This window comes from Hoylesella pleuritidis, from assembly GCF_963541955.1.
Classification (GTDB): domain Bacteria; phylum Bacteroidota; class Bacteroidia; order Bacteroidales; family Bacteroidaceae; genus Prevotella; species Prevotella pleuritidis.
This window is the reverse complement of sequence record NZ_CAUTUT010000021.1, coordinates 1-45556: the sequence shown is the minus strand read 5'-3', so window position 1 is coordinate 45556 and position 45556 is coordinate 1. Positions and strand designations below refer to the sequence as shown.

40 protein-coding genes, 1 tRNA gene and 1 pseudogene are annotated in these 45556 nt (G+C 45.7%); 20 read left to right on the top strand and 22 right to left on the bottom strand.

Going from position 1 to position 45556, the window contains the following annotated elements:
- Positions 1 to 407, top strand: a pseudogene (locus tag RWY97_RS08955) (hypothetical protein); the annotation flags it as partial.
- Between the two features lie 80 nt (positions 408 to 487).
- Here the strand turns inward: RWY97_RS08955 and RWY97_RS08950 are convergent.
- On the bottom strand, positions 488 to 673 hold the full coding sequence (locus RWY97_RS08950) for a hypothetical protein (protein WP_315566750.1): 186 nt from the start codon (positions 671 to 673) through the stop codon (positions 488 to 490).
- Between RWY97_RS08950 and RWY97_RS08945 the strand changes: the two genes are divergently transcribed.
- From RWY97_RS08945 to RWY97_RS08915, 7 genes are all read left to right on the top strand, one after another.
- Positions 666 to 1490 carry a polymorphic toxin-type HINT domain-containing protein gene (locus RWY97_RS08945; protein WP_315566748.1) on the top strand — a complete coding sequence of 275 codons (825 nt, stop codon included), beginning with the start codon at positions 666 to 668 and terminating at the stop codon, positions 1488 to 1490. The genes RWY97_RS08950 and RWY97_RS08945 overlap by 8 nt on opposite strands.
- 26 nt (positions 1491 to 1516) lie before the next feature.
- Positions 1517 to 2059, top strand: coding sequence for a hypothetical protein (locus RWY97_RS08940; protein ID WP_004378912.1), 543 nt, complete (start codon positions 1517 to 1519; stop codon positions 2057 to 2059).
- A gap of 38 nt (positions 2060 to 2097) precedes the next feature.
- Positions 2098 to 2847, top strand: coding sequence for a hypothetical protein (locus RWY97_RS08935; RefSeq protein WP_315566747.1), 750 nt, complete (start codon positions 2098 to 2100; stop codon positions 2845 to 2847).
- Positions 2848 to 3045: 198 nt separating this feature from the next.
- Positions 3046 to 3363: a hypothetical protein gene (locus RWY97_RS08930; protein ID WP_315566745.1), complete on the top strand. Its 318-nt coding sequence runs from the start codon at positions 3046 to 3048 to the stop codon at positions 3361 to 3363.
- Between the two features lie 221 nt (positions 3364 to 3584).
- Positions 3585 to 5846: an aconitate hydratase gene (locus RWY97_RS08925; protein WP_315566743.1), complete on the top strand. Its 2262-nt coding sequence runs from the start codon at positions 3585 to 3587 to the stop codon at positions 5844 to 5846.
- A 17-nt stretch (positions 5847 to 5863) separates the two neighbouring features.
- On the top strand, positions 5864 to 7045 hold the full coding sequence (gene icd, locus RWY97_RS08920; RefSeq protein WP_315566741.1) for an NADP-dependent isocitrate dehydrogenase: 1182 nt from the start codon (positions 5864 to 5866) through the stop codon (positions 7043 to 7045).
- A 39-nt stretch (positions 7046 to 7084) separates the two neighbouring features.
- Positions 7085 to 8431 (top strand): citrate/2-methylcitrate synthase, encoded by a 1347-nt coding sequence (locus tag RWY97_RS08915; RefSeq protein WP_021583563.1) that lies wholly within the window; start codon positions 7085 to 7087, stop codon positions 8429 to 8431.
- Between the two features lie 58 nt (positions 8432 to 8489).
- Here the strand turns inward: RWY97_RS08915 and RWY97_RS08910 are convergent, their stop codons facing one another.
- From RWY97_RS08910 to RWY97_RS08880, 7 genes are all read right to left on the bottom strand, one after another.
- Positions 8490 to 9677 (bottom strand): MalY/PatB family protein, encoded by a 1188-nt coding sequence (locus RWY97_RS08910; RefSeq protein WP_315566739.1) that lies wholly within the window; start codon positions 9675 to 9677, stop codon positions 8490 to 8492.
- Between the two features lie 195 nt (positions 9678 to 9872).
- A complete protein-coding gene (locus tag RWY97_RS08905) occupies positions 9873 to 12707 on the bottom strand; it encodes a putative LPS assembly protein LptD (RefSeq protein ID WP_315566738.1) in 2835 nt (944 codons plus the stop codon).
- A gap of 61 nt (positions 12708 to 12768) precedes the next feature.
- Positions 12769 to 13305 (bottom strand): HD domain-containing protein, encoded by a 537-nt coding sequence (locus tag RWY97_RS08900; RefSeq protein ID WP_273176424.1) that lies wholly within the window; start codon positions 13303 to 13305, stop codon positions 12769 to 12771.
- A gap of 102 nt (positions 13306 to 13407) precedes the next feature.
- Positions 13408 to 13668, bottom strand: a complete 261-nt coding sequence (locus RWY97_RS08895; protein ID WP_021583565.1) for a SemiSWEET family transporter — start codon at positions 13666 to 13668, stop codon at positions 13408 to 13410.
- A 22-nt stretch (positions 13669 to 13690) separates the two neighbouring features.
- Positions 13691 to 15463 (bottom strand): hydroxymethylglutaryl-CoA lyase-like TIM-barrel protein, encoded by a 1773-nt coding sequence (locus tag RWY97_RS08890; protein ID WP_314080137.1) that lies wholly within the window; start codon positions 15461 to 15463, stop codon positions 13691 to 13693.
- 107 nt (positions 15464 to 15570) lie between these two features.
- Positions 15571 to 16224: a DUF308 domain-containing protein gene (locus tag RWY97_RS08885; RefSeq protein WP_315566737.1), complete on the bottom strand. Its 654-nt coding sequence runs from the start codon at positions 16222 to 16224 to the stop codon at positions 15571 to 15573.
- Between the two features lie 118 nt (positions 16225 to 16342).
- Complete coding sequence (locus RWY97_RS08880) at positions 16343 to 16846, bottom strand: hypothetical protein (protein WP_315566735.1); 504 nt, start codon at positions 16844 to 16846, stop codon at positions 16343 to 16345.
- Positions 16847 to 17421: 575 nt separating this feature from the next.
- Here RWY97_RS08880 and RWY97_RS08875 point away from each other — a divergent pair.
- On the top strand, positions 17422 to 17979 hold the full coding sequence (locus RWY97_RS08875) for a glutathione peroxidase (RefSeq protein WP_021583539.1): 558 nt from the start codon (positions 17422 to 17424) through the stop codon (positions 17977 to 17979).
- Positions 17980 to 18094: 115 nt separating this feature from the next.
- Here RWY97_RS08875 and RWY97_RS08870 read toward each other — a convergent pair whose 3' ends face one another.
- Positions 18095 to 18889: a class I SAM-dependent methyltransferase gene (locus tag RWY97_RS08870; RefSeq protein WP_315566734.1), complete on the bottom strand. Its 795-nt coding sequence runs from the start codon at positions 18887 to 18889 to the stop codon at positions 18095 to 18097.
- A 203-nt stretch (positions 18890 to 19092) separates the two neighbouring features.
- Positions 19093 to 19413, bottom strand: coding sequence for a TfoX/Sxy family protein (locus RWY97_RS08865; RefSeq protein WP_315566732.1), 321 nt, complete (start codon positions 19411 to 19413; stop codon positions 19093 to 19095).
- A 538-nt stretch (positions 19414 to 19951) separates the two neighbouring features.
- Between RWY97_RS08865 and RWY97_RS08860 the strand changes: the two genes are divergently transcribed.
- Positions 19952 to 20458, top strand: coding sequence for a histidine phosphatase family protein (locus RWY97_RS08860; RefSeq protein WP_315566730.1), 507 nt, complete (start codon positions 19952 to 19954; stop codon positions 20456 to 20458).
- A gap of 175 nt (positions 20459 to 20633) precedes the next feature.
- Here the strand turns inward: RWY97_RS08860 and RWY97_RS08855 are convergent, their stop codons facing one another.
- A complete protein-coding gene (locus RWY97_RS08855) occupies positions 20634 to 21773 on the bottom strand; it encodes a hypothetical protein (protein ID WP_315566728.1) in 1140 nt (379 codons plus the stop codon).
- A gap of 158 nt (positions 21774 to 21931) precedes the next feature.
- On the opposite strand from RWY97_RS08855, the gene RWY97_RS08850 reads away from it, so the two are divergent.
- Both RWY97_RS08850 and RWY97_RS08845 read left to right on the top strand, forming a co-directional pair.
- On the top strand, positions 21932 to 23497 hold the full coding sequence (locus RWY97_RS08850; RefSeq protein ID WP_315566727.1) for a capsule assembly Wzi family protein: 1566 nt from the start codon (positions 21932 to 21934) through the stop codon (positions 23495 to 23497).
- A gap of 3 nt (positions 23498 to 23500) precedes the next feature.
- The gene (locus RWY97_RS08845) at positions 23501 to 23944 is read left to right on the top strand and encodes a lipocalin-like domain-containing protein (protein WP_315566726.1); all 444 of its coding nucleotides are present in this window, start codon (positions 23501 to 23503) and stop codon (positions 23942 to 23944) included.
- 268 nt (positions 23945 to 24212) lie between these two features.
- On the opposite strand, the gene RWY97_RS08840 is transcribed toward RWY97_RS08845, so the two are convergent.
- The 5 genes from RWY97_RS08840 to RWY97_RS08820 all read right to left on the bottom strand — a co-directional run bounded on the left by RWY97_RS08840 (position 24213) and on the right by RWY97_RS08820 (position 28541).
- Positions 24213 to 24288: transfer RNA gene (locus RWY97_RS08840), tRNA-His, on the bottom strand.
- 315 nt (positions 24289 to 24603) lie between these two features.
- On the bottom strand, positions 24604 to 25836 hold the full coding sequence (locus RWY97_RS08835) for a GH25 family lysozyme (protein WP_315566725.1): 1233 nt from the start codon (positions 25834 to 25836) through the stop codon (positions 24604 to 24606).
- A 4-nt stretch (positions 25837 to 25840) separates the two neighbouring features.
- The gene (locus tag RWY97_RS08830; RefSeq protein ID WP_315566722.1) at positions 25841 to 26851 is read right to left on the bottom strand and encodes a hypothetical protein; all 1011 of its coding nucleotides are present in this window, start codon (positions 26849 to 26851) and stop codon (positions 25841 to 25843) included.
- Positions 26848 to 27924 carry a chorismate synthase gene (gene aroC, locus RWY97_RS08825; RefSeq protein WP_315566721.1) on the bottom strand — a complete coding sequence of 359 codons (1077 nt, stop codon included), beginning with the start codon at positions 27922 to 27924 and terminating at the stop codon, positions 26848 to 26850. Before aroC ends, RWY97_RS08830 begins: the two co-directional genes overlap by 4 nt.
- Complete coding sequence (locus RWY97_RS08820) at positions 27924 to 28541, bottom strand: FKBP-type peptidyl-prolyl cis-trans isomerase (RefSeq protein WP_021583543.1); 618 nt, start codon at positions 28539 to 28541, stop codon at positions 27924 to 27926. Before RWY97_RS08820 ends, aroC begins: the two co-directional genes overlap by 1 nt.
- Positions 28542 to 28923: 382 nt before the next feature.
- On the opposite strand from RWY97_RS08820, the gene fldA reads away from it, so the two are divergent.
- The 3 genes from fldA to RWY97_RS08805 all read left to right on the top strand — a co-directional run bounded on the left by fldA (position 28924) and on the right by RWY97_RS08805 (position 31306).
- The gene (gene fldA / locus RWY97_RS08815; protein WP_315566720.1) at positions 28924 to 29418 is read left to right on the top strand and encodes a flavodoxin FldA; all 495 of its coding nucleotides are present in this window, start codon (positions 28924 to 28926) and stop codon (positions 29416 to 29418) included.
- 28 nt (positions 29419 to 29446) lie between these two features.
- Entirely contained in the window at positions 29447 to 29812 is a 366-nt protein-coding gene (locus tag RWY97_RS08810) for a DUF2023 family protein (RefSeq protein ID WP_021583553.1), read from the top strand.
- Between the two features lie 192 nt (positions 29813 to 30004).
- Entirely contained in the window at positions 30005 to 31306 is a 1302-nt protein-coding gene (locus RWY97_RS08805; protein ID WP_315566719.1) for an alpha-L-fucosidase, read from the top strand.
- Here RWY97_RS08805 and RWY97_RS08800 read toward each other — a convergent pair.
- Complete coding sequence (locus RWY97_RS08800; RefSeq protein ID WP_315566718.1) at positions 31282 to 32658, bottom strand: MATE family efflux transporter; 1377 nt, start codon at positions 32656 to 32658, stop codon at positions 31282 to 31284. The genes RWY97_RS08805 and RWY97_RS08800 overlap by 25 nt on opposite strands.
- Positions 32659 to 32760: 102 nt before the next feature.
- Here RWY97_RS08800 and RWY97_RS08795 point away from each other — a divergent pair, with 102 nt between their 5' ends.
- The 3 genes from RWY97_RS08795 to RWY97_RS08785 all read left to right on the top strand — a co-directional run bounded on the left by RWY97_RS08795 (position 32761) and on the right by RWY97_RS08785 (position 35969).
- On the top strand, positions 32761 to 33681 hold the full coding sequence (locus RWY97_RS08795; protein ID WP_315566717.1) for a M48 family metallopeptidase: 921 nt from the start codon (positions 32761 to 32763) through the stop codon (positions 33679 to 33681).
- 251 nt (positions 33682 to 33932) lie between these two features.
- The gene (locus RWY97_RS08790) at positions 33933 to 35060 is read left to right on the top strand and encodes a UDP-N-acetyl glucosamine 2-epimerase (protein ID WP_315566716.1); all 1128 of its coding nucleotides are present in this window, start codon (positions 33933 to 33935) and stop codon (positions 35058 to 35060) included.
- 138 nt (positions 35061 to 35198) lie between these two features.
- Positions 35199 to 35969, top strand: a complete 771-nt coding sequence (locus RWY97_RS08785; RefSeq protein WP_021583109.1) for an SDR family NAD(P)-dependent oxidoreductase — start codon at positions 35199 to 35201, stop codon at positions 35967 to 35969.
- Between the two features lie 389 nt (positions 35970 to 36358).
- On the opposite strand, the gene RWY97_RS08780 is transcribed toward RWY97_RS08785, so the two are convergent.
- Positions 36359 to 38482 carry a cation:proton antiporter domain-containing protein gene (locus tag RWY97_RS08780; RefSeq protein ID WP_315566715.1) on the bottom strand — a complete coding sequence of 708 codons (2124 nt, stop codon included), beginning with the start codon at positions 38480 to 38482 and terminating at the stop codon, positions 36359 to 36361.
- A gap of 127 nt (positions 38483 to 38609) precedes the next feature.
- Here RWY97_RS08780 and RWY97_RS08775 point away from each other — a divergent pair, with 127 nt between their 5' ends.
- Positions 38610 to 39620 carry an aspartate-semialdehyde dehydrogenase gene (locus tag RWY97_RS08775; RefSeq protein WP_315566714.1) on the top strand — a complete coding sequence of 337 codons (1011 nt, stop codon included), beginning with the start codon at positions 38610 to 38612 and terminating at the stop codon, positions 39618 to 39620.
- 14 nt (positions 39621 to 39634) lie between these two features.
- Here RWY97_RS08775 and RWY97_RS08770 read toward each other — a convergent pair whose 3' ends face one another.
- The 3 genes from RWY97_RS08770 to RWY97_RS08760 form a co-directional block, all read right to left on the bottom strand.
- Entirely contained in the window at positions 39635 to 40438 is an 804-nt protein-coding gene (locus RWY97_RS08770; protein ID WP_315566712.1) for a class I SAM-dependent methyltransferase, read from the bottom strand.
- A gap of 88 nt (positions 40439 to 40526) precedes the next feature.
- A complete protein-coding gene (locus RWY97_RS08765) occupies positions 40527 to 42194 on the bottom strand; it encodes a sigma-70 family RNA polymerase sigma factor (protein ID WP_315566710.1) in 1668 nt (555 codons plus the stop codon).
- 170 nt (positions 42195 to 42364) lie between these two features.
- Positions 42365 to 42739 carry a RidA family protein gene (locus tag RWY97_RS08760; protein ID WP_021583099.1) on the bottom strand — a complete coding sequence of 125 codons (375 nt, stop codon included), beginning with the start codon at positions 42737 to 42739 and terminating at the stop codon, positions 42365 to 42367.
- 544 nt (positions 42740 to 43283) lie between these two features.
- On the opposite strand from RWY97_RS08760, the gene RWY97_RS08755 reads away from it, so the two are divergent.
- The gene (locus RWY97_RS08755) at positions 43284 to 44465 is read left to right on the top strand and encodes an ROK family transcriptional regulator (protein ID WP_315566752.1); all 1182 of its coding nucleotides are present in this window, start codon (positions 43284 to 43286) and stop codon (positions 44463 to 44465) included.
- A gap of 145 nt (positions 44466 to 44610) precedes the next feature.
- Here RWY97_RS08755 and RWY97_RS08750 read toward each other — a convergent pair whose 3' ends face one another.
- Positions 44611 to 45213 (bottom strand): HU family DNA-binding protein, encoded by a 603-nt coding sequence (locus RWY97_RS08750; protein ID WP_273176486.1) that lies wholly within the window; start codon positions 45211 to 45213, stop codon positions 44611 to 44613.
- Between the last annotated feature and the right edge of the window lie 343 nt (positions 45214 to 45556).

Below are 45556 nucleotides of genomic sequence, written 5' to 3'. Positions count from 1 at the left end.
TTTTAGATGAATTAGGACGTACATATATGAGTTATCGTTTTGAACCTTCTCCTTATCAAAACGAAAAGGGAAACAGGAAGGGCTATTTGTTTCTATATCAACTTTCCTTGCTGTATTATCATGAGGAAAAAGACGAATATGGAGACTGGGATTACGACTATACGGACTACGAATTTACTCCAGACGGAAGAGTTCGTAAGATAGAGGAAATCGGTGACGAGCACACGATTTATGATTCGGAACAGCGCGTCAATGTAGAATCTAATTGGCAGAAGTATCCTGAATTCGGCGACTGGCTTTCCTTGTTTGAGATGAAACGTTGGAAAGACGACGAATTAATGCCATTGGCAGATAAAGAAAAAGACAAATCGTATAAATTTCCTTGGGAATTGGATGATGACGAATAGATAAAAGGTCAAGAGACTCTCCTGTTCAGGTCAGATATGCCTTGCAGCCTGGGTGGAAAGATACAGTTTGTGACCAGCGGTCAGGTTCCGCTGCCCGATGATGCAATGGAGGACATCAAAGCCTTGCAAGAGTAGGGGTCTAAGACAGATGAAGATGAGGGTTGGGGTTGGCTTGATGCCGTAGAATTGATTCCCGTCGTCGGCTCCATCGTCGGTGCCGTCCGTGAGGGAATGAAAGGCAACTGGGGAATGATGGCGATGAACATCGGGTTCCTTGCCTTAGACATCGCCGGCCTTGTATCGTTTGGTGCGACCACTGCTGCTTCCTCCGTAGGGACTAAAATCAATACGGCTGGCGGCCTGAAGAACATCAAGGAGATCAAGACCGGTGACAAGGTCTGGTCGTATAACGAATTGACTGGTGAAACAGGATTTCAGGAAATCGTCCGGATGATGGTTCGTGAAATTGATTATACCGTTGAACTATACACGGAAGAGGAATTCATAGAGACGACAGCCGAGCATCCTTTCCTTACAGACAACAGTTGGAAAGATGCTGCTGATCTGCAAACAGGCGATAAGATAAGAAGCAGAAATGAAGAAGATATCGAAATAAAAGATGTAAAGTTCTCGTATCGGCCAAGGAAAGTTTATAACTTTGAGGTCTCTAATTGGCATACCTACTTTGTGGGGGCGTTGGTATGGCTCGTGCATAATGCTGAGAAATGTATTAGTAAGATATTTAAAATATCTCGAAAGAAATACCCAAATCATGTAAAACTCATAGAAGAAGCTAAAAGGGAAGGGCTACCTACTAGATTAAAGAGAGGAGCAGGGAAAAAAGCAGCTAAGAAAAATAGATATGAAGCCCAAAAAGCTATAAGAAAAAAGCAAGGAGGGCCTAAAGAAGGGTTTGATTATGACGAGTATCCTTATGCTTCTACTCAACAGGGAGGAAAAGGTGCAAAAATAAAAGAGGTTCCAAGTTCAGAAAATCAAGAGGTTGGAAGGAACTTGGGTAAATTTTATAAAGATAATGAAATTGGTAATGGAGATTATTTTGATATAGAAATCATTGAATAGTTTTTGTATATATTAAAAGGGGAAATATGGAAAAAGATTTTTTAGATTACCTTAGGCTATCAGATGCTATCCGTAATGGATATAGAAATAGCCTGTTACCAATAAATTGGGGGTGGTCTTTTATTTTGGAAGAGATAATGGAACAAAGCATTCCCAACTTATTTGAGATCGTATATTCCAATGTAGGGGGAACAAAATATAATGTAGAAGAGCAAAAATACATGGATTTTATACCGGGCTTCTTACTTATACATATAGATGAGTGGATTTCCCATTATAGGAAATTGGCACAAATAACGAACAATATTTATTTCCCAATTCTATGTAATTATTCATCTGATTATATTGCAATGAATGGCCTTACAGGAGAAATATGTGAAATTTTTCATGATGAGGAGAGTATTGGTGTCCTTTTTAAAGACTCAAATCATTTCTTTAAAACATTAGTTGCCAATTATAAAAATAATGTATATTTTTTAGATGATGACGGATACCTTGATTATGATGAAGACAAGGAATACGAAGTTGCTTCACAACTCAATCCGGATGTAGCATATTGGAAAATATAAGTTTGGATGAGTTGACAGCAATATGACAAGCAACATTTATGGAAGAATTGAAGATAACCTATCGTGATTGGAATTACGCTATATATAAACTTTGTTCAGAAGAAGAAACATGTGAAGTTTATGACATTAGATATAAAAGTCGCGTTTCCAAGCGTGTTCCAAAAGAGATGCAGAGCTATACTATGGAGCAATGGGCACGCTTTTCCTATGGAAGAAACCGAAGTATGGCCGAAATGGCTTGGGATAAAGGCTTTACTCCTGGTGAATACAATAGGCTCTTGGATAAGATGGGATTTCCTTTCGAAGTCACGGCACTATTGGAATTCAACAAACAGCCATACGCTTTTATTACTTTCTTAGGTGAAGGATGTAATGTTTCTTTTTTGGATGAATTAGGACGTACATTTATGAGTTATCGTTTTGAACCTTCTCCTTATCAAAACGAAAAGGGAAATAGGAAGGGCTATTTGTTTCTGTACCAACTGTCCTTGCGTTATTATCATGAGGAAAAAGACGAATATGGAGACTGGGATTACGACTATACGGACTACGAATTTACTCCAGACGGAAGAGTTCGTAAGATAGAGGAAATCGGTGACGAGCACACGATTTATGATTCGGAACAGCGCGTCAATGTAGAATCTAATTGGCAGAAGTATCCTGAATTCGGCGACTGGCTTTCCTTGTTTGAGATGAAACGTTGGAAAGACGACGAATTAATGCCATTGGCAGATAAAGAAAAAGACAACTCGTATAAATTTCCTTGGGAATTGGATGGTGACGAATAGGTGAAAGCAGGAAAACGGACGTATTGGGCTTTTATAGTTTTGATTATATAAATACAAACCGACATAAAATTGCCATATGATTTATGGGTACCAGTTGCAGCACGACTGCGATGTGGTATTGGAGCTGCAATGTATTCTTACGTCAGAAATTCGTCTATGAAGACCATGGTATCATAAACTGGCATTATTGCCAGTCATATGAAGAGCCAGTTCTTCCAAGGACTTATCGGAGGGGCTACCGGTGGTGGCAATCCTGTAGCTCTGCTCTTGACAGTAAGCTGCTATTACATTGGTGGAGACTATTCCTCAAATCATTACGGTATGTATTTTCGCGATGCAGATCCGCAGGGGATTTGGGTAGAGGAAATGACTGAAGCGGGGCAAAAGATTTACAACGATGTCAAGTTAGCTAAGAACAGTGCCCATAATTATGAAACTGTCCAAAAGACTACCGGTAGTGTTATTACTACTCATAAAGGATTGTCAAAATCTGATCACGGAGCTAACTCGTTCTGAATATTACGCCTTCAAGGCGTAATATTTGGAAAAACGCTGATATCCATTGTATTAGCGTAATATAGGCATACTTTATTTTACACTCGCTTGTAGAATTTTCCAGAATATTGGAACTTCGTAAATTATGTTATAAAATAAGAATATCACAGATTGTAATTATTACAAGCTGTGTTTTTTTATTATATTTGCGATCATAAACATTAACCTCAAAAGCGAACAAGATGATATTAGACATTGAAATGCTGAGATCTTTTTATTCATCTTATTTGAATAGAATAGAGATTGTGAGACAAGTTGTGCGTCGACCTCTCACGTATGCAGAGAAAGTGCTCTTTGCTCATTTGTATGATCCGAAAGAGCTGAAAGTTTACCGGCGTGGTGCCGATTATGTGAACTTTCGACCCGACCGCGTAGCGATGCAGGATGCTACGGCGCAGATGGCACTACTCCAGTTTATGAATGCCGGTAAGAATCGGGTGGCCGTTCCGGCGTCAGTTCACTGTGATCACCTTATCCGTGCCGATGTCGGCGCAAGTAAAGACCTGGCCACAGCCAATGAATCCAATAAAGAAGTGTATGACTTCCTGCGTTCCGTTTCGCAGAAATACCATATCGGTTTTTGGGAACCGGGAGCGGGAATCATTCATCAGGTGGTGCTTGAAAATTATGCTTTTCCTGGTGGAATGATGGTAGGCACTGACTCGCACACGCCTAATGCGGGTGGATTAGGAATGGTGGCTGTTGGCGTAGGTGGTGCAGATGCCGTCGATGTATTGACCGGTCAGCCGTGGGAATTGAAGATGCCTAAATTGATCGGTGTAAAACTCACAGGTCGGCTGAGCGGATGGGCTGGTCCTAAGGATGTAATTTTGGAAATCCTGGGTATTCTCACCGTAAAGGGAGGCACCAATGCCATACTCGAATATTTCGGCGAGGGGCTTGGCAGTATATCCGCTACGGGCAAGGCTACCATTTGTAATATGGGGGCAGAGTTGGGGGCTACGTGCAGCATTTTTCCTTTCGACGCAAATTCTGATGAGTATCTGTGTCGCACGGGGCGCGAATCGGTTGCCGAGATGGCCCGTCATTGTGCCGCAGATCTGCGGGCCGACGAAGCCGTTTATGAGAGCCCCGCAGACTATTATGATCAGATTATCGAGCTTGATCTCTCGAAAATCGAGCCGCATCTCAACGGTCCGTTTACACCCGATGCCGCAACGCCCATCTCGGAAATGTGTGCCAAGGGGCCGGCCGAGGAATTCCCGATGACGGTCGAGGTGGGGTTGATCGGCTCGTGCACTAATTCCAGTTACGAAGACTTGTGTCGTTCGGCATCGATCGTGCGTCAGGCATCCGAACGGAACATTCCCGTCAAAGCGCAGTTGATTATCAATCCCGGTAGCGAGCAAATCCGCTATACGGCCGAACGCGACGGAATACTGGACGATTTCAAAAAAGCGGGAGCCATTATTATGACCAATGCCTGCGGACCTTGTATCGGACAATGGAAGCGCCATACCGATGACAACGAGCGCAAGAATACTATTGTTACATCGTTCAATCGTAATTTTCGACGTCGTGCCGATGGAAATCCCAATACATATGCTTTTATCGGTTCGCCCGAGCTGACAACCGTATTAGCTATTGCCGGTCGATTGGACTTCAATCCGGTTACCGATGTGCTGCAAGACAGAGACGGTAATGTCGTGAAATTAGTTGAACCGACTGGAGATGTCTTCCCGCCACTCGGCTTCGATGTGCGGAATAAAGGTTTCATAGCGCCCTCAGATGCCAATACGGATATCGAGGTGGTCATCAGTCCTGTGTCCGACCGTTTACAGAAGTTGGTGCCTTTTGCTCCGTGGAATGGGCAAGATCTGATCGATATGCCTTTGCTCATCAAGACACAGGGCAAATGTACCACCGATCATATATCGATGGCAGGTCCGTGGTTGAAGTTCCGCGGACATCTGCAAAATATCTCAGATAATCTATTGATGGGTGCCGTGAATGCATTCAACGGTAAGTCCAACAATGTGAAGTCTCAGATTGATGGCCATTATGTGCCGGTGAGTACGGCTGCTAAAGCCTATAAAGTTTTAGGAATCTCGTCAATTGTTGTTGCTGAAGACAACTATGGCGAAGGATCGAGTCGTGAACATGCCGCAATGGAACCACGTTTCCTAAACGTGAAAGTGATTCTTGCCAAAAGTTTCGCGCGCATTCACGAAACCAATTTGAAGAAACAGGGAATGCTGGCATTGACCTTTGTGGATAAGGACGATTATAATAAGGTGCAGGAAAACGATCGCATCAGTCTCACGGGGCTGCACGACTTCGCTCCCGGCAGCAAACTCACCGTAACGCTTCGGCACGAAGACGGCAGCACGGAGAGTTTTCCTGTCGAGCATACTTACAATGAATTGCAGATCGGCTGGTTCAAAGCAGGCTCAGCGTTGAATTTCTCGAAGATGAACCAATAACCTTTTTATTTGATGATATGGCAAAGATAACAAAACAAAATGGACAACTTGTCGTGCCCGATGTGGCTACTGTTCCTTTCATTGAAGGCGACGGTGTGGGAGCAGAGATTACGCCAATCTGTCGGCAAGTGGTCGATGCGGCCGTAAGGAAGGCGTATAACGGACAGAAACGGATCGAATGGAAAGAGGTGTTTGCAGGTGGTAAGGCCAACGAACAGGTCGGAGAGTGGCTGCCACAGGCCACGCTTGATGCGTTCAGCAAATATTTAGTGGGAATCAAGGGGCCGCTGATGACTCCCGTGGGGGGCGGCATCCGCTCACTTAATGTGGCTCTCCGTCAGACGCTAGATCTATATGTCTGCCTGCGTCCCGTGCGTTATTTCCGGGGGATAGAGTCGCCTGTGAAACATCCCGAAAACGTGGATATGTGTATTTTCCGCGAGAATACCGAGGATATTTATGCTGGAATTGAGTGGGAAGCAGGTTCTGATGAGGCCCGTAAGTTCCTCCGTTTCCTGCACGATGATATGGGAGTGAATAAAGTCCGCTTCCCCGATACATCGGGCTTTGGTGTAAAACCCGTGTCGCGTGAAGGCAGCGAGCGGCTCATTCGTAGTGCTATCGAATATGCACTCACTCGCAACTTGCCGTCGGTGACGCTGGTTCATAAAGGCAATATTATGAAATTCACTGAGGGAGGATTCAAAAAATGGGGTTACGAATTAGCCGAACGCGAATACGGCGAGGCTTTGAAGAGCGGTCGTCTGATCGTGAATGATTGTATCTGCGACGCATTCTTACAAAATGTTTTGATAAAACCGCAGGATTACAGTGTCATTGCAACGATGAATCTCAACGGCGATTACATCAGCGATATGCTGGCAGCACAGGTCGGTGGCATCGGTATTGCACCGGGAGCCAATATCAATTATGTTTCGGGACATGCCATTTTCGAGGCTACTCACGGTATTGCACCCGACATTGCAGGAAAAGACAAGGTGAATCCCAGCTCGATCATCCTCTCAGCTGTAATGATGCTTGACTATATAGGATGGAAAGAGGCCGGCCGCTTGATTACCGATGCGATGGAGCGATTGTTCGTTCAAGGCTGTGCAACGGCCGATCTGGCCCGCTTTATGGACCACGGAAAGTCTGTGGGAAGCAGGGAATTCGGAGAAAAACTGATAGAAACATTATGACGTAAAACTTAACACCTAAATGTAAGAAAGGAGCAAATAATGAAAAAAGAGTATTTGATTTACAAACTGAGTGATACCGTTAAGTGTTCGTGCAGAATCGACAATGAACTCTTTACGAAGTTTGGTGTAAAGCGCGGATTGCGCAATGAAGACGGTTCCGGCGTGCTTGTCGGACTGACCAATATCGGAAATGTCGTGGGATATGCGCGCGACAAAGATGGGAAATTGCTTCCCACAGAGGGTAAGTTGTTCTATCGCGGATATGAATTGGATGATCTTGTTACTCCGATACTTAAAGAGAAGCGTTTCGGTTTCGAGGAAGTTGCATTTTTATTGTTGTCTGGTTATCTACCCGATCGGGAAGAGCTGACTTCATTCCGTGCACTTCTCAACGAGAAGATGCCGCTCGATCACCGCACGCTCGTGCATATTATTGATCTTGAAGGGTCGAACATTATGAATATCTTGGCGCGCTGTGTCCTCGAAATGTACACTTTCGATGCAAATCCCGACGACATTTCCCGAGACAATCTGATGCGCCAGTCGGTCGAACTCATTGCTAAATTTCCTACGATTATTGCCTATGCCTATAATATCTATCGGCATTCCGTGCAAGGGCAGTCGCTCAATATTCGTCATCCTCGTGAGAATATGTCGATCGCCGAGAATTTCCTCTATATGCTTAAAGATGAGAATTATACGGAACTTGATGCTCGTATGCTCGATTTGTTGCTGGCAATTCAAGCCGAACACGGCGGAGGTAACAACTCGACGTTCACTGTCCGCGTCACCAGTTCTACTCGCACGGACACTTATTCGTCGATAGCTGCCGGCATCGGGTCGTTGAAAGGACCGTTGCATGGCGGTGCCAACATCAAGGCCATCAATATGTTCCATCACCTGAAAGAACAGATTCAAGACTGGAACAGCGTGGATGAGATTGACACTTATCTCAACAGAATGCTCAATAAGGAGACTTATGATAAGACAGGACTGATTTATGGCATCGGCCACGCCGTTTACACAAAAAGTGATCCGCGTGCTATCGAACTGAAAAGACTGGCCGGTGAGCTGGCGAAGGAGAAGAAATTGGTCAAGGAATACGAGTTCTTGAAAAAGATTGAAGAAGAAGGTGTGAAGTGTATAACAGCTTATCACAAGGGAAATAAAGCTATTTGTGCCAATCTCGACTTTTATAGCGGCTTCATTTATGAGATGATCGGCCTTCCGCAAGAGATTTATACGCCCATCTTTGCAATGGCTCGCATTGTGGGGTGGACGGCGCATCGTATTGAAGAGCTCAACTTTGAAGGCCGAAGGCTTATCCGTCCGGCTTATAAAAATATTTTGGACAGTAAGAAATACATACCGCTTGCAGAACGATAAAACCGCATTGTGTTATTTAAAAGCCGTTAGTTGACTGCAACTAACGGCTTTTTTTCTGTCAATCGGTTTGTTCTTTCACCGCAGTTGCCAGCTGATCAAGTGCCTGGCGGATGACGGAACGGGGCGAAGCGACATTCAGTCGCATAAAACCTTGACCGCCCGGGCCGAACATTTCGCCGTCGTTGAGGGCCAGGTGCGCCTTATCAACAAAGAGATCGAGCAATTGCTGATGTGTGAGTCGTAGTTCGCGACAGTCTAACCACACCAAGAAGCTGGCCTGTGGACGCAGCGGATGGATGGCAGGAATATGCATTCGGCAGTAGTCTTCTACCAGACGGATGTTGTCTTCGATGTAAGCGAGCATTTGTCGGCGCCATTCTTCGCCTTCACGAAATGCTGCAATGGTAGCTATCGGGGCAAAAATGGTAGGCTCATCCAGTTCGTTTACGCTGAGCCACTGATAGAAACGATGACGCAATGCTTCGTTAGGAACGATGGAATAAGAGCTGACAATACCGGCGATATTAAATGTTTTAGAAGGTGCTCCAAATGTGATGCTGATCTCGGAAGCCCGCTCAGACACGCTTGCAAAGGGGTGATGCTTATGTCCGAAGAGGGCCATATCGCTGTGAATCTCATCACTGATGACCAGTAAATGGTGTTCGTAACAGAAGTCAGCCAACCTTTTCAGTGTGTCGACAGGCCAGCATAAACCTGCGGGATTGTGCGGATTGCAGAGAATCAGAATCTTACAACGATCGTCGCAGACTTGTTCCAGGCCTTCGAAATCCATTTCATAATAGCCGTCTTCACGCCTTTTCAGCGGATTGAACACCACTTCGCGCCTGTTGCCCTCAGGTGTCAGGCGGAAAGGATGATACACGGGCGGCTGAATAATGACCTTGTCACCTGGTGCGGTAAAGGTGTTAATGACGAGCCCGATACCTTTGACAATGCCGGGAATGTAGCGCAACCATTCACGCTCTATGGTCCATTGGTGATGGCTTTGGAGCCAATCGATAATCGAAGGTCGATAATCTTCGGGTTCGACAGTATAACCGAAGATGGGGTGTTCGAGTCTCTTTCTCAGTGCTTCAACAATGAAAGGGGGCGTAGCGAAGTCCATATCAGCCACCCAAAGTGGCAGTAAGTCTGTGCGGCCCCAATAGGTTTGCAAGCCGGTGTGTTTAAGATCGCCGCTTCCCAAGCGGTCGATCAGTCGGTCGAAATCGTATTTACGTGTCATAATTGATGTTATATCGGTATTTGCCTAATTATCAGTTTATTACAGAATTATCGACAGTCGTTTTTCAAAAAGCTGTTAAATGTGTTGTAACTAACAGTTGAATGGACTGCAATTGATGGTTAAACGCACGATGATTAACGGTTAAACGAGCGGTGAAAAGCCGTTAATCAGAAAGCGATAATCGATAAATGGGAATCAATACCACTGCACGGCACTGTTATAGCCACTGCGTTTGTCGTATTTAAGGGCATCTGTCAGGGTGCTGGCATTGCACCGGAAAGTGAAGTTGTAACTGGTGTAAGGAGCCAAAACAACCGAACAGCTCATATTGAAGCAATGCAAATCGCGTTGTAATGAGGCCGTGGTCATACTGATAGCGTGGTTTTCAAAGTCGTAGCCTGACGAGAAACTGATGTTCCATCCGTCGCTGATACGGATGTTGCCGCTCACGTTCAGCGTTTGCGTAAATTTGTAAGGATAGCGCATTGTATTGGTATTGAACTTACCACCGGTGTTCTCGCGCATCGTGATACCGTATCCGAAAGTGAGCGACCAAGGCATCTTGAATGTCATATAACCGTTGGCATCGGTCTCTGCTTTGCCTGCTTCGTCACGTTTTTTGGCACCTCGCTGCCCATTGATCATACTGTCGTCTACGTTGCTTTCAATGTCGGTGTCTACGCCTTCATCGTCGTTTGTTTTCTTCTTTTTATCGTCTTCGTTCTTATCCGACCCGCCGCCGAACCACTTTTTCAACTGTTCGGGACTGAGGGTAAACGATATATTCTGTGACATTCCTTGAAAACGGCCGAATCGTCCTTTGCCCCACTCGGTGTGAGTGCCTACATATGGACGACCGTTGTTGTCTAACTCATAGGCATAGGTAGCAAAGACGGCATTCATATTAAAGGTGTAGCTCTTCCACCATTTCAGTCGGACGCGCATCGTAAGGTCACTCCACCGCCGCTCTTTGGCCGCCATATTATATGACATAGTAGCTCCGAGTTCGTCGATTAGACTGATTTTCTTGAAACCGGTAGAGTCTTTATCGCTTTTCACTTTCATCTCAATGTTATTTGAGACATCCCAAGAGATACTCCCAGTCTTACCTTTTCCCGGTGCAGTATATAGTGCATCCTGATACGGCGAATATTCAACGAGCGAGACATTGCCATCGGCATCGGTCTTTAAGTACGAATCATAGTAACCATATCGACGCGAACCGAAGTCTGGTGCATAGTTGAAGCTCACTTGGGGGGTAAAAACGTGGCGAACGGCCTGAATCTTATCGCCGAAGAGTTTGCGGTTGGGCACATAGAAACCATACAGTTTCGTGCTTGCACTGACACTCATTCGCCAATCGTAAACGTTGTGAAAGCCGTAGATGGTGTCTTTTACTTCTTTTTGACCGATGGCATCCCACGAGCGTTTAATCTTGTTGGAGAGCATTCGGTCAGTAAAGTTGAAAGTGGGATTGACGTTGATATAGTTGAGGAGCGTAAATGTTCCGCTGATCGGAATACTGTGTTGCATTCCGTTTCTCCAATCTTTGATGAGATTAGAATGCATCAGACGGTCTTCCTTTGTATTGATAGAGTTAGAGAGTTGACCGGTATAACTCATTGCGATTTTCTCATACCAGCGTTCCTTTCCAGCCTGATGCTTGCGACGGAAAGGATAGAATCGGCTGATGGAAATATTCAGGTCAGGCAGCGTCATTGCAATAGACGAGTCGCGCATATTCTGATTCAGATTGGCGGTAGAGCTCAATGACATTCCGATACTTGAAAAGTTGACCGACCAGTTGATAGAAGACGTTCGTGTGCTCTGCGTAAGTGTCTGTGGATTATAAAGACTTGACAAGTTGTTACGCTCATAACTGGACGATGCGAAATTGACACTTGCCGAGAGGGTACTGAATGGATTGGCCTTAGAATCTTGCCGATGGCTCCACTGAATCTTATAACTCTGCTGGCGTGTATAGTCAGGCAGGCCTTTGTCTCCGGTCTTCGTGTCTTGATAACTCAGGTAAAGACTGCCCGAATAACGGTATCTTTTGTTATAGTTGCTGGCCGCCGAGATGCCCCATGAACCCTTTGTATAGACCTCGCCGAGCAGTTTCAGATCCCAGATATCACTGATAGCGAAATAGTATCCGCCGTCGCGTAGATAGAAACCGCGTGTACTTTCGTCACCATAAGAAGGCATAATGAAACCGCTGCTGTACTTCTTGGAAAATGGAAAGAAACCATACGGAATAGCCAATGGCAACGGGACATCGGCTACAACCAAATAAGCCGGCCCGAAAACAACGTCTTTTCCAGGGCGCACTTTGGCCCGTGAGAGGGCGATATAGAAGTCGGGACAATCCTTATCACACGTGGTATAACGACCGTGTTCCAAATAGATGTCGCCATTTTCATCGCGTTTCGATCGCTTGCTGAATAGGAATCCTTCTTCCTGTTGTGTGCGCACGTTTTCTATGAGGCCTTTCTTGGTCTTGAAGTTGAAAGCCATCGTGTCGCTTTCATACTCGCTTCCACCCATCTTAAACACGGGTTTATTTTTCAATCCGCCCTTAACCGTGGTATCGCGAGATCCCGTTGCGTGAACCAGACTGCTGTCCAAGCTCATATAAATCTTATCACTGGCGAGGTCCATTGATTCATATTTCACCTTCGATGAGCCGAAAAGATGAGCCGTATTGCTGGCGGCATCATAAACAAGAGAGTCGGATGCAGAGTAAATCACAGGTGCATCGATGCCGTTCTTCTTCTTTCGGTTAATCGAATCAAGCCGAATCGAGTCGTCGATCGCCTTGTTATGATGGTAGACAGCTAATTGCAGTGAATCCATCTTTGTGGTATCGAGAGTGGTTCGGCTATCAGCGTCGCGCCGAACAGAATCGTTCACGGTCACCGAATCGCGCTGCACGTTCTTCCTTTTGCGCTGCAAGAGGGGAAAAGAGGTGCTTGCCATTACAAAAACGGTGGCAAGCAACAGCAGAATTATCAGTGACTTTCTTCTCATTTAGGGTACAAAAATACTTAATTAATAAGGAATCGGTGTCTGATTTTCGATTTTTAACGTATTATTCGAACATCTCCATCCACTTATCAAAGCGTGTCAAGCCGGCTGTTCCGAACTTGGTCAGACTCTGTCGGGCTTGTTCCAGCGTCTTCTCTTGATCTAAATGGGTTTTGCTGTAAAACTTATCGGCATAGCAGATCACTTGTTCTTCTAATGTCTCGGGCAAAAAATTGCGTTCGGGTAAAGGCAATCCCTGGCATTGGATTTCGCCGATCGAAATACCGGCACCCGTATGTCGCTCACACACTCGGGCGTGACAAGGTAGTCCTTCGCTTCTCATCATCTCGGCACCGAGTATTCCGTGACAAATGTAGGGCTGCGTTCCGAAACACTGAATACTTGGAGCGTCGCAGCGGATAATACCGATATCGTGCAGCATTGCAGCCTCTTCGATGAACTGTCGATCTAAGTGCAGCTCCGGATGACGGTCGGCAATACGCAGTGCACGCGCTGTCACACTCCTGCTGTGTGTCAGTAAAATATGTTTCAGCAGGTTATCCTTTCCATAATATTTATCTATGATTTTCTGATAGTTCATAACTTGATTGCGTGATAGGCTTTCGATATCGTATTATAAACGAAAATCAGCGTTATATGACGGTATTTACTGTCATATAACGCTGATGTTTTTTCTTTTGCTTTACAGCGCCGTATAGGCTGCAATGAAGCCGAAGACAACACCGGGGGCGTTGGCAATGGTGATAGGCCAGTCGCGCTTCTCCTTGAAAAGACCGTAACACACCCACAGCGTGCAGTTAATACCGGCCATCAATGGTTGAAGCGGGTCGCCCGGATGACCGCTCAGATTCTGCTGAATCACGCGGAAATAAAATACATACATCAGAATAGAAGTCACCATTCCGACCCAACCTATTCGCTCGAAAAATTTACTCTTTTCCATAACTGAATTTTATATTGTGGATTTATTGTGCTCTTTCGATATAAGCAATCACATCACCCTTATTGACTTTGGCACCTTGCTTGGCATTGATCTCTACAAGTTTGCCGCCTAATGCAGCCGGAATGGTGACGAACTCGCCCCAAGGCGCTTGCAGATAACAGAAAGCGTCGCCCTCTTGATATTCTTTTCCGATGAAAGGTTCAACAGTAGGAGCGCACTCGCCATCGCCATTGAACTCCCAAAATACTTGTCCTTTGACCGGTGCAACGATGGCGTCGGCTTTGGCGTGCTTGAAAGCAGCCAACTGTTCGGGCGAAACCGTCGCGCCGAGTTTGGCATCTTTGGCTTTCTGTAAGTCGGATAGGAAATTCTTCTTGGCCTGTCCGCTTTTGTAGTTGCGGTATTGCTCGGGATGCATCGCCAGCTCGAAGAGTTCTTCATCATCCTTTCCGTAATCCCAACCATTCTCATCCATCTCTTTCTTGAAGTCTTCAAGATTGTTTTTAAGTAGTGTATGCGGGTCGGCATCGGTAAATTCGCGGCCCTGTTTTTGGGCTAATTCTACGAGTTCGGGTGCAATTTGTCCAGGTATTTTTCCGCTTTTCCCGAGAATCATACCCCACATCGATTCGTCCATCATCACGAATCGGCCTTTGCCTTGCTCCAAGGTGAGGAGGTTCATCAGTGCGATGTTCTTCGTGTATTGTGAGAATGGGGTAACAAGTGGTGGATAACCGACACGCGGCCACACGTAAGCTACCTCGTCGAAGAGCTTTACAAGCATATCATCCATCGAAAGTTCAGGTTCGCCTTTCTTCTTACGAATGTTGTTAATCGTGGTGCGGATACCGCCCAAGTCAGCCATCATTGATCCCATCATACCACCGGGCAGGCCGCAACCGAGCAGCAGCGAGCTCATCAGTTTATTCTGCGGATTGATGAAATAGCCCAACCAGTCGTCTATAAACTCCTGTGTCAGGGCACGTGCTTTCATATATGCGTTCATATTGATCTCTGGAACGTCGAAGCCTTCGTTCTTCAACATACTCTGAACAGAGATGACATCTGGGTGAACTTTTCCCCAAGAAAGCGGCTCGATGGCTGTATCAATGATGTCGGCGCCGTTGTTGCAGACTTCGAGAACGGATGCCATCGAAAGTCCTGGGCCCGAATGACCGTGATATTCGATGATGATTTCGGGATGTTTGTCCTTGATAGCCTTGGTAAGTTTTCCCAAAAGAGCGGGTTGACCGATACCAGCCATATCTTTCAAACAAATTTCCTCAGCACCAGCAGCAATGAGTTTATCAGCGATTTCGGTGTAATATTCGAGTGTATGAATCGGCGAAGTGGTGATACAGAGGGTTCCCTGTGGTGTCATTCCGGCCTCTTTGGCCCACTTGATACTCGGAATGATATTGCGCACATCATTGAGTCCGTCGAAGATTCGGGGAATATCTACGCCTTGGGCGTGCTTTACGCGGTACATCATAGCTCGTACGTCGTCAGGCACGGTGTACATACGGAGTGCGTTCAGACCGCGGTCGAGCATATGGGTTTTGATGCCCGCTTCGTTGAAAGGCTTACAGAAAGCGCGCACTGCATCGTTGGGATTCTCGCCTGCCAAAAGGTTTACTTGCTCGAAAGCGCCTCCGTTGGTTTCTACACGGGCAAAACATCCCATCTCGATAATCACCGGCGCAATGCGCTCCAGCTGATCCTTGCGTGGCTGAAACTTCCCGGAAGATTGCCACATATCCCGATAAACGAGACTAAACTGTATTTTCTTCTTCATAATTTTGTCTATATAAATAGCCGTACAGGCTGCAAAATTAGCCAAAAAAAATCAAACAGCAGGCCATCCGATTGTTTTTTTTCAAATCGTCTGCTATGCCTGATACATCAGACAGTGGTCTCCCGCTGTGTCTCTTCCATTGGTTGTGTTTCTGTGACAGACACCGCATCCTGTTGAGATTGTGATGCCTGTCGGGCTATTCTGCGCCGGATATTCATAGCCTTGAATGTATTGATGCACTCGACGATACCGTAAAGCATCATTGTCCAGCCGATAATAAATAGGGGAGCAGTGCCCAACCAATCGGGTTTGATAATGGAAATCAATCCCACAAGGAACACTACGGAGGGCATCAGCCAGTAAAACGGTCGTATTCGTATCAGTTTAGTGAGTCCGGCCAGTGATGCATATTGGCCGATAGAGCCGAGAATGAGGATGGCGCCGAGGATGGAAGTCATCCAGTCGGAAATTGTATAGGGGGCCAAAGCAAGGATAACACCGAGGATTAAACTGCCTAATCCTGCGATGGGGAAAGTGGGCTTGCTGTCGGTTTGTATCTTTTCAGATGTACCAGTCGTCATCGGCCGATCAGCGCGCAGCGAGACATAATAGACAATGCAGGTGATGAGTCCTGAGAGAAAAAACAGCATGCCAATGCTCACCGTGAGCCATGTCACTGTCTCCTGGCGGTACTTTATCAATAGTGCACCTACGATTAATGCGACTGCTGCACGGAAAAAGGAAGTTTGAATCAATTTCATAACTGTTTGATTTTGATAAATGCGATGCCTGCTATAATCCGAGGCTTCGTTTGTGGATGCAAAAGTACGAATAAACACCGTAAAAGTAGCAGAAAATGAAAGATTTATATCCGGTTTCTCAATATCTTTTTTCTGCATTTACCTTGGCGATAATTTGCCACTTTCCCGATTCGTCCATCTGTTCTTTCCTCCATAGAAATGTAGATAGCGTAATTTCCGAGAATATGTATCTCATCGTTTGGGTAGTATTCTCCGTCAGAATAATTTCTTCGTTCATCTTATGGGCTGTTAATCGGATAGCTTCACCTGTGCAACCATAGAATATATCCCACGCTAATGTTTTCGGATTGAAGAAACGTAATGTTGTTCCATATTCGGCATCGGGCTGCTTGTTTTGTAAGCGCTCTGCACGAGAAGGTACGATAAAAAGATCTTGGATTGCCGTTCCGTCTAATATTCGAGAGAATATCCATTCTCCTTTTACCTGCCTTGGCAAAGTATCTTCCAAATGGTCGTTCCATTCGATATCCCATTCTCCGATTAAATTGCTGAAGAAATCATAGTCTTCGGGTATTCGTTCATTCCTCTTAGTGCTGCATAATGCGTTTGAAAATTCGTTCATTGTGTTTATATTTTAGTTTCAAAATAGTTGATATAAAAGTTCTGATTCCCTATGTGGTTGTGATATTGGCTTTTGTTTTGTGAATGATGCAAAGTTACGAAATATATTTGGGTAAGGTGATGAATTGGCTGAAAAGGATCTGAATAGGAATAATTATTACTACTTTCCAAGTTAATAAGTATGAATAGATAAATTCCTGCAAACAATGTATATAAATGAAGTTAATGTTTTGCAGTATCGCTTGCGACGGTAAACCATTTGATATATCTTTGCATCATTAATCAGGAATGATGCGATCTTCACATAAGAGATGATAATATATAAGTACAATTTAAAGATTTAAGATTATGGATGCAAAGAAATCAATTAAAGTTTTACAGTTTCTTATAACAGATTTGACAAACAAGACATTTTCGGGCCGATCCCTTCTCCAATTAGCTTTTCTCCTTTGCGCATTTTGCTCACCGGCTGTTGCCGGCAACGCGAAATGTGGGAAAGTTTATGCACAACGGCACGCGCGAATAGAGAACACTCAGCAAGGAAGCAACCAATCGTTCAAACAAGAACCGCGAACTATGGCAACCGTGTACGATTTCAAGCTGCAAGATAAAGAGGGAAACGATGTAAGTCTTTCCGAATATAAAGGCAAAGTACTTCTCATTGTCAATACAGCTACCGGCTGTGGTTTTACACCGCAGTATGAAGAATTGGAAGCAATGTATCGCCGCCTGAAAGATAAGGGGTTGGAAATACTCGACATCCCTTGTGACCAATTCGGACATCAAACGCCCGGCACCGACGAGCAAATCACTCAATTCTGCACGGCCAAGTTTGGTACAGACTTTCCACAATTCAAGAAGAGCGAGGTGAACGGCACCAACGAACTCCCGCTATACACCTGGCTAAAGAGCAGGAAAGGATATGCCGGCGGCGCTTACAGTGAGAAGATGCTGCCCGTTATGGAGAAACTCTACAATGAGTACAATAAGGAGCCGCGCAAGCCGAACGATATCCAATGGAATTTCTCTAAATTCGTCATCAATCGCAAGGGCGAAGTTGTTGCTCGCTTCGAACCTACCGAAGATTTGAAAAATGTAGAGGCGTGCATCGTTACCTGCCTCGAAGAAAAATAACGAGAGGGGAGAGCAGCCACATAATATCTACGGCTGCTCTCCCTCTTTCGTTCTACGCGCCTTAGCAGAAAATCAATCTCTGCTGACAGATGAACGAGTCTGACCTATATCTTGTCTACGGATTTTTCACGGCAACAACAGAAAACAATATCGGTACATCGCCTTCTTTTCCGGCAATTCTGAACCTTCCTTCCTTTTCAGCTGTCATATTCCCAAACAGGTTGAACGGCGAGTAGTCATACTCCCCGAAAGACTTTATCCGTAAGTCGTTACGGAGTAATCCATTCAGAATCTCAGACAGTCCATGGTTCCACGTAACGGTCTTTTGTCGACTGTCGGTTTCAGAGCCTGTATAAGTAGGTTCTTCTACAACGTAAGGTTCCTTGTGCGAATAAGCATATCGAACTTGGGAGAAATTCTCATTGAACATCCATAATACGGGATGAAACTCCACGATGACAAATCTTCCTCCTGCTTTCAGCATTTGCGAAATCACCCGTCCCCATTGGGTTAAGTCGGGCAGCCAATTCACAACTCCGTAAGATGTATACACGATGTCAAACTGCTGCCCTTGTAATACGGTAGGAGCGTCGTAAACATTGCAGCAGCAGAATCGCGCATCCAATCCTAATTCCGCATTCAAAGCCGTTGCCGTCTTGATAGCCTCTTCCGAGAAATCCACTCCGACGACACGGGCTCCCATCTTTGATAAAGAAAGCGAGTCCATACCGAAATGGCATTGAAGATGCAGGATAGATTTCCCCCTGATGTCGCCTAATAGAGACAAATCCAAATCGGGAACAGACTTCACCTCTCTCTTGAATGTATCCAAGTCATAAAATGGGGAAAGTAGATGAATCTTTGTTCTTGTCTCCCACGCTTCTTTATTTGTCTTGTAATAATCTTCCATCTATTGTTTTTTATTAAACTCTTTTTAAAGAAGCCATATCAAGAAGCTATTTTCCTCTTGCTATCAGCATTCAGCAGCAGCGTAAGTAATTCTATTTTTATCATTACAGATTTAAGTTGATTAGTTTGGTATGCACCTTTATCGTTGCTCGTGCCATAAGTCTTTTATTTTTATTCTACCATTCTTGTTTTCGATAATTCTTTCTACTTTTTCTTCTTAGGCTTCGGATCGGGCAACGCTTTGCAAGTAGTGGTGATGAGTAAGGAGAGATATTCGCGGTCGTCTATGTCAGCGATGTAGAAATAATCTTTCGCACCGGGGTATGGTGGGTATAGTTCTACTGTGCGGAGCAACAGGTGGCCGGCTTCCGTGGGTTTGACGTAGAGACGGTCGTCGCAGATGAGTCCGAAGATTTTGCCGTCGCAATAAATACCATAGTCGCCGAACATCTTTTTGACGGTTATTTCGCCTGCATCAGTGCATTGATCGGCAATGTATTGCACGAAATCAGTATTACAAGCCATTGTTTATCAGTTTAGTTTTGGATTATATTCTTACAAGCCGGAGCCACAGGCAGCACTTTCTTGTTTTATTGAGTGCAAAAATATGAAAAATCCATCACAAAGTAAAATATTCCTATTGTCTTTTGAATGGTAGCGGTAAAATATATACATCAAATTCAGCAAGAGTTCAGTACCCAACTAAATTCCAAAGCAGATAAAGTGAATTGAAGCATTGTAGAGCTCTCTATGGGAGACGATGAGAAGTCCTATGAGAGTAGGGAACAGGTATAGGAGTAGTGGGGTACAAGTCCTATACTTCCCATTGAAAAGAAAATTGGTCGTTTTTGTGACAAATTAAAAATACTGTTGTGCTATTTAGAAAGTGTAGATTGCTTTTTCGCTGATTGACTATTAAATTTTCGGTACCTATTCAGTATGTCAATGTCAAGAGAATAAATTTCGGTAAGGGCAAAACAGTGTAATGATGTACATAACCTTTTGCGATCACGATTATTTTGTGTACTTTTGTGCAGTTTGATTCGATAAAATTCAGGAGTAAATGACAACATTATATTTGGTGCGACATGGCGAAACTGTGGACAATGCCCGTCAGATCTTGCAGGGACAGATGCCTGGGACTTTGAATGTAACGGGTATCAGGCAGGCCGAAAGCGTGCGTGACAAGATGTGTGCGACAGCCATCGACGCTTTTATTTCCAGCGATTTAGCTCGCTCTTATGCTACGTGTAAGATTATCGCAGCGCCTCATCACAAGGAGGTGAAGACGAGTAAACTGTTGCGCGAGCGCGATTGGGGAGATTTCACGGGGGCTTTCATTCCCGATCTGACAGGTAAAGAATGGCCTGCCAATGTCGAAACGTTGGACGCGATGAGGGTGCGGGCCCGCCGATTCTTGAATAAACTCAGAGTTGATTATCCCGGTCAGACCGTGTTGGCAGTGGGACACGGCATCATCAATAAGGCTATTCAAAGCGTCTTTTATGACAAGCCGATGAACGAGGTACCCAAGATGGAGAATGCGGAGGTGCGGGTCTTGAAGCTTTGAATAAAAACAGAAAGGGGAACTGCCTCTCACAGGCTGTCCCCTTTCACTCATTAATAACTCTCTGATTTATTTACTTCTTAATTATTGTTTATCCTTATTCAAACTTTCATTGATCCTATTGACTCGATTTAGAGCATTTGTTTTTATAATTCTATAATTTGGAAGGCTGGCTTCTTTATCGTCGTCCGCCGAAATGTCCGCCGCTGTTCCCGCTATCTCCACCACCAAAGTTGCGGGTGGGTGCTGTATTCCCATTGTTGGAACTGCGTGTGGAAGTATTGTTCCCGCTGTTGCCGAAACTTTTGCTCGGAGTACCGTTACTGAATCCTCCAAAACTGCGCGACGGCGGGTTGATTGATCGTGCGGGTGCTGACCGGTCGGAAGAACCACTGAAATGGCCTGATCCGAATGTCCTGTTCGGAGATGAACTGCCGCCTCCGAAGAAATTGCGGCGTGTTCCTGATCCGCCGAATTCTCTGTGATTATCACCCGAACCGTATCCTACGGTAGTTCTTGTACTACTCTCTCCGAAAGATCGTATGCGGTTGTTGCCGGTCGATTCCTGTCCGAACGAGTGTGAACGGTTAGTATCGTAGTTGCCGTTTCCGAATGAGTGAGGGCGGTCTGTATTTCTGCTTCCGCCTCCGAATGAACGGTGTTGCTCGATGTTGCGAGTTCTTTCTCCGAATGAGTGGTTACGGCCGAAAGTATTGCTACGCTGATATTCACCGCTGTTCTCATATCGGATGAATCGTGGGTTATCTGGATTGCCAATCATTCTTGACCCTCGTCCGAAGTCGCCCCGTACGAATCCATCTCGCATCCCGATATAATTTTCGTCATAACGGGGACCGAATGTGCGTCCGCTGTACCAACTTTGTCCGCCGTTCATCCGCCAACTGTGGTCTCCGCAATATACACTGAAAAATGTTGGACGTCCGAAATAGAAATAATCTCTGTGCGGATAGCGGGCATAAATACTAAAATGCCAGTAGCCGTCGTTCCGATACAACGGTCGATAGAAGTAATTTGCTGCACAATAAGCACGGTATTGCCAATCAAGCAGAATGTAACCGAGGTCTATATTGCGCTGTCGCCAACATCGTCCGTATAAATCTGTATCGTCATCGATACTCATCAGATAGTCGAGATTAATCTCGTAAGCCGCCTCGTACTGATCATCTGTCAGATTCAGTTCGTAAGCCATCTTATCGGTAAGGAACAAAGCCTGCTCTCTTGCCTGTCGATAGCTCATTGCATCGGCTCCGATCGTCATAGACAACAGTGCTGTGAGGATTATCATACACTTCTTCATAATTGTAGGCTTTTAAATTCTTGATTCCTTTTCTGCTGCAAAGGTAGTGGAAGCTGGCGGTCGGCGAAAGGGATTTTCCCTACATAGACAAGGATTTTCCCTATACAATATAATAAAAAAAGCCTGTCAGCGTTGAATGATTGATAAATAAAGGATAAATGGATAAACGTTTCTTACTCCTATTAACAGTGATGGTGTGTTCGGTTGTCCGAGCGCAAAGACAGGATGACGGATCGAAACCGATACACCCGGTAGCCGGACTTCATTATAATATTGAGATGCAGGCGTCGGGTGCTAAGGGACAAACGCCGCTGTGGTTGAATGCCAATCGTTATGGATTGAGTTCGCTTGAACGGGCGAACGGGTATTTACGCACAGCATTCGTGCGGCCTTTGCAGACGGACTCGGGGCGTAAGTGGGCACTCGGTTACGGTATTGATGTGGCTCTTCCGTATCATTACACAAGTAAGGTTGTGGTTCAGCAGGCTTTTGTTGAACTAAGATGGCTTCACGGAACATTGTCCGTAGGGAGTAAACAAGTACCTATGGCCCTTAAAAACAATGCGTTGAGTAGCGGTTCACAGGCCTTGGGTATCAATGCGAGACCTGTTCCGCAGGTTCGTCTGTCGCTTCCTGATTATTGGACATTACCTTTCGGTAATGGCTGGTTGCATCTGAAAGGGCATCTGTCGTATGGAAAGATGACTGACGATGCGTGGCAACAAGAGTTCACCGATCGCAAACAGCGGTATGCTGATGATGTGTTGTTTCATAGTAAGGCAGGCTATCTGAAACTGGGTAATAGTGAGGTATTTTGTCCTTGGTCATTGGAATTGGGGTTGGAAATGGCTTCCACGTTCGGCGGAACGGCTTATTTACCGAAAAGTGACGGTTCGTTGCAGGTTGTGAAAGGTGGGACGGGACTGCGAGATTATTGGAAGGCCTTGGTGCCTGGAGGTTCTGAGGTGATTGAAAAGGGTACGGTCTATCAAAATGCGGCAGGAAATCAGTTGGGCAGTTGGCTCGTTCGAGTGAACTATGAATCTGAGATATGGCGTTTAGGAGCTTATGCTGACAAGTTTTTTGAGGACCACTCGGCGATGCTTCAATTAGATTATGACGGTTACGGAACGGGAGATGACTGGAATAAAAGAACAAAACGGCGCTACTTGCTTTATGATTTCAAGGACTGGATGCTGGGAGTGGAGCTGAATTTCAAATACAATCGTTGGTTGAGGAATATAGTTCTCGAGTATATTTATACCAAATATCAAAGCGGACCGGTGTATCATGACCATACGCCGGCTATCTCAGACCATATCGGAGGTCGTGACAACTATTACAATCATCATATTTATACCGGCTGGCAGCATTGGGGGCAGGTGATGGGAAATCCCCTGTTCCGTTCGCCTATTTATAATCGAAATGGTAAAATCGATGTTGCTAATAACCGATTTGTGGCGTATCATCTGGGGTTTGACGGTTGGCCAACCGATAAATTGGCTTATCGTGTACTCGCAACTTATCAAACGGGTTATGGAACGTATGTCGATCCCTATACGAAACCGCATCACAATATCAGCATTTTATTGGAATTAGATTGGAAACTACGTCACGACTGGCGTGTGAAAGGAGGCTGTGCAATGGATGCAGGATCGATTCTGGGGCATAATTACGGAGTTCAACTGACCGTGTCTAAATGTGGAATCTTTAATTTTAAATAAGAAATGAAACGAAATATTCAATTATTGGTATACAGTCTTATTGTGAACGGGGTGCTTACAGCTTGTGATTTAGAGACCGAGAAAGCCGGAAGAGTTGAAGGAATGTGGCACTTGGAGCAAGTAGACAGTTTGCAGACAGGCAAGGTTTGTGATTTGTCGGGGCGGCGATTGTTTTGGTCTTTCGAACGCAAACTGATGAGTCTGACCGATGCCGATGGGCATAATGTCGAATATCTGATGCGTTTTGAGGATACAGGAGACAGTCTCTGGGTGTCCGATCCCTATGAATCGAATCGTGAAAAAGGGGATATTGCAGTATCGGATGCCGCAGTTCTCCATCCTTACGGTATAAACTCGTTGACCGACCGATTCAAAATAGAGCGTCTGTCAGGTAAGAGGATGCTTCTTTCCACATCTCGTTTGCGTCTCCGTTTTCGTAAATTCTAATGTGATGAGAAGTTTGACTGATATATAAATGATAAAAATCTCATCAGAAAGTTAGCAAATATTATCTCTGCGGAAATAAAAGACGGAATGTCTTTTGGGCTATCAAGATTTGTTTAAGATTCAAGTTAAAGGAACATTTCTTGTCAATGGACAATCTGTATAAGATTATTTTCTTCGTAATAGGGTAGAGATTAGGAGATAAGAATAATAGTGCCAAACAACAGACAACCTTTCGTTGCTTATTGTTCGGCACTATTGACTTTGCTTTGGGTGGAGGGTGGGGCTCGAACCCACGACATTCAGAACCACAATCTGACGCTCTAACCAACTGAACTACATCCACCGTATTAGTTGTTTTATGCTATTGAAAGCGTTTGCAAAGGTATAACATTTCTTTGGTATTACCAAATTTTTAGTGTATTTTTTTGTTTTTCATTTGTCGTTTCTTATATATCTGTAACGGGTTTACAACAAAACGATAGAAAATGGAAATTTATCCCTTTATTAAGGGAAATAGCTTGATAATCATTTATATATAAAGTCTGTTTTGTTTAATGATTAATCGCCTTGTAATTAGCCGTTTTTTACATGCTGATTAGCAGTTAATTAAAATGAGAGGAAATAATGGGTGTTCGACCGTTCATTGTGAGATATCTTGTTTATGGTATCGTTTTGCTGCGCACGAACTCGTCGAATTGAGGACGAAAGCCATTGAAAACGCTGATATCCACTTCTCCGTGGATGCCTCGGATGCGGCCATCGGGGCAAAGTTGCCAATATACCAAGCGCACGTCGGGCTTGTACTCGCCGTAGCGAGCAATCCAAACGTCGTATTGTTTTTTGATGTCCGGGGCCAGCGGTAGGTATCGGTTGACAAACATCTGACTGACATATAGCACGGGGCGGGCGCCTATTCGCCGGTGAACGATGCGCAACCACGTGCGGATATGATTGAAAAGTACCTCTGTCCCACCCATTCTACGGATCTGGTCTGGCGTCGGTTCTACATCGAGAACAGGTGGAAAATCGCCCTTTCGGAAGTAACTATGTCGCAGAAAGAACGCGGCCTGTACCGTAGGATGGCTCAATGTGGAAAGGAAATGATAGCTACCTACGTGTAAACCATGGGCTTTGGCTTGCCGATAATCGGCCGAATAATATGGATTTCGCACTGTTTTTCCCTCGGTCGACTTGATATAGATGAACGAAACGGGGTAATCAACAGTTCCGCTGACACGTTTTCGGCTGATCGTTCCTAAATGTGCGATGCGGATTCGATTCCAATGGATGGCGTAATAGCGCTTACCGGCAATGTGTTGATATTTGGAAATATCGATGCCATAGATGCGTTCTGAGGTGTAAAGCACGCGCTCTCCATAGTATTTATCGCGTTTCCATTCACCGGCTTTGATGTGGTGGTGAGCTGAAAGGAGGAATCCGAACCCATCGCGGCGGTCGTTTTGCCATCTGCCTTCATACGTGTCGCCGTTGGCATAGATGTATCGGCCGTGCCCGTGAGCCATTCCTCGCCGGTCCATCTGTCCGATATAGATACCCGAAGTGTCGCGCCGTGTGCCGCTGATGAGTGTGTCTGCGTGCCAGATTCCATTGATGGTACGCCCTAGGCTGTCGTGACTCAGTCCGCGACCGCAGCGTTTTCCAGCCCGCCATTGCCCCGAATAAATGAGGCTGTCGCCGATACTGAGCTCGCCATAACCGTTGAATCTCCCCTTGAGCAGTTCGCCCATATAGTGTGTTCGACCGTTGGTTCGTGTTCCGATGCCTGTAAAAGTGCTTTGACTTTGCTGCTTTTGACTGCTGTTTTTGTCGTTGCACGCAAGGAGAAGAAACGTCAGTAAAAGTGTGAGTAAGCCTGTGATGAACTTCTTCATAGCTTTATTTCTCCTTCTCGAAGAGGTGAGACACTTGCCGTCGGCTGATGAGTCGACCGTTGGAAAATATTCCGACAAACGTTCCGTTGGCTGAAAACAGCGGGGCACCGTCGGTCACTAACAACTTCGGGAATCCATAAACACGACCTCGCCGACAGCCGCCCGCAATGTGTTGAGGGTGTAGCGAGTGGGCCGAAATAGGTTGGAAAGCGATTCCCGGATGGCTGACTGATTTGACGACAGGCGTTATTGGTCGTCTCCAAGGCAGCAGATGTACTGTGCAAATACCGTCAGGTGTCTGCCTGTCAGCGGTTTGTAACAGTACGAGCCCATTTCTGGTGTCCCGTCGAACGAGTTTTGCGACTATTCGATGCGGGGTTTTCCTGTTGCTATAATATAATAAGGTGTAAATCCGCCGCCGACGAATCGTAAGCTGGGAAAGGTCTGTCAGCTGTTTGAGTGCGGACAGAACGCTGTCCGCGTGTTGTCGTTCGGTTTGCAGCTGGGTAGCATATTGTGATATAGAATGAAATCCTTCGTCCTGCACGTCGTGCACACGGAGATAGTAATCGAGTTCGTCCGTAATGCTGATCAGACTGTCCCGATGGGCCGTGAACATTGTTTTAAGTCGACCGATAACGAGGCTTGTCACCGTGGAATCCGTGATTCGGTCGGGCGAAGTATCAATTCCTGCTGTCACGATGCAGCCCCGGCAAGAGGGCAGTAGCGGATAGCGGTTGATCCAAAAGCCCACCGTGAAGCGTCTGTTTTTATGCAATGAGTCTTTGATTGTTGTGGCATCGGCAAGCGAAGAAGGCGAGTTAATGTCGCCGACGAACAGTTTTGGCTTTCCATCGATGCCGATTTCATCATACGATTGCTCCTCAATCACGGTTGTACAACGCAAGATTTCCTCGTCGGAATACCTGAACGAGTGCCACGCAAACCCGACCGCCACAGCGACGATTATTGCAAGCAGAATACCGAAAAACAGCTTTTTACGATGGATTTTCATAGCCTTGTGGCCTTGTTTCGCAGATAATTGTCGAGGACAACCATTGCAGCCATCGCCTCAACGATAGGCACTGCGCGCGGCACCACACACGGATCGTGCCGTCCTTGGGCCTTGAATCGGGTGGGAGAGCCGTCTGTTTTCACTGTGTCTTGCTGCATCATAAGTGTTGCCACGGGCTTGAATGCCACGCGAAAATAAATATCTTCTCCGTTGCTGATACCTCCTTGGATGCCTCCACTGTGGTTGGTCACGGTGTGAATATGTCCGTTTTCGCCGGTAAAGACGTCGTTTTCTTCATCGCCGAAATGTGTAACGGCATCGAAACCATTGCCGTATTCAAAACCTTTTGCAGCGTTGATACCTAGCATTGCGGCGCCAAGTTGTGCGTGAAGTTTACCGAATTCGGGTTCGCCCAAGCCCACAGGGCAACCTCGAATGATACAGGTAACAATGCCTCCGACAGTGTTTCCCGTTGCTTTTGTGTGCAGAATGAGGGCCGCCATACGTTCGGCCGTCTCGGGATCGGGGCAACGTACGCTGTTGGTCTCGGTCTTTGAGAGGTCGTAATGCCTGTAATCGTGTTCCAAGGCGATATCGCCCACTTGCGAAACATAGGCTTCGACGGTGATGCCGAGCTGTTTCAGGGCCAGCTTGGCCAATGCTCCGCCTACACAACGGGCCACGGTTATACGCGCCGATGAGCGTCCGCCGCCGCGGTGATCACGCAAACCGAATTTCTGAAAGTAAGTGAAATCGGCGTGCGAAGGCCGAAAGAGGTTGCATATATTGTCGTAATCGTCTCTGTGCTGATCGCTGTTTCGGATGACGAATCCGATGGGACTGCCTGTTGATCGCCCCTCGAATATGCCGCTGAGAAACTCTATCGAATCGGTTTCCTGCCTGCTCGTGGTAAGCGAACTCTGCCCCGGCCGACGTCGATTGAGTTCGTTTTGAATGAAATCCAAATCAATTTCGATGCCTGCCGGATAGCCGTCTACGATGCCTCCAATGGCTTCTCCGTGGCTCTCTCCAAACGTTGTGAGCGTTAAAAGCGCGCCGAATGTGTTACGCATTAGTGTTTATGTCCGCAGCGGCATTCGTGATTGTGGTCGTGATGATGGTGCCCGCAGCCACAACCTTCACCTTCTCCGTGGTTGTGATGGTGATGCCCGCAACCGCAACTGCAACCTTCTTCTCCGTGCATATTGTTTATAATGTTTTGAATTTCTTCGTTGGTAGCCTCGCGATTTTCGATGACCTCGCCCTCGAAACGCAGTTCTTTACCGGCCAACGGATGATTAAGATCCATTTTCACCTTGTCTTCTGAGATGTCGAGTACGCGTCCGTTGAATCGATGGCCGTCCTCATTCTGCAAAGGAACAACGGCTCCTTGAAAGATGTTTTCACGATCGAAATGACCGTTGATGGTGAAAATCGTCTTGTCCAAATCTAATACGTGCTCCTCGGAATACGGTCCGTAGGCTTTGTCCGGTGTGAGATTGAAATCGAATTTCTCGCCTTTGGTCAGCCCGCTGATAGCTTTTTCAAAGTCGTCTAAGGTGATATTGAATCCGCTCAGAAACTGAAACGGCTTGTCGGTTGTGGCTTCTTCCACTAACTCTTGCTTACCGTCGGCGATGGTATAGAGCTTGTATGCCACGGCAATGAACTTGTTGGGTTGTTGATCCATTTGTTATCGGTTGTTTGATTTTGTGTACAAAGATACGTATTTTTATGGAGACTCGGCAGCGTGTAACGGATAATTTGTCATTGATTGTAGGTATTCTGTTTCTCATTAACGGCTTTTCGTTTTGGGATTAACTGTTGATTGCGCGACGTTTAACCATTAATTACACGGCGTTTAACGGTTAAATGCACGATGATTAATGGTTAGTTGCAAGGTGTTTAACGGTATTTTAAAGTGTAATGAAAAGCAATCGGTTTGTTGACTGATGTGTACTTAATAATAGGTATTTTATCAAAATCCCTATTTTTAGGTATTGTGTTATTTCTGTTTTGTCCGTATCTTTGCAGCGTTGTTAAGAAAATAATTGACTAAAAACATTCAGACAATGAAAAAAACAATTGTAGTATACGGTTCCTCTACGGGAACTTGTCAGAGCATTGCAGAGACAATTGCAAGTAAATTAGGTGTAGAAGCTATTGACGTTACAAAGTTCGACGCCGACGTTATTGCTGCAAACGATAACCTCCTTTTGGGTACTTCCACTTGGGGAGCAGGTGAGTTGCAGGACGATTGGTACGACGGCTTGAACGTATTGAAAGCTGCTGACCTTGCAGGCAAGACCGTTGCCGTATTCGGTTGCGGTGATTCCGAATCTTATTCAGATACTTTCTGCGGTGCGATGGCTGAAATCTACAATGCTGTTAAGGATGCAGGCGCAACTTTGGTAGGCGAAGTTTCGACCGACGGTTATACTTACGATGACAGCGAAGCCGTTGTAGATGATAAGTTTGTAGGCCTCGCTCTCGATGATGTCAATGAAGACGACAAAACCGAAGGACGTATCGACGCTTGGCTCGAAGCTATTAAGCCTGCTCTGTAAAGAGCCGATTACCTAATCGTATAGCCGTATGATGCAGACAGATTTGATGTCAGCCGATTTGAAAGTGCTGATGAATCACATATACGAATATCAGAAAGGCGTGCGCCGAATGGTGCTCTATACTTTCAACCGGCGGTATGAAAAGCTGGCCGTTGAGCGTCTCTCGCATCAGCATATCGACTATATCATCCAACCGGTGGGCACAGATCGGATGAATCTTTTCTTCGGTCGGAAAGAGTGTTTGGATGCAATCAGGATTATGGTAACACGCCCGCTCAACCAGCTTAGCCCCGAAGAGGATTTCATTTTGGGTGCAATGCTCGGTTATGATATCTGCGCGCAGTGCGAGCGTTATTGTGAACGCAAGTGTCGTTCGTGCGAAAACGCAGTATGATTGTAGGATAAACTTTAGATCTTGTTCGCTAAATGTAATTCATAATGTTTTTGTATAATGCCGGGGTTAGCTGTGAAGCTGACCCCTTGCTGTTTATGATTGTCCGGCAAATGATTTTCTTTTAGCTTTTGATTCGTGTCTGTCGAATTTTCATTACCTTTGCAGTATGAATCTAAACAATGTGTTCATACGATGAAAAAGACTTTACTTTTGATGGCGACTTTACTGATGAGCTATATCAGTTTGGCGCAAGAGGCATACCGGCCGACAGTCGAAAACCTCAAAGCTCGTGAACAGTTTCAGGACGAGAAGTTTGGTATCTTTCTCCATTGGGGACTTTATTCGATGATTGGTGCAGGCGAATGGGTAATGAACAATTGGAATATCAATTACCGGGAATACCCTAAACTGGCTAAGACTTTTTATCCGTCAGACTTTAATGCAGATGCTTGGGTGTCGGCAATCAAGGCTTCCGGTGCGAAGTATATCACCGTTACGACGCGTCATCACGATGGTTTCTCGCTTTTCAAAACGGCTGCCAGCACTTATAACAGTGTAGATGCGACGCCTTTCAAGCGCGATATCATCAAGGAATTAGCCGACGCTTGCAAGCGGCACGACATCAAACTGCACCTTTATTATTCGCATCTCGACTGGGGACGAACCGATTATCCGATGGGCAGAACAGGTCGCGGCACAGGTAGGTCGGCAGGAAAGGCCGACTGGTCGGCCTATTATCGTTTTATGAATATGCAACTTACAGAGCTGCTTACACATTACGGACCCGTCGGTGCGATATGGTTTGACGGCTGGTGGGATCACGACAGTGATGCGAAACCATTCGACTGGCAGTTGCCCGAGCAGTATGCGATGATTCATAAGCTACAACCTCAGTGTCTCATTGGCAACAATCACCACCAAACTCCGAATGCAGGCGAGGATATACAGATATTCGAACGCGACCTACCCGGTGAAAACAAAGCTGGTCTTTCGGGGCAAAGTATCAGTCGATTGCCGCTCGAATCGTGTCAGACAATCAATGACCACTGGGGCTATTCGATAACGGACAGCAATTATAAAAAGCCGAAAGAGCTGATACATATGCTCGTTCGGGCAGCCGGAAAGAATGCAAACTTGTTGCTGAATATCGGTCCTGAGCCCGGTGGAAACCTTCCCGCGCTTGCGCTCGACCGTTTGAAAGCTATCGGTGAATGGATGAATCGATACGGGAATACCATTTACGGTACGCGTGGCGGCATTGTTGCACCGCACGATTGGGGTGTAAGTACACAGCGAGGGAACCGACTTTATATCCATATTTTGGATTGTCAGGATGCGAATTTATTCATTCCGCTCGGCGGTCGCAAAGTAAAGAGCGCCTTGGTTTATGCCACTGGTAAGCGAATGAACTATACTAAGACTGGCGACGGCATAACACTCAACCTCGGAAAAGTGCCCACCGACATCGATTACATCGTGGAATTAACGCTTTGATGAGTGCTGATCTCTTTGGCTAAACGGCGTTTAAAGGCTGCGTAATACAGTATGCCGGCCGTCGTCAAGCCAAAGGGAAAAGCCAACCAGACGCCTACCAGTCCCATATTCAAGGTAATTCCGAAGAGGTAACCCAATGGAAGCGAAACGATAAAGTAGGCAAAGAAAGCGATGTACATCAGCGGTTTGACGTCTGAAAGGCCGCGCAGCGCATTGGAAAAGACACATTGCAAGCCGTCGCCGAACTGGTAAACGATGAGCACAATGATTGTCATTGCCACGAGATGGCATACTTCTGCACTGTCGGAAAACAAATAGCCGATGATATTTCTCGACAAACCAACTGGTAAAGAGACGGCCATTGCGATGAGCAATACCAAATGAAAGCCCGCGTTGGCACTGCGTTGGGCAGCCGTATAATCGTGTTGCCCGTTGAAATAACTGATTCTTACGGCCACAGCTGCACCCATTCCGTAATATACCAAGAAGAAAAACTGCGAGATAGTCATCATTATTTGGTGGGCAGCCAATGCCGTTGCGCCGACCCATCCCACCATAATACTCGACAAACTGAATGCTGCCGATTCCATCCCCATCTGTAAAGCGAGGGGCCATCCCAACTTGTTTTGCTCAAGAAATGCAGTTCGGTTCACTTTACCTTGTATGAAACCGACTCGATAAATGCGGTATCGCTTACTAAGAAAAAATATTGCCGCGAATACAATCGTCATTATTACACGCGATAACATCGTTGAGATACCTGCTCCGAAAAGACCCAATTCGGGTAGTCCCAACTTGCCGTAAATGAGCAGATAGTTACCGATGATGTTGAGAATGTTACCCCCCAAGAGTATCCACATCGGTGTACGAGTGTCTGTAATGCCGTCGGAAAACTGCTTGAAAACATTGAACCAGCACACGAAAGGAAGCGAAACGAATAGCACCAACAGATAAGGACGCATCAAAGGAAGCAGTTCCGTGGGCTGGCCGAGGTTTCCTATGTTTGCGTAAAGCATCGTAACGACAGCCCCGAGCAGCAAAGCCAGAAGCGAGTTTGCCGCTAAGGCATTCTTCACCGTCTCTCCGATGCGGGACGATTGTTCCCTGCCGAAGAGATTTCCGACGATAGGTGTGAGGCCGTAAGAGAATCCGAGACCGAACAAAAGCACCAAGTTGAACATATTATTGACGAATGCCGCCGCGGCCAACTCATCTGTTCCGTGGTGTCCGATCATCAAAGTGTCGGCACAACTGAGCAGTATCGTGCCTGTCTGTCCGATGATAATGGGCAGTCCGAGTGATGTAAGTGATCGATAATGTGTGATATATTGACGAACCTGAAAACGTTTCATAAGATGTGCAAAGTTACGAAATAATGTCCGGAAACTTTCTTCCGGTCGAGAAATAATACTAATTTTGCTCCCGTAAAGTAAACAAAACAGAATTAGAGTCATATGAAAATGAAATTCATTGTGATGTCGTTGCTGACTTCGATTGTTGTGTCTTGCGGAACGACTTCTACTGTTCCGATCACCGGGCGTAAGCATTCGCTGCTCGTAAGTGATGCCCAAATCTTGAGTTTAAGCAATCAAGAATACAAGAAATATATGCAGACCGCTACGCGATCGACCAACACTGCTCACACAGCAATGGTGCAACGGGTGGGGCGGAAATTGGCAAACGCCGTGGAAACTTACCTCCGTAATAACGGAATGGGTAGTGAAGTGCAGAATTTCAGTTGGGAGTTCAACCTCGTGCAAGATAAAAGTGTCAATGCGTTTTGTATGCCTGGCGGCAAGATTGTGGTGTATGAAGGCCTGCTTCCAGTTGCTCGCGATGAGGCGTCTTTGGCCGTTGTGCTTGGTCACGAGATAGCACACGCCGTGGCGAAGCATTCTGCCGAGCAGATGTCTAAGCGTATTCGGCAGTCTTATGGCACGCAGATTGGCGGTACGGTGTTAGACGCGCTCGGTGTAGGATCGGGCATTACGTCGGTCGCTCAGGTTGCCGCGGGCCAGTTCTTTTCGTTTAAGAACTTGAAATATTCACGTGAAAACGAGACCGAAGCTGATAGAATGGGACTGATTTTTGCTGCTATGGCGGGATACGATCCGCGTGTTGCAGTGGGCTTTTGGCAGCGAATGGCCGCTCAAAACGGTGGAGGTAATTCGTCGGATATGTTCAGCGACCATCCTTCTGATGCCAAACGCATTGCCGCCATACAACGGGATATGCCCGAGGCGATGAAATATTATCAGGGTGGAAATGCTTATTCCGATTCGCCGCACGGTACAAAGGCCAAGCAGAAAACGGCGAAATCGAACGGATCTGTATCGGTATCCGATCTCTATAAATCGTCTTCCCGAAAACGATAAACGTCTTTTGGCCTTGCAATTAACCGTTGATTGCGATGTATTTAATGGTTAATTGCCTTGCGTTTAACCGTTAGTCGCCGTACAGTTAATGGTTAATTGCGAGACATTAACGGTATATATCATAATTCTTTGGTACAGAAAAGCGTATGACGATGTTGAAATCATACGCTTTTTATTGTGAAAAACTCTGCGACAAGCCCTCGATTCTCGATTAAATTCTTTATTTTTGCAGAGATATTAAGCTTGTGATTATGGAGATATGTATTGTTGCGGGGGCACGTCCGAACTTTATCAAGGTGGCCCCTATTGTGAAAGCAATTGACAAAGCCAGGTCGGAGGGGCAGGATATAGACTTCACATTAGTATATACAGGGCGTAAAGACGATCCTACTTTGGAGTCATCCATCTTTGAAGATTTGCAGATTGGACGCCCGGATGTGTACCTCGGTGTGGACTGTGAGAATCTGAACGAACTCACAGGACAGGTGATGTCTGCCTTTGAACGCTATTTGCAGGCACACAAAACAGATGTGGTACTCGTCGTAGACGATCTTGCTTCGACACTCGCAGCAGCCATCGTAACCAAGAAGCAAGGGCTGACGTTAGCGCATCTTGTGGCCGGTACGCGGTCGTTCAACATCCGAATGCCCAAGGAAATCAACCGACTTGTCATCGACGGATTGAGCGATCTGCTTTTCACTGCGGGCGAGGGGAGCAGCAGTATAGCGTCGCGTGAGGGAGCAGAACTGTCTAAAATCTATATGGTGGGTAACATTCTGATGGACACGTTGCGGTTTAATCGCAATCGATTGCAACGTCCCGCCGTGCTCGACAAGCTCGGCATAAAAGATTATCTCGTGTTTACGCTTAACCGCAAGGCACTGATGGCTGACAGAGAGAATCTCCGTCGGATGCTCGCCGGTATGCTGTCGGCTGCCGAACGTCTGCCTATCATCGCTCCGTTGCGTGAGAAGGCTGCCGAAACGTTGCGTGAATGCTTACCCGAGAGAGCCGATATGTTCCATGTGATAGCTCCATTGAGCTATTTGGAGTTCGGTTATCTCACGGCCAATGCACGCGGAATTATTACCGATTCGGGTAATGTGGCCGAGGAAGCAACGTTCAACGGCGTGCCTTGTATTACGCTTAACAGCTACACTGAGCATATAGAGACGGTGAAAGTGGGCTCTAACGTGCTCGTGGGTGAAGACTCTATGCGTCTCGCTGAGGCTGTGACGGACATCGTGCAAGGGCGTTGGAAGAAGTGCGGTCTTCCTGAACGGTGGGACGGAAGGAGTGCTGAGAGAATCATAAGATGCCTTATTGAACTGCACGGCGAGTCTCACTCTCGGCCGCTCTCTTGTGGAAAAGGAGAGTAAACAGCCCTTCTTTTGTTTTTCTTGAATGAATATTCAGATTGCATATTTCAATAAATAATCTTATCGATAGTGTCTCTCTATGCGTCTTCTTTCCTTTGGAGGGAGTTGGGGAGACTGTCGTTTGAAAACTGGTTTGCTATGAAAAAGATTGCATTAATTACTGGAGCGACAAGCGGAATAGGTGAAGCTTGTGCCCGAAAGTTTGCTCAAGGCGGTTACGATTTGATTTTGACAGGGCGTAATCAGTCTAAGTTGGACGCCTTGAAAGCATCGTTAACGGCATTGGGGACCGATGTGTTGACACTCGCTTTCGATGTGCGTGACCGACGGGCGGCTACGAATGCCGTTTCTGCTTTGAGCGATCGGTGGCGCGATGTAGACGTACTCATCAACAATGCAGGGCTTGCCTTGGGTTTGGAAAAGGAATATGAGGGCGATTTCGATGATTGGGAAACGATGATTGACACCAATATTAAAGGACTGCTCACGATGACTCGCCTGATTGTTCCGCATATGGTGAAACGCAATCGGGGGCACGTTATCAACATTGGGAGCGTTGCCGGCGATGCAGCTTATGCCGGCGGCAATGTCTATTGTGCTACAAAGGCTGCCGTGAAAACCATTACCGACGGTTTGCGTATCGACCTTGTGGACACTCGTGTGCGTGTAACCAACTTAAAACCCGGCCTTGTGGAAACCAATTTCAGTGTTACCCGTTTTCACGGAGACAAAGAGCGGGCCGATGGTGTGTATCGAGGTATCCGACCGTTGACGGGCGATGATATTGCCGATACGGCTTTATATGCAGCCAATGCGCCTGAACACGTACAGATAGCTGAAGTTCTTATCCTTGCCGTTCACCAAGCTAACGGTTCCGTTTGCAGCAAAGATCCTGAACGGGAGGAATGAGAAGAAAGATTGTCTCACCACCGGTCCCTCTCCAAAAGGAGAGGGGAGAAGTATTCATTAACTTGTAAATTTATCGTATATAAGTTATCTGTCCTGGGGCAGAAAATGCTCTGTGCATCGGTATAGGGGGCGATCGGCATATTGTTCTATAAGCGGATATTATCTCCAAAGAAATAAAATAAAAAATGATTTGTATATAATTGATTTTCAATTATATACAAATCATTTTTCAATTAACAGCTACTTGTCTTGTAATTAACGGTTAGATGCGCTACAACTAACTGTTAAACGTGCTGCAATTAGCCGTTAAACGTCTTGCGATTAACGGTTAAACACACGTCGTTTAACGGCTTTTCGCAAGACGGTTCATAATTGATTGATTATCAGATTCAATGTACCTGTCGCCTGATCCATTCGCCAACGGCCTCGTAAGCACTTCGTTCCTCCTGATGCTGAGGCTCTGCAAAGGTCATCTCATCCATCTCTTCGCCGAATTGATCGGGGAAAATGATGATGAGATTGGTGCCGGAAAAATGGCGAGTAAGCTCTTCCGGTAAACGTTCTAACGCCGTTTTGTAAGACACGGTGCCCTTACGAGCCGTGACAACGACAAAGAGATGATCTTCGGCAATGGTTCCTGCAAGGCGTGGAAGTTCGTTCCAGTGATCCATTGTGGTGTAATCTACGCGCAGACTCGGGTTCCGATTGCGGACATATTCATTGATGAGTGCCAATGTGTCGGTACGTCCGTGAAACTGAATGCGGCACTCTAAATTGCATGCCACGCGTGAGAGGCGTTCTAACCAGCGGTAAAAGCCCGGCTCGAACTGCGCTCGAGACGGCACAGCTACCTGTATGCGACGAATCGTGTTGAGTGGTTGGCGCAAGCGAACCATCATTATCTGTCGGCTCAATCCATTGAAAAGACTTTGGTGGAATTGTCCCCAAAATCCCGAAGAAATATCCTTATGCATATGCATCCCGATGATAATTTCGGATGCCTGATACTCTTTGAAAGCATGTTTGATGCCGTTTGCGATATTAGCCGCTATGCGAACTTGTGTCTGCATCATTACATCTGCGGCACTGGCATAACGTGTGAGTTGCTCAAGCAGGCGTCGACCTTTTTCCTGGTTGCTGCGCATCTGTGCGTCGTCGTAGACTACATTGAGTCCGATCAGTCCGCGTCCGAGTTTCGGATTGCGCATCATTATGGCCAAAGAAACCAAACTTGTGGCATATTCTGGATACTTCACAGGGATGAGAAGAGTCTCGTCATCGGTTTGCTCATCGTTATCCGTCGGCAACTCTTTGTCTCTGAGGGTGATTTGTTGGGCTGCTCTTTCGGTGACGATGCTCGAAACGATACACGTGAAAAGAATCATCAGGATGACGGCATTCAACACACTGTTGTCGACTATGGGTTGTCCGTCAGCCGTTTGTAGGCGCATTCCTACCATAATCATTGCAATTGAGCCTGCCGCGTGGGCCGAAGTGAGGCCGAACATCATATTGCCCGACGACAGCGGAAGCCGAAAACTGAAACTCGAAAGATAGGCAGCAAGGGCTTTTCCAAATGTTCCTGCGACTGCCAGACATACCAACACCCAGAGGATTTCACCCCCTTCAAACAGCAATCGCACATTAATGAGCATTCCGACACCGATGAGGAAATAAGGAATGAACAGTGCGTTGCCGATGAATTCGATGCGATTCATCAGCGGTGAGATGTGAGGGATATAGCGATTGAGAATTAAGCCCGAAAGGAATGCACCGAGAATACCTTCTAATTCGATGAGTTCGGCCAGGGCAGCACTCATAAACAGCATTGCCATAATGAATATAAACTGCATCACGGCATCGCTATATCGACGCAGAAACCAGCGTGTAAACCGCGGAATCAGCAGTATTAATGCAGTACAGAACAATGCAAATTTTAGGCCGAACCATATCCAAAAGGTGATGCCTCCGTGCTTTTCGGTGACTGCCGTGAGTGTAGCGAGTGCCACAAGAGCTAAAAACAGTGACAGTATAGAGGCTCCGACGCTGAGCGAAACGCTTGGTTTTCGTTGTAATCCGAAGCGTCCTACGATGGGGTAAGCAATCAAAGTGTTGGAAGCCATAATGCAACTCAACAATAAAGATCGCATCGATCCGTAGCCTAAAAGCATTGTACAGGTGAAGTAAGTCAGGCCAAAGGGGATGACGAAAGTGAGAAGTCCGAATGTCAGCAGTCTGTATTTGTTTTTTTTCAGCCCTTCGTTGTCCATCTCCAAGGCTGCAAGGAACATTATATAATATAGTCCCACTCTGCCGAAAAGTTCAAACGAATTGTCGCGGATGAGTATATTGAGACCGTATTGACCTATGATGACCCCGGCGAGAACCATCCCGATGATGTGCGGAATACGTAATTTGCCCATTACAATAGGTGCAGACAGAATGATCAACAGTACTACGAGGAAAATCATTGTCGGACTCGTGATGGGGAGGTAATGTGAGATGTCGGGCATAAAAGCAGTCAGTGAATCTGTTTGAGACCACAAAGGTGCGAAAAAAATATCAATTCCGAGCGTAATTCTCACGGAAAGTTGTATTTTTGCAAGGCATTTATGTTTCATTCATTAAATTGATAAGCAGATGAAAATAGCGATTGTTGGTGCAAGCGGTGCAGTGGGGCAGGAGTTCCTTCGCATACTTGCCGAGCGGAATTTTCCGATAGATAACCTCGTACTTTTCGGTTCGGAGCGCAGCGCCGGACGTACATATACATTTCAAGGAAAAGACTATGAAGTGAAACTTTTGCAACATAACGACGACTTCAAGGATGTAGATATTGCTTTTGTTTCGGCAGGCGGTGGTACGTCTAAGGAGTTTGCGGACACCATTACCAAGTATGGCACCGTGATGATCGATAACTCTAGTGCTTTCAGAATGGACAAAGACGTGCCCCTTGTGGTGCCCGAATGCAATGCAGAAGATGCACTCGATCGGCCCCGCGGTATTATTGCAAACCCCAATTGTACTACGATTATGATGGTGGTGGTGCTGAAACCTTTGGAGAATCTGTCTCATATCAAGCGCATTCACGTGGCAAGCTATCAGAGTGCAAGCGGTGCTGGTGCGGCTGCAATGGCCGAGTTGGAGCAGCAATATAAAGAGATTGGTGAAGGAAAGCCTATTACTGTGAATAAGTTTCCGCATCAGTTAGCTTATAATGTGATTCCGCAGATCGACGCCTTCACCGATACCGGTTATACAAAAGAGGAGATGAAAATGTTCAACGAGACGCAGAAGATTCTGCACAGCGATGTGAAATGTTCTGCGATGTGTGTGCGGGTAAGTTCGCTCCGGTCGCATTCCGAGAGTGTTTGGATAGAGACTGAGCACCCCATCAGCGTGGAAGAGGCACGGCGGGCCATTGCTTCTGCTCCGGGTTGTACTCTGAAAGACGATCCCGATCATCTCATTTATCCGATGCCTTTGGAAACAGCTGGCAAGGATAATGTATTTGTTGGTCGTGTGCGTAAGGATTTATCCGATGATCACGGACTTACTTTCTGGCTCAGTGGAGACCAAATTCGTAAGGGTGCGGCATTGAATGCGGTGCAGATAGCGGAGTATTTGATTCGCGTAGGAAATGTGATATAGAATGCAGCAGGCTGTCATTCGGCCTGCCGTTCGTCTTTTATCAAAAGATAAAAGCAAGATGTGGAGATGAAGTTTCGCAGATATCTGATGTGCGAAATGAATGGAGGCAGTTTGCGAGGAGATAGCCCGAACTTTTGTTGGTAGTGCGGATTGATGAGCCATAATTGTCTGTTGACGATGCGATAGCGACAGATGCGCAGCCTGTTTTCAAACAGTTCGATGGGTGTTCGGCACGACTTGATGTCAAGGAGTTCGTTGATTGTTTCTTCCTTTTCGTGAGCGAGGCGAAGAATACGTGTATATAGTACGTTGGGAAGTAAGTGAATAAAGGGTAAATGTGCACAAAGCCTGTTTCGACAAGTCTGTTGATGTCCGCCGAAAGGCATTTGCCAAGCGGGAAAAGCGATGAATATCACTCCGTGAGATTTTAAGAAACGTCTTGCGTAAGACAAGAAACAGACTTTGTCTGCAATGTGTTCGATAACGTCGTGAAGCAGAATGACATCGTATTTCTCTGTTTCTTGATCGGGTGGTGGTAATTGGAAGAAGTCTCCGATCGTGAAAGTGCCGTGACTATCGTGTGTCAAGAACAACTCTTTGGCCTGTTTAATGCGGGACGAAGACAAGTCAATGCCCGTCACATCGCACCCGAGTTGGGCGAAAGGAAACAAGTTCCCACCTTCTCCGCAACCTATTTCAAGGATGCGTTCTCTGCCTGTTATTGATTTGAATTGCTTGATATAAGGGAGGTAATGACTGCGAGCCGTGACCGCAGACTCCGTAAAATAGGTTGCTCGATCCGTGTGTCTTCTCTGCATAATTGTCTGTTTGTCTTAATGAAATCTTTTTACATAAGATTCAGTAAATGACAAAAGACTTTCTGTGTAGTCGTTAAATGTTGTAAAGCTAATACTTGATTCTGATTCCGAAAGGTATTGTTAGGTTCGTACGTTGCACGTTGAACGGTGTATAAATACCGCTGCCGTTACGGAAATTATAGTTTAGATTGGGTTCGATGAATATGCCGATAGTAGGTGTGAAGTTATATTGTAAGCCTAAGCCGGTGCTTACCGACCATTGTAATGGGGCCGAAATGTGCATCAATTCTTTATAAGCCAGATTCCAATCCACAACATATCGAATTTCATTATGGGCATAAATCGGGATGTAAAGCTTTACTCCGCCCGAAAGATAAACACTCCAATGTCGGCCAAAATCAATGTGATAGATTCCTTTAACGGGGATTCCGATGTATCGAATTTGTTGTTGTTCTTTGGTAAAATATCCGTTTTCGCCGGTTAGAACATCTGTTTTTGTCTTCGTATAACCGATTCCTGCTCCTGCATTCCAGTGTTGGCCGAGAGCTTTGTCGACCATTATCTCGAACGTCAGAGGTATATCGAAGTGTTTGTATTGCCGTATTTCGCCGTGATTATGACGAGCAATCGCCAACAGGAAAGGAACTTTGGCATCATTGGAAGTTGTTGATAACTGTGCGATATAGTCTGCGTAGTGCTCCCATCTTTTAAAAGATTCCACAGGTAAGGTGGCATCTGATGTAGCATCTTGGGGTGAAATTGCGTAAGTTTGAGGGAGGGCGGGCAGACTGTTGGCGGCCGTTTTCCTACCCGACTCATAGCGTACAGACAGATACCATTCATCGCTCTTTCTTGTGCAACTCGTCGTATAGGGGGTATGGAATTGTTGTGTATAATCCTCCTTTGGAGTGATGGATGGGTGACTGATGTTGAGGATTGAGTCTTCGATTAGTCGTGTAGTGTCGATCGTTGTTGTATAATTGATACTGTCTGTCGTGGTCGGATGATTTGCAAATGTAGGCCGAAACGAAGACGATAGTTTGCTCAAGCTATTCGATTGTCGGGTAAGAGATTGTGAAATACCGGATTCTTTACTTTCGTGTTTGATAGGAATGGCTTCGCTTTTTCTCTTGATTACAGACTCCTTACCCATTTCTTCTGACTGTGAAAGTTCGTATGTGAGCAGATACCAAACGGGAATTACGACGGTGAATAGAAGTAAAATCAAACGTTGGTATTCTGCTATCATCTTCTTTAACTTACTTTTTGCAACGAACAAAATTGATGAAGAAGTGTGCGGTTTGATGTGTAACAGTGCCGAAATCTCCTTGTGCGACAGCCCTTCGAGTACTGATAGCTTAAAGATATTGCGATAACTCTCCGGTAGATTGTTTATCATTCGGATGAGTGTTTCAAAAGAAAGTAAGTCGATCAGGGTGTTTTCAGTATCTGGAAAGGTGTCATCATTTATGTCATTCAAGGATAAAGTCTGCCTGTTTTGCGACTTCATATATTCGTAAGAAAGATTGATCGTGATGCGATTCATCCACGCTGTGATGCGACTGCTGTCTTTGAGTGAGTCGAGTGACGTAATGATAATGATGAATGCATCGTGAACAATGTCTTCCGCGGCCTGTTCATTGTGGACAATACGACGGCAAATCTTCTTTAATCTCGGTATATTCAGTCTGTATAATGTGACTATTGCTGCATCATCTCCATCTTTGCATCTCGCCACTAACTCCTCAATCTCCATTTCATTTAGTACTATTGAATTAATATGAAGATGACGAATCATATCAAAGACTTGCTGAAATACCTCGAATTTAACTTTTATTGTATCGGGAAAAGCAAATCAAAAACTTCATAAAGTGAGGTCGATCTCTGCCTTTATGAAGTTCTCTTAGTTGTAAATGTGTTATCTGCTTACCGTGCAGCGATACATTCTACCTCTACTAATGCGTTTTTGGGTAGTGTTTTGACGGCAATAGCCGATCGAGCTGGGTAAGGTTCGTTGAAAAACTCAGCGTAAACCTCATTCATTGCGGCAAAATCGGCCATATCAGAGAGGAATACTGTGGTTTTAATTACGTGCGAGAGATCTAATCCTGCAGCCTTCAATACGCTCTGTGCGTTAGTCAATGATTGGCGGGTTTGCTCTTTGACACCACCCTCGACGAATGCATTGGTGGCGGGATCAATGGGTAGTTGGCCTGATGCAAATACGAATCCGTTGGCTTCGATAGCCTGACTGTAAGGCCCCACAGCCTTGGGGGCGTTGTCTGAATGTAGTGCTTTCATTTTCTTTTTGTTATGTTTTTGCAAAGATACAACTTAAATTTGAAAAATAAAACGGAATAACCGATGAAAATAATAGAATCGATTTAAAGTATTTTCTGATAATAGTTATTATCTTTGTAACATCTATTCAGCTTGCTGCTGTGAGTCAGGTGACGGAGTATTAACAGTATGGCTATTACTTTTATGGCAACATCGGTTATCGTTTTCAGGTTTACCGAGGTTTCTTTTTTCGTATAGGAGTGAGTCCGTCGTTCAACTTCGGGGGGATAGTGCAATCGACAAAAGCCTCTTTTATCCCTATCTTAGTTTCGGATATTCCTTTAAATGACAGAACAAAAGCGTCTGATTCACCCTCATTCTGTATCGATATATAAATTGGTGCAGAATTGTTTTAAATGCTATTAAATCTATCTGACAGCGTATAAAAACACTAAAAAGTCTATTGTTATTCAAAAAATAGCTCTTATTCCTGCTTAAATGTAATAAAAACCATTGTAAATTGATAAAAAAATACTATCTTCGCATCGAACTGTTACATATTAATATGAACCTCTTTAATACTAACAAAGAAAACAAAACGGATTTGACGAAGAATAATATCATCAAATTCTATATTGCAAATGGGAACTCTACGATTTATGATCTCTCGCAAGAGCTGAATCTGAGTGTGCCTACTACCACAAAGCTTGTCAATGAGATGTGTGCTGAGGGATATGTCCGAGAGTATGGGAAATTAGAAACCAGTGAGGGAAGACACCCCAATCTCTATGGTGTTAATCCTGATTCGGGTTACTTTGTGGGCGTAGATATCAGTCATTCGGTGGTAAATCTCGGTCTGATGGACTTCAAAGGCGATCTGGTTGATCTTCAAATGAATGTTCCTTGTTGCTTTGAAAATACGCCGGAAGCGCTTGATGGGCTGTGTCGGGTGGTTAATGAGTTTATCGAACAGTCGAGTATCGATAAGCAAAAGATACTCAACGTGCATTTCAATATCCCCGGTCGCGTGAATCCGCAGACCGGTTACAGTTACAGTGTATTTAATTTCTCGGAGACTCCGTTAACAAAAGTGCTCTCAGACAAAGTCGGTTATCCCGTGAATATCGATAATGATTCACGTGCAATGGCCTATGGCGAGTTTATGAAAGGTTGTGTGAAGGGCGAGAAAAACGTACTTTTTCTGAATGTAAGTTGGGGGCTCGGAATGGGAATCGTTATCAACGGGCGATTGTACAACGGTAAGTCAGGTTATGCCGGCGAATTCGGTCACGTGCATCTGTTTGAGAACGAAGTGTTGTGTCACTGCGGAAAGAAAGGCTGTTTGGAGACGGAGGCTTCGGCATCTGCTTTCTATCGTATCGTGACGGAACGCCTGAAAAACGGCGAGTCATCGCTTTTGCAAGACAAATCTTTCACCATTGACGATGTGATAGATGCTACTAACAGCGAAGATGTGTTATGTATCGATGTGGTAGAGGAAATCGGTCATAAGTTGGGTGAGGCTTTATCTGCCCTGATTAACATCTTCAATCCCGAGTTGGTAGTCATTGGCGGCTCGATGGCACTTACCGGTGATTACCTGTTGCAACCTATCAAGACGGCCATTCGCAAATATTCGCTCAATTTATTGATACGCGACACCTGCATTTGTCTGTCTAAATTGAAAGATAAGGCGGGCGTAATTGGTGCTTGTATGTTAGGCCGCAATAGGTTGTTTGATAAATGATGAATGGGAGAGTAGAGTTGACAAGTATATGAGTTCAACTTTCGCTCGCGTCGATTACCGTTATCAGACTCGTTGCCTTGATGGAATTTGGCAGAATGAAGCCCGATACGGAAGGGTAATCGCTAATCCGTGATTAATTTTGTACTCATCCCTCCCCCCTCACAAATATTTTGCGGCGGGGCGAGCCCACGTTGCGGAGTTTTCCCTCGGCCTCGAGCCGGCGGGCGATGCGATAGGCAACGGAACGGCAAATATGGAGGGCAGACGGCAGGTCGTCTACGACAATGAACGAAGAGGAGGCAAAGAGCTGGTCGAGGGCAGCGTCTATCTCCTTGTCTGTGGGCGTGGTGTGCGGTTCGCAGAGATTGGTTCTGTTCTCAAACTGCGTGTCGCTCAGTTCGGTGAGCAATTGCTTCTCGGGGCGGAATCTCACCGTCCGTACCTGTGGGTTGAGCAGGCGGAACTTGTGGCTGCGTGGGTCCTGGTAGACTTCGCCCTTGACGGATAGAGAAAAGTAGCCCAGCCCGGGCAGATGGACGCAGTTGCCGCACTTGAGCTGCATAACCATCTCGTATTTCAATGCTTCGACCATACCCACGAGGTCGGCTATGGTCATTGCCGTTGCTCTCTCGATGTGCACGCCCATTTGCCTGAGGCCTACGGTTTCATACTCGTCGATTACTGCCCGTAGGTCTTTGTTGTGCGGGAGCTTCCCGCCTGTCTTTAAGAGTTTGTAGGGTACTGCCATTGTCTTCTTTCTATTTTAGTTGATTTGTCATTGCTTTCCTTATATAACGACAAGATGGGTTGTATAGGATTTGCTTTCGTCGATATACTTAGACTATGATATTATCTCCGTGGAAATAATATATTCTCTCCGTGGTGATAATCTATTATCTACACGGTGATAATATATTGTCTCCATAGAGGTAATATTATTATCACGGTACAAAGATAATTATAATTATAGAATAAACAGAATTATCGTCCTATAATATTTATGATTGCCGCGTAATATGTGCGATTCTCGGACTAAAAACTGTACTTCATCTTCACCCACGCTTCGGAGTTCTTACCATACATGGCAAACT

Excerpts from the sequence above, each read along its gene's own strand:
- RWY97_RS08935 (WP_315566747.1), top strand. The coding sequence starts at position 2,098 with ATGGAAGAATTGAAGATAACCTATCGTGATTGGAATTACGCTATATAT.
- icd (WP_315566741.1), top strand. The coding sequence starts at position 5,864 with ATGGCAAAGATAACAAAACAAAATGGACAACTTGTCGTGCCCGATGTG.
- RWY97_RS08795 (WP_315566717.1), top strand. The coding sequence starts at position 32,761 with ATGAAAATGAAATTCATTGTGATGTCGTTGCTGACTTCGATTGTTGTG.
- fldA (WP_315566720.1), top strand. The coding sequence starts at position 28,924 with ATGAAAAAAACAATTGTAGTATACGGTTCCTCTACGGGAACTTGTCAG.
- RWY97_RS08870 (WP_315566734.1), bottom strand. The coding sequence starts at position 18,889 with ATGGAAGATTATTACAAGACAAATAAAGAAGCGTGGGAGACAAGAACA.
- RWY97_RS08885 (WP_315566737.1), bottom strand. The coding sequence starts at position 16,224 with ATGAAATTGATTCAAACTTCCTTTTTCCGTGCAGCAGTCGCATTAATC.
- RWY97_RS08800 (WP_315566718.1), bottom strand. The coding sequence starts at position 32,658 with ATGAAACGTTTTCAGGTTCGTCAATATATCACACATTATCGATCACTT.
- RWY97_RS08755 (WP_315566752.1), top strand. The coding sequence starts at position 43,284 with ATGAACCTCTTTAATACTAACAAAGAAAACAAAACGGATTTGACGAAG.
- RWY97_RS08775 (WP_315566714.1), top strand. The coding sequence starts at position 38,610 with ATGAAAATAGCGATTGTTGGTGCAAGCGGTGCAGTGGGGCAGGAGTTC.
- RWY97_RS08890 (WP_314080137.1), bottom strand. The coding sequence starts at position 15,463 with ATGAAGAAGAAAATACAGTTTAGTCTCGTTTATCGGGATATGTGGCAA.
- RWY97_RS08830 (WP_315566722.1), bottom strand. The coding sequence starts at position 26,851 with ATGAAAATCCATCGTAAAAAGCTGTTTTTCGGTATTCTGCTTGCAATA.
- RWY97_RS08930 (WP_315566745.1), top strand. The coding sequence starts at position 3,046 with ATGAAGAGCCAGTTCTTCCAAGGACTTATCGGAGGGGCTACCGGTGGT.
- RWY97_RS08915 (WP_021583563.1), top strand. The coding sequence starts at position 7,085 with ATGAAAAAAGAGTATTTGATTTACAAACTGAGTGATACCGTTAAGTGT.
- RWY97_RS08805 (WP_315566719.1), top strand. The coding sequence starts at position 30,005 with ATGAAAAAGACTTTACTTTTGATGGCGACTTTACTGATGAGCTATATC.
- RWY97_RS08835 (WP_315566725.1), bottom strand. The coding sequence starts at position 25,836 with ATGAAGAAGTTCATCACAGGCTTACTCACACTTTTACTGACGTTTCTT.
- RWY97_RS08880 (WP_315566735.1), bottom strand. The coding sequence starts at position 16,846 with ATGAACGAATTTTCAAACGCATTATGCAGCACTAAGAGGAATGAACGA.
- RWY97_RS08895 (WP_021583565.1), bottom strand. The coding sequence starts at position 13,668 with ATGGAAAAGAGTAAATTTTTCGAGCGAATAGGTTGGGTCGGAATGGTG.
- RWY97_RS08790 (WP_315566716.1), top strand. The coding sequence starts at position 33,933 with ATGGAGATATGTATTGTTGCGGGGGCACGTCCGAACTTTATCAAGGTG.
- RWY97_RS08875 (WP_021583539.1), top strand. The coding sequence starts at position 17,422 with ATGGCAACCGTGTACGATTTCAAGCTGCAAGATAAAGAGGGAAACGAT.
- RWY97_RS08750 (WP_273176486.1), bottom strand. The coding sequence starts at position 45,213 with ATGGCAGTACCCTACAAACTCTTAAAGACAGGCGGGAAGCTCCCGCAC.
- RWY97_RS08845 (WP_315566726.1), top strand. The coding sequence starts at position 23,501 with ATGAAACGAAATATTCAATTATTGGTATACAGTCTTATTGTGAACGGG.
- aroC (WP_315566721.1), bottom strand. The coding sequence starts at position 27,924 with ATGCGTAACACATTCGGCGCGCTTTTAACGCTCACAACGTTTGGAGAG.
- RWY97_RS08925 (WP_315566743.1), top strand. The coding sequence starts at position 3,585 with ATGATATTAGACATTGAAATGCTGAGATCTTTTTATTCATCTTATTTG.
- RWY97_RS08855 (WP_315566728.1), bottom strand. The coding sequence starts at position 21,773 with ATGAAGAAGTGTATGATAATCCTCACAGCACTGTTGTCTATGACGATC.
- RWY97_RS08900 (WP_273176424.1), bottom strand. The coding sequence starts at position 13,305 with ATGAACTATCAGAAAATCATAGATAAATATTATGGAAAGGATAACCTG.
- RWY97_RS08950 (WP_315566750.1), bottom strand. The coding sequence starts at position 673 with ATGTTCATCGCCATCATTCCCCAGTTGCCTTTCATTCCCTCACGGACG.
- RWY97_RS08810 (WP_021583553.1), top strand. The coding sequence starts at position 29,447 with ATGATGCAGACAGATTTGATGTCAGCCGATTTGAAAGTGCTGATGAAT.
- RWY97_RS08910 (WP_315566739.1), bottom strand. The coding sequence starts at position 9,677 with ATGACACGTAAATACGATTTCGACCGACTGATCGACCGCTTGGGAAGC.
- RWY97_RS08905 (WP_315566738.1), bottom strand. The coding sequence starts at position 12,707 with ATGAGAAGAAAGTCACTGATAATTCTGCTGTTGCTTGCCACCGTTTTT.
- RWY97_RS08945 (WP_315566748.1), top strand. The coding sequence starts at position 666 with ATGAACATCGGGTTCCTTGCCTTAGACATCGCCGGCCTTGTATCGTTT.
- RWY97_RS08760 (WP_021583099.1), bottom strand. The coding sequence starts at position 42,739 with ATGAAAGCACTACATTCAGACAACGCCCCCAAGGCTGTGGGGCCTTAC.
- RWY97_RS08780 (WP_315566715.1), bottom strand. The coding sequence starts at position 38,482 with ATGCCCGACATCTCACATTACCTCCCCATCACGAGTCCGACAATGATT.
- RWY97_RS08860 (WP_315566730.1), top strand. The coding sequence starts at position 19,952 with ATGACAACATTATATTTGGTGCGACATGGCGAAACTGTGGACAATGCC.
- RWY97_RS08785 (WP_021583109.1), top strand. The coding sequence starts at position 35,199 with ATGAAAAAGATTGCATTAATTACTGGAGCGACAAGCGGAATAGGTGAA.
- RWY97_RS08850 (WP_315566727.1), top strand. The coding sequence starts at position 21,932 with ATGGATAAACGTTTCTTACTCCTATTAACAGTGATGGTGTGTTCGGTT.
- RWY97_RS08820 (WP_021583543.1), bottom strand. The coding sequence starts at position 28,541 with ATGGATCAACAACCCAACAAGTTCATTGCCGTGGCATACAAGCTCTAT.
- RWY97_RS08765 (WP_315566710.1), bottom strand. The coding sequence starts at position 42,194 with ATGGAGATTGAGGAGTTAGTGGCGAGATGCAAAGATGGAGATGATGCA.
- RWY97_RS08770 (WP_315566712.1), bottom strand. The coding sequence starts at position 40,438 with ATGCAGAGAAGACACACGGATCGAGCAACCTATTTTACGGAGTCTGCG.
- RWY97_RS08940 (WP_004378912.1), top strand. The coding sequence starts at position 1,517 with ATGGAAAAAGATTTTTTAGATTACCTTAGGCTATCAGATGCTATCCGT.
- RWY97_RS08865 (WP_315566732.1), bottom strand. The coding sequence starts at position 19,413 with ATGGCTTGTAATACTGATTTCGTGCAATACATTGCCGATCAATGCACT.